This is a genomic window from Paenibacillus sp. AD87 (genome assembly GCF_001659845.1).
GTDB lineage: Bacteria > Bacillota > Bacilli > Paenibacillales > Paenibacillaceae > Paenibacillus > Paenibacillus marchantiae.
In genome coordinates this window covers 448,213-505,883 of the sequence record NZ_LXQN01000019.1, presented here as the reverse complement: position 1 = coordinate 505,883, position 57,671 = coordinate 448,213, and the positions used below count along the sequence as shown (strand labels likewise).

52 protein-coding genes and 1 pseudogene are annotated in these 57,671 nt (G+C 46.3%); 13 read left to right on the top strand and 40 right to left on the bottom strand.

The window, feature by feature from the left end:
* Positions 1 to 112: 112 nt before the first annotated feature.
* Genes gpAD87_RS25970 through gpAD87_RS25960 form a run of 3 tightly spaced genes read right to left on the bottom strand, consistent with a single transcriptional unit; the run spans position 113 to position 3,490 of the window.
* The gene (locus gpAD87_RS25970) at positions 113 to 1,222 is read right to left on the bottom strand and encodes a hypothetical protein (RefSeq protein WP_231952851.1); all 1,110 of its coding nucleotides are present in this window, start codon (positions 1,220 to 1,222) and stop codon (positions 113 to 115) included.
* Between the two features lie 55 nt (positions 1,223 to 1,277).
* Positions 1,278 to 2,783 carry a sensor histidine kinase gene (locus gpAD87_RS25965; RefSeq protein WP_064641715.1) on the bottom strand — a complete coding sequence of 502 codons (1,506 nt, stop codon included), beginning with the start codon at positions 2,781 to 2,783 and terminating at the stop codon, positions 1,278 to 1,280.
* The gene (locus gpAD87_RS25960; RefSeq protein ID WP_064641714.1) at positions 2,780 to 3,490 is read right to left on the bottom strand and encodes a response regulator transcription factor; all 711 of its coding nucleotides are present in this window, start codon (positions 3,488 to 3,490) and stop codon (positions 2,780 to 2,782) included. Before gpAD87_RS25960 ends, gpAD87_RS25965 begins: the two co-directional genes overlap by 4 nt.
* Positions 3,491 to 3,931: 441 nt before the next feature.
* Here gpAD87_RS25960 and gpAD87_RS32325 point away from each other — a divergent pair, with 441 nt between their 5' ends.
* The 7 genes from gpAD87_RS32325 to gpAD87_RS25925 all read left to right on the top strand — a co-directional run bounded on the left by gpAD87_RS32325 (position 3,932) and on the right by gpAD87_RS25925 (position 12,996).
* Positions 3,932 to 4,111: an FDLD family class I lanthipeptide gene (locus gpAD87_RS32325; protein WP_064641713.1), complete on the top strand. Its 180-nt coding sequence runs from the start codon at positions 3,932 to 3,934 to the stop codon at positions 4,109 to 4,111.
* A 100-nt stretch (positions 4,112 to 4,211) separates the two neighbouring features.
* Entirely contained in the window at positions 4,212 to 4,940 is a 729-nt protein-coding gene (locus gpAD87_RS25950) for an ABC transporter ATP-binding protein (protein WP_064641712.1), read from the top strand.
* Positions 4,937 to 5,731 (top strand): ABC transporter permease, encoded by a 795-nt coding sequence (locus tag gpAD87_RS25945; protein ID WP_064641711.1) that lies wholly within the window; start codon positions 4,937 to 4,939, stop codon positions 5,729 to 5,731. The genes gpAD87_RS25950 and gpAD87_RS25945 overlap by 4 nt, the downstream gene beginning before the upstream one ends.
* A 9-nt stretch (positions 5,732 to 5,740) precedes the next feature.
* Positions 5,741 to 6,511, top strand: a complete 771-nt coding sequence (locus gpAD87_RS25940; protein WP_064641710.1) for a hypothetical protein — start codon at positions 5,741 to 5,743, stop codon at positions 6,509 to 6,511.
* Positions 6,512 to 6,548: 37 nt separating this feature from the next.
* Entirely contained in the window at positions 6,549 to 9,761 is a 3,213-nt protein-coding gene (locus tag gpAD87_RS25935) for a lantibiotic dehydratase (RefSeq protein WP_082935356.1), read from the top strand.
* 68 nt (positions 9,762 to 9,829) lie between these two features.
* Positions 9,830 to 11,617, top strand: coding sequence for an ABC transporter ATP-binding protein (locus gpAD87_RS25930; RefSeq protein WP_231952849.1), 1,788 nt, complete (start codon positions 9,830 to 9,832; stop codon positions 11,615 to 11,617).
* A gap of 5 nt (positions 11,618 to 11,622) precedes the next feature.
* Positions 11,623 to 12,996 (top strand): lanthionine synthetase C family protein, encoded by a 1,374-nt coding sequence (locus gpAD87_RS25925; RefSeq protein ID WP_231952898.1) that lies wholly within the window; start codon positions 11,623 to 11,625, stop codon positions 12,994 to 12,996.
* 512 nt (positions 12,997 to 13,508) lie between these two features.
* Here gpAD87_RS25925 and gpAD87_RS25920 read toward each other — a convergent pair.
* The 22 genes from gpAD87_RS25920 to gpAD87_RS25820 form a co-directional block, all read right to left on the bottom strand.
* A complete protein-coding gene (locus gpAD87_RS25920; protein ID WP_064641706.1) occupies positions 13,509 to 14,918 on the bottom strand; it encodes an MATE family efflux transporter in 1,410 nt (469 codons plus the stop codon).
* A gap of 468 nt (positions 14,919 to 15,386) precedes the next feature.
* Complete coding sequence (locus gpAD87_RS25915; protein WP_157258588.1) at positions 15,387 to 16,250, bottom strand: carbohydrate ABC transporter permease; 864 nt, start codon at positions 16,248 to 16,250, stop codon at positions 15,387 to 15,389.
* A gap of 54 nt (positions 16,251 to 16,304) precedes the next feature.
* A complete protein-coding gene (locus gpAD87_RS25910) occupies positions 16,305 to 17,186 on the bottom strand; it encodes a carbohydrate ABC transporter permease (protein WP_064641704.1) in 882 nt (293 codons plus the stop codon).
* A gap of 29 nt (positions 17,187 to 17,215) precedes the next feature.
* On the bottom strand, positions 17,216 to 18,535 hold the full coding sequence (locus tag gpAD87_RS25905; RefSeq protein WP_064641703.1) for an extracellular solute-binding protein: 1,320 nt from the start codon (positions 18,533 to 18,535) through the stop codon (positions 17,216 to 17,218).
* 117 nt (positions 18,536 to 18,652) lie between these two features.
* On the bottom strand, positions 18,653 to 19,450 hold the full coding sequence (locus gpAD87_RS25900) for a response regulator transcription factor (protein ID WP_064641702.1): 798 nt from the start codon (positions 19,448 to 19,450) through the stop codon (positions 18,653 to 18,655).
* Positions 19,419 to 21,200, bottom strand: a complete 1,782-nt coding sequence (locus gpAD87_RS25895; protein ID WP_331710938.1) for a cache domain-containing sensor histidine kinase — start codon at positions 21,198 to 21,200, stop codon at positions 19,419 to 19,421. Before gpAD87_RS25895 ends, gpAD87_RS25900 begins: the two co-directional genes overlap by 32 nt.
* Positions 21,201 to 21,490: 290 nt before the next feature.
* Positions 21,491 to 22,318, bottom strand: coding sequence for a carbohydrate ABC transporter permease (locus gpAD87_RS25890; protein ID WP_053782648.1), 828 nt, complete (start codon positions 22,316 to 22,318; stop codon positions 21,491 to 21,493).
* A complete protein-coding gene (locus gpAD87_RS25885) occupies positions 22,318 to 23,184 on the bottom strand; it encodes a carbohydrate ABC transporter permease (RefSeq protein ID WP_063567591.1) in 867 nt (288 codons plus the stop codon). Before gpAD87_RS25885 ends, gpAD87_RS25890 begins: the two co-directional genes overlap by 1 nt.
* A gap of 25 nt (positions 23,185 to 23,209) precedes the next feature.
* Positions 23,210 to 24,415 (bottom strand): ABC transporter substrate-binding protein, encoded by a 1,206-nt coding sequence (locus gpAD87_RS25880; RefSeq protein WP_157258587.1) that lies wholly within the window; start codon positions 24,413 to 24,415, stop codon positions 23,210 to 23,212.
* Between the two features lie 299 nt (positions 24,416 to 24,714).
* Complete coding sequence (gene lspA, locus gpAD87_RS25875) at positions 24,715 to 25,203, bottom strand: signal peptidase II (protein WP_064641699.1); 489 nt, start codon at positions 25,201 to 25,203, stop codon at positions 24,715 to 24,717.
* 125 nt (positions 25,204 to 25,328) lie between these two features.
* The gene (locus tag gpAD87_RS25870; protein WP_064641698.1) at positions 25,329 to 26,306 is read right to left on the bottom strand and encodes a permease prefix domain 1-containing protein; all 978 of its coding nucleotides are present in this window, start codon (positions 26,304 to 26,306) and stop codon (positions 25,329 to 25,331) included.
* A 6-nt stretch (positions 26,307 to 26,312) separates the two neighbouring features.
* The gene (locus gpAD87_RS25865; RefSeq protein WP_064641697.1) at positions 26,313 to 26,639 is read right to left on the bottom strand and encodes a PadR family transcriptional regulator; all 327 of its coding nucleotides are present in this window, start codon (positions 26,637 to 26,639) and stop codon (positions 26,313 to 26,315) included.
* A 161-nt stretch (positions 26,640 to 26,800) separates the two neighbouring features.
* Entirely contained in the window at positions 26,801 to 27,748 is a 948-nt protein-coding gene (locus gpAD87_RS25860; RefSeq protein WP_064641696.1) for a nucleoside hydrolase, read from the bottom strand.
* Between the two features lie 60 nt (positions 27,749 to 27,808).
* Positions 27,809 to 28,213 carry a DUF350 domain-containing protein gene (locus gpAD87_RS25855; RefSeq protein ID WP_063567587.1) on the bottom strand — a complete coding sequence of 135 codons (405 nt, stop codon included), beginning with the start codon at positions 28,211 to 28,213 and terminating at the stop codon, positions 27,809 to 27,811.
* On the bottom strand, positions 28,195 to 29,592 hold the full coding sequence (locus tag gpAD87_RS25850; RefSeq protein WP_064641695.1) for a glutathionylspermidine synthase family protein: 1,398 nt from the start codon (positions 29,590 to 29,592) through the stop codon (positions 28,195 to 28,197). Before gpAD87_RS25850 ends, gpAD87_RS25855 begins: the two co-directional genes overlap by 19 nt.
* Before the next feature lie 6 nt (positions 29,593 to 29,598).
* Entirely contained in the window at positions 29,599 to 29,874 is a 276-nt protein-coding gene (locus gpAD87_RS25845) for a hypothetical protein (protein ID WP_063567585.1), read from the bottom strand.
* The gene (locus gpAD87_RS31620) at positions 29,874 to 30,341 is read right to left on the bottom strand and encodes a hypothetical protein (protein ID WP_082935354.1); all 468 of its coding nucleotides are present in this window, start codon (positions 30,339 to 30,341) and stop codon (positions 29,874 to 29,876) included. Before gpAD87_RS31620 ends, gpAD87_RS25845 begins: the two co-directional genes overlap by 1 nt.
* Before the next feature lie 413 nt (positions 30,342 to 30,754).
* Complete coding sequence (gene abc-f, locus gpAD87_RS25835) at positions 30,755 to 32,689, bottom strand: ribosomal protection-like ABC-F family protein (protein WP_064641694.1); 1,935 nt, start codon at positions 32,687 to 32,689, stop codon at positions 30,755 to 30,757.
* A gap of 98 nt (positions 32,690 to 32,787) precedes the next feature.
* Positions 32,788 to 32,949: a hypothetical protein gene (locus tag gpAD87_RS32320; protein WP_162842465.1), complete on the bottom strand. Its 162-nt coding sequence runs from the start codon at positions 32,947 to 32,949 to the stop codon at positions 32,788 to 32,790.
* Positions 32,950 to 33,061: 112 nt separating this feature from the next.
* Entirely contained in the window at positions 33,062 to 33,346 is a 285-nt protein-coding gene (locus gpAD87_RS25830) for a hypothetical protein (protein WP_063567583.1), read from the bottom strand.
* 53 nt (positions 33,347 to 33,399) lie between these two features.
* Positions 33,400 to 34,398: a glycosyltransferase gene (locus gpAD87_RS25825; protein WP_064641693.1), complete on the bottom strand. Its 999-nt coding sequence runs from the start codon at positions 34,396 to 34,398 to the stop codon at positions 33,400 to 33,402.
* 27 nt (positions 34,399 to 34,425) lie between these two features.
* Positions 34,426 to 35,400 carry a phosphotransferase family protein gene (locus tag gpAD87_RS25820; protein ID WP_064641692.1) on the bottom strand — a complete coding sequence of 325 codons (975 nt, stop codon included), beginning with the start codon at positions 35,398 to 35,400 and terminating at the stop codon, positions 34,426 to 34,428.
* Positions 35,401 to 35,620: 220 nt separating this feature from the next.
* Between gpAD87_RS25820 and gpAD87_RS25815 the strand changes: the two genes are divergently transcribed.
* A complete protein-coding gene (locus gpAD87_RS25815) occupies positions 35,621 to 36,232 on the top strand; it encodes a TetR/AcrR family transcriptional regulator (protein WP_064641691.1) in 612 nt (203 codons plus the stop codon).
* Between the two features lie 205 nt (positions 36,233 to 36,437).
* On the top strand, positions 36,438 to 37,019 hold the full coding sequence (locus gpAD87_RS25810) for an NAD(P)H-dependent oxidoreductase (RefSeq protein ID WP_082935353.1): 582 nt from the start codon (positions 36,438 to 36,440) through the stop codon (positions 37,017 to 37,019).
* A 212-nt stretch (positions 37,020 to 37,231) separates the two neighbouring features.
* On the opposite strand, the gene gpAD87_RS25805 is transcribed toward gpAD87_RS25810, so the two are convergent.
* The 5 genes from gpAD87_RS25805 to gpAD87_RS25785 form a co-directional block, all read right to left on the bottom strand.
* Complete coding sequence (locus gpAD87_RS25805) at positions 37,232 to 38,173, bottom strand: glycoside hydrolase family 113 (RefSeq protein ID WP_064642031.1); 942 nt, start codon at positions 38,171 to 38,173, stop codon at positions 37,232 to 37,234.
* Between the two features lie 114 nt (positions 38,174 to 38,287).
* Positions 38,288 to 39,325 (bottom strand): glycoside hydrolase family 130 protein, encoded by a 1,038-nt coding sequence (locus gpAD87_RS25800; RefSeq protein ID WP_064641689.1) that lies wholly within the window; start codon positions 39,323 to 39,325, stop codon positions 38,288 to 38,290.
* A gap of 22 nt (positions 39,326 to 39,347) precedes the next feature.
* Positions 39,348 to 40,187: a carbohydrate ABC transporter permease gene (locus gpAD87_RS25795; RefSeq protein ID WP_063567578.1), complete on the bottom strand. Its 840-nt coding sequence runs from the start codon at positions 40,185 to 40,187 to the stop codon at positions 39,348 to 39,350.
* Positions 40,184 to 41,071 (bottom strand): carbohydrate ABC transporter permease, encoded by an 888-nt coding sequence (locus gpAD87_RS25790; RefSeq protein ID WP_064642029.1) that lies wholly within the window; start codon positions 41,069 to 41,071, stop codon positions 40,184 to 40,186. Before gpAD87_RS25790 ends, gpAD87_RS25795 begins: the two co-directional genes overlap by 4 nt.
* Before the next feature lie 247 nt (positions 41,072 to 41,318).
* Positions 41,319 to 42,632 (bottom strand): ABC transporter substrate-binding protein, encoded by a 1,314-nt coding sequence (locus gpAD87_RS25785; RefSeq protein WP_064641688.1) that lies wholly within the window; start codon positions 42,630 to 42,632, stop codon positions 41,319 to 41,321.
* Positions 42,633 to 42,855: 223 nt separating this feature from the next.
* Here gpAD87_RS25785 and gpAD87_RS25780 point away from each other — a divergent pair, with 223 nt between their 5' ends.
* The 3 genes from gpAD87_RS25780 (at position 42,856) to gpAD87_RS25770 (ending at position 46,441) form a co-directional block, all read left to right on the top strand.
* On the top strand, positions 42,856 to 44,037 hold the full coding sequence (locus gpAD87_RS25780; protein ID WP_064641687.1) for an AGE family epimerase/isomerase: 1,182 nt from the start codon (positions 42,856 to 42,858) through the stop codon (positions 44,035 to 44,037).
* Positions 44,038 to 44,039: 2 nt separating this feature from the next.
* Positions 44,040 to 45,224: a glycoside hydrolase family 130 protein gene (locus tag gpAD87_RS25775; RefSeq protein ID WP_064641686.1), complete on the top strand. Its 1,185-nt coding sequence runs from the start codon at positions 44,040 to 44,042 to the stop codon at positions 45,222 to 45,224.
* Between the two features lie 203 nt (positions 45,225 to 45,427).
* Positions 45,428 to 46,441, top strand: a complete 1,014-nt coding sequence (locus gpAD87_RS25770; RefSeq protein WP_064641685.1) for a LacI family DNA-binding transcriptional regulator — start codon at positions 45,428 to 45,430, stop codon at positions 46,439 to 46,441.
* Between the two features lie 157 nt (positions 46,442 to 46,598).
* On the opposite strand, the gene gpAD87_RS25765 is transcribed toward gpAD87_RS25770, so the two are convergent.
* Both gpAD87_RS25765 and gpAD87_RS25760 read right to left on the bottom strand, forming a co-directional pair.
* Positions 46,599 to 48,026 carry a pectate lyase family protein gene (locus gpAD87_RS25765; protein ID WP_064641684.1) on the bottom strand — a complete coding sequence of 476 codons (1,428 nt, stop codon included), beginning with the start codon at positions 48,024 to 48,026 and terminating at the stop codon, positions 46,599 to 46,601.
* Positions 48,027 to 48,272: 246 nt separating this feature from the next.
* Positions 48,273 to 48,788 carry a DUF2179 domain-containing protein gene (locus tag gpAD87_RS25760; protein ID WP_053782622.1) on the bottom strand — a complete coding sequence of 172 codons (516 nt, stop codon included), beginning with the start codon at positions 48,786 to 48,788 and terminating at the stop codon, positions 48,273 to 48,275.
* 343 nt (positions 48,789 to 49,131) lie between these two features.
* Between gpAD87_RS25760 and gpAD87_RS32845 the strand changes: the two genes are divergently transcribed.
* On the top strand, positions 49,132 to 50,349 hold the full coding sequence (locus gpAD87_RS32845) for a Glu/Leu/Phe/Val dehydrogenase family protein (protein WP_064641683.1): 1,218 nt from the start codon (positions 49,132 to 49,134) through the stop codon (positions 50,347 to 50,349).
* 28 nt (positions 50,350 to 50,377) lie between these two features.
* Here the strand turns inward: gpAD87_RS32845 and gpAD87_RS32685 are convergent, their stop codons facing one another.
* The 8 genes and pseudogenes from gpAD87_RS32685 to gpAD87_RS32310 all read right to left on the bottom strand — a co-directional run.
* Positions 50,378 to 50,572 carry a hypothetical protein gene (locus tag gpAD87_RS32685; protein ID WP_064641682.1) on the bottom strand — a complete coding sequence of 65 codons (195 nt, stop codon included), beginning with the start codon at positions 50,570 to 50,572 and terminating at the stop codon, positions 50,378 to 50,380.
* Between the two features lie 29 nt (positions 50,573 to 50,601).
* Entirely contained in the window at positions 50,602 to 52,263 is a 1,662-nt protein-coding gene (locus gpAD87_RS25745) for a hypothetical protein (protein WP_064641681.1), read from the bottom strand.
* A 1-nt stretch (position 52,264) separates the two neighbouring features.
* Positions 52,265 to 53,050, bottom strand: coding sequence for an ABC transporter ATP-binding protein (locus gpAD87_RS25740; RefSeq protein WP_063568220.1), 786 nt, complete (start codon positions 53,048 to 53,050; stop codon positions 52,265 to 52,267).
* A 692-nt stretch (positions 53,051 to 53,742) separates the two neighbouring features.
* On the bottom strand, positions 53,743 to 55,245 hold the full coding sequence (locus gpAD87_RS25730; RefSeq protein WP_157258568.1) for an RICIN domain-containing protein: 1,503 nt from the start codon (positions 55,243 to 55,245) through the stop codon (positions 53,743 to 53,745).
* Positions 55,246 to 55,533: 288 nt separating this feature from the next.
* Complete coding sequence (locus tag gpAD87_RS25725) at positions 55,534 to 56,163, bottom strand: PepSY domain-containing protein (protein ID WP_197521517.1); 630 nt, start codon at positions 56,161 to 56,163, stop codon at positions 55,534 to 55,536.
* A gap of 138 nt (positions 56,164 to 56,301) precedes the next feature.
* Positions 56,302 to 57,102, bottom strand: a complete 801-nt coding sequence (locus gpAD87_RS32680; protein ID WP_157258567.1) for a PepSY domain-containing protein — start codon at positions 57,100 to 57,102, stop codon at positions 56,302 to 56,304.
* Positions 57,103 to 57,177: 75 nt separating this feature from the next.
* Positions 57,178 to 57,399: an ATP-binding protein gene (locus gpAD87_RS25715; protein WP_331710932.1), complete on the bottom strand. Its 222-nt coding sequence runs from the start codon at positions 57,397 to 57,399 to the stop codon at positions 57,178 to 57,180.
* A pseudogene (locus gpAD87_RS32310) lies at positions 57,351 to 57,671 on the bottom strand (HAMP domain-containing histidine kinase); the annotation flags it as partial. The pseudogene gpAD87_RS32310 and the gene gpAD87_RS25715, both read right to left, overlap by 49 nt.

Below are 57,671 nucleotides of genomic sequence, written 5' to 3'. Positions count from 1 at the left end.
ACTTCTCGTCTCTTCAGTATAACCCAGAAAACCAGCGTTAAAGGTACAGAAAAAGCCCAACTCGATATGAGTCAGGCCCGCTCTGCTAATTTACTTCTTCTTCGATGATGATTTACTGCGAGATCGTAATGACCGAGGTGACAAAGTGGTATGATTCATTTTCCTGCACTGCCTGTGATAGCAAAATTCGGTTGCCTTCCGGACTCCAGCTCAGTGGATCAGATGCGTTATCCATTTCGGCCGAGATCTGGAACTGCTCCGCCGATTCCGTATTAGAGACGAACAGCCCTTTTTCATCGTCACTTTCCGAATTGATTGTGTAGGCGATCTTGGAATCGTCACCAGACCAGCTCGTGCCAAAGATCTGCGTGCCTCTGGCAAGCGTGGCTTTTTCATTCCCTTCCAGATCGGTTAGCACCAGCGCCCGTTTGGTATCGGCTGTTTTTTTCACAATCGCCAGTTTTGAGCCATCGTTGGACGGGATTACCCTCTCAACACTTTTCAACACCTGCTTCACTTCACCGGTCTTCGTATCGTAGCTATTCAACTGTCCGTCCGTGCCTGTGATGTAGTAAATTACATTTCCCGAAACACTGACACTGCTTACATTGAAGTTTCCCGTCTTGACCAGCGCTTTGGTCGTTCCATCCACACTTGCTGATATGATATCCCCATTCATGTTTGGAAAAACGACATGCTCCTTATCCAGCCATGCGCCTTCAAAGACAAATCCATCGTCATTGCCTGCAGGTACCGCTTCCCCGTTGTGCAGGTTCAGAATGAAACCTTTGCCTGTCGATTCCTCTGGTTCTCTGTAGAAAATATACTGACTATCCGGGGACACGAGCGGTGAACCCAGACTCACTTCACTTTCCTTCACGGGTGTATCTGTGCCCTTCGTAAGATCGTACATGTATAAGTTATGCGGGTAACGTGTCTCACCCTCAACAGTGACAGGCTTCATGGAATCGTTTACTTTATCCGACAAAATCCAGTCATTGCTTAGCCACGCTACTCCGCGCATATTCGACAGTTTATCGATTTTCTCCAACTTAAAGCTCTGGTATACCGACGTATTTGTATTGTCTTTGACCGTAATATCCGTTCCGGATTTCCCGTTCTGTGTATTATCTCCTGGTTTCGTTGTTCCCCCACATGCTGTTGCCGATAATAGGACGATTGCCCCGAGCGTGCCCATAGCCGCCTGTTTCCAATTCATCATGGTCCCTCCTGAGTACTTTCTATAGACCAAGCATACACATCGCATACTTCCAAAGTTATTCAGACTTGTTTCCAACTTGTAAACTTGAATGGGCCAGAGGGAAAACCAGCTGGAACGTCGTTCCTTCCCCATGCTTCGGATCGCTCGGCAACAATGTGATTGTGCCGCCCTGCTTCTCTACAAATTGCTTGACGAGTGATAGTCCCAGCCCGGTTCCCCCGGTTTTTCTGGCCCTGTCTTTATTGACGGTGTAAAAGGGTTCAAAGATTTTCTCGCGTGCCTCGTCCGGAATGGGCGTACCCGAGTTGAAGATGCGAATAACCGCTTGTCGCTCCTGCATTCGCAGTTCATTGCTTACCCGGATGACACCTCCCGGCACATTATATTTGATCGCATTATCTAACAGATTGATGAAAATATGCATCAGGCTCTCCCGATCGCTGCGGATCACCGCAGGCAGTAACGCCAGCTCCATGTTCAGCGCAAACTTCTCGGCTTTGCCCCGCATCCGGCCACAGGCATCCTCCAGCAGAGCACGAACCTCCACGTCTTCTGCCTGATTCTCAAAATCATATTTCTCCAGGGCAGATAAATGTAATACCTTCTCAACCATCTCGTACAACCGCTCCGTTTCCTTGCCAATATTGCTCGTGGCATCATCCAGCAATTGTGGATCATCCTTATACATGTCCAGCAGCTCCACATATGCCTTAATCGACGTCAGTGGCGTCTTGAACTCATGACTGATGTTACCGATATATTGTTTCTGCTGCTGCTCCAAGGCCTGCAGCTTCTCGATGGCGAGCTGAAGCTTATGCTGTTCCGCATGCATGGCTTCAATATTTTGCTGAATCGATGTGCTCATATAATAAATGCCCTGTCCCAGCTCACCTAATTCATCCTTGCGTTTCACAGGTGATTCAGTAATATAATGCCCTTCGCGGATGGAATCGGCAGACTTCTTCAAGCGGGTTATGGCAACGGCAAAACGATTGTAGAAGAGATATCCCAGAATGAAGCTTAGTCCAACAACCGCAATTCCCGCCCACATAAACAACTGAAGGATACGGGCATAGAATTCATGATAGCTCTGAACCGGATACTGCATGCGCACAGCACCCATCTGTCCATCCGGTCCGTCCAGTGGTGCCACATATAACAGAGTATCCCCCTGTTCGTGGTAAGCAATTTTATTTTGCAGCGCATAGTTCAGCGTCGCTGTGATATCTGCACTTTCCTCAGACATGATCGATGAACCAACCTGCTGTCCCTTCATATTATAGAGCGCGATTGGCAGACCTGTGGAGTTTGCAAGTTCCTGCGCCAGCCTGCGCCCATTTTGCTGTAAAAAAACCTCCTGCTCCAAACGAACGGACTCGGTATAGTACGACTGCCGCACATTCAGATTCACCAGACGGGTCTGCTGGGATAGAATGGTCTCGATCTGCGTCTGCTGGTTGCGCTCAATACCTCGCAATACCAAGGAGCTGAGCACAACGACGGTCAGGATTAGCAATGCAGCTAGAAAAACGCTGAACTTAAGCTTGATGCTGACTCTCATACCGAGCCGCCCGGTTCAGGGGCTGATGCCTTATAGCCAATGCCGTATACCGTCTGCAATTTTTGCTGATCGGTATCGCCGATTTTTTTGCGCAGTCGCTGAATATGAATATCCACCGTGCGTGTGCCCCCGGCATATTCCATGCCCCACACCCGGTCCAGCAGATCATCCCGCGTGTATACCCGCTCGGGGTTGGACATCAGAATGGTCAGCAAGTCGAACTCTTTTGGCGTCAAATCCAGCTTCTCCTCATTCACCGTCACGGTGCGGTGAGCGATATGGATACGTAGCGTTCCATTGACGATAGCCTGATTCTTGGAATCATCAGATGGTGGACTGCTTTTCTCCACGCGGCGCATCAGTGCCTTTACCCGGGCGAGCAGTTCGCGGATCTCAAACGGTTTGGTCATATAATCATCCGCGCCCATTTCCAGGCCTACGATCTTATCCACGATGTCATTTTTGACGGTGAGCATAATAATGCCGATATCCTCCCGGTCCTCCAGCCTGCGGCATACGCCGTATCCGTCCAGCTTGGGCATCATGACGTCCAGAATCATGACCTGCGGATGAAATGAAGCTACCTTCACCAGCGCTTCTTCGCCATCATTTGCTGTCTCTACTTCATATCCTTCGCGCCGCAGCGCGTAAGCAATGGCACTGACGATACTTGACTCATCATCCACGACCAGCACTTTTTTATTCATCGGAATCATCCTCTATATATGTCATGAGTTATCGTATTCTTTGGATCTATGTTAACAAGGAGTGACGGATTCGCCAACTTTATCAATCGTTCCTGCTAAAAAGGAACTTACTATGATACTAGATTTTCAGAATTAAAATATGTAAAATATTTGATTATAAGAATATATATTTATTATAATTACATTATTGTATTAGATGCAGAATAAATACATTGATTTCCTATTTGTTTTCCAAAAGGGATATATAAAATTTGATTTAAATTCATTATTTGGAATTATATTCTTTACCTTCTTTTTTTGATATGTTATATTAATTTATGTATTTTTTTATTTTTATGGAAAATATGAAAAGGTGACGATCTTTTTATATTATTTCATACAGTTGACACCTAGATTCTTACATAATTCAATTTTATAAAAAATTAGAGGAGTGTAATGAAAATGGAAAAAGGAATTTTTGATCTTGATGTACAAATTAAAAAATCAGAAGGTACAGTTCAGCCACAAGCTTTAAGTATTTGGAACTGCACTGGTGGTTGCGGAGAGCAAACAAGAACTGCCAATACTTGCGCACCTACTGCAGGAGTGAAATGTTTCTCTAATATTGGAGCTCTTTGTTAATTTTTTCACAATTATATTTTTTTGTTTTAACTACTTGAAGAGACTGAATAAGTCTCTTCTTGTTATTTTGAACAACATTTCTATTAGAAGGAGGGTTATAATGCCTGATATTGTTATGGAAGTGAATAATCTAACTAAAGTGATAGGCAAACGTGAGATCATTCAAGAAACCTCGTTCAATTTGGAAAAAGGGAAAATTTATGGTTTTATTGGTCCGAATGGGGCAGGTAAAACTACGATGATGCGTATGATGACAGGATTGATGCATCCAAGTAATGGCCATGTAAAGATAGATTCATACGATATCAACAAAAACCGGAAAAATGCTTTGGCACAGGTGGGAGCAATTATAGAATCGCCCATTTTTTTCGAATATATGACAGGCAGGCAAGTATTGCGCAATTTGGCACGACTGCACCCTGATCTGCCTAAATCTGATAGGGAAAATCATATTCAAGAGTTGCTTGAAAGGGTAGGGTTGGGAGATAGAGGAAATGATCGAGTTAAGGGTTACTCGCTTGGAATGAAGCAACGTTTGGGAATTGCTCAGGCACTGCTAGGAAACCCGAAACTTCTGCTTTTGGATGAGCCCTCCAACGGTCTTGATCCCATGGGGATGAGAGCTTTAAGAGATATCATCCTTAGTTTGAGAAACGAATTTAACTACGCTTTTTTTATCTCAAGCCATTTGCTGGATGAGCTTCAGCAGATGTGTGATGAATTAATAATTATAAAAAGTGGAAAGGTTATTTGGAAAGGGGCAACGGCCGAACTGATCCGTGATGGCGAAAGGTTAGAAGATGCTTTCGTGGAGTTAATGAGAGCATGATTACGTTATTCAATAGTGAGTGGGAACGACTTTGGTCCAAACGTTGGACATGGCTATTGGTTTTGGCTATCCCTGGTCTTGCTTATATGACAGCCAGTTTTTTCGAATCACTTCAAGTTGATCACGACACGCTATCTCAGCTTTTTGTTCTTACAGGTTTACGAAATAATTTGTATTTTCCCGTTGATATCATTATGTCTGTATTTGCGGCTTCTATATTCACGGAGGAATATAGAGGCGGTCAGTTGAGATATGTTTTTCTTCGTCATTTTACCCGCAGACAAATCTTTTTTAGCAAAGTATTGTTGATTTGTGTTTGTATTGTTCTGATGCTTATCTTGTTTGCAATTTCTTTAGTAGTTACTGGTTATTTTTTTCATTTCAATGAAGATGGCTTGCTGAATTATTCCCTTGAGGCCCTTAGCTACACTTTTGTATATTACGCGTGGGCATTTGTTTCACTCTTGGGGATATCCAGTTTGTTTATTTTTATTTCAATGTACAGCAAAAATGTCACATATGCTATCGGAGGCTGTATGCTTTACATTTTAGCATCATTGCTACTGGACGGCACAGTTATTCAACTTGCTGCATTATTCAGTGACATTCCTCTATTAGAACTCAGCATTACCTATTCCTTGATACCTTTTCTACAACATACCGGTTTAAACGAAGTTATAGAGGGAAATACGAATGTAATTGTGGCTATATTATCCGTTGTCGTTGCACATCTTATTGTTTTCCTGTGGGGAGCCTACCATCGCTTTGTGAAAAGTGACTACTTATATTAGGAGGTAAACATGCTAGGCATATGGATTAGTGAATTGGAACGAGATTGGAAGAAAAAGTCTAAGATAATGCTTTTCTCTGCTTTTATAATTGTTATTATTTTCAATATTTGGGGCTTAAGCTCATCACAAAAGGGAGTATTCCGTTTTGGAGAAGGCAGTATTTTGCTAAATAATCTTAACGCTCCATGGTTTATGATGGATGGAATGTCATTATTAATGATGGCGGCACTACTACCTATTATTTATATTGATCAGTTAAGTGGCGAATTGAATTCCGGCGCATACAGATTGTATGCACTTCGTCCATACCGAAGGTTTGAACTTTGGCTGGGAAAATTGTTAGCGTTGGCTGCAACGACCGTTGTTGGGATCGGAATTGTTTACATTATTTCTATGATTGGATCAAAAACCTTTTTTTCCAGCAGCGATACAACGACACTTTACGGTTTTAAAGGCGAAGTAGGAAGGTTATCAGCAGAATGGTATACGATCAAATTTTATGGTGTTTTTCTCCTCACCTGTCTTGCTAAACTGCTGTTCTGCAGTGCCATTTGTGTGTTTATCTCAAGACCAATCATAGCCTTCCTCGTTATTTTTGGATTATCTATTGTGCTTTATCACTATATAGCAACAGAATTAGTCTTTTTATTTGACCCTTTTCGTCCAATTTTGCTTTCTCTTCATTCAGGAGGCTCAGTGAGTTTTTGGCTATATTTAATTGGATCCAGCATTCTTTTTGGGGCAATCAGTTTTTGGGGTTGGCAAAGGAAAGTAATATGACAAGGGTCTGATGTCTGGCATCTAGTGGGAGGAGAATATGATGAAACGTTATTCGTATAAAACATTGGATTTTTTTATGTTGAGAACTCCAGTTTTACCCTTCAATGAATTTTTTTCATGTTTCCCTGAGCAACATTCTCTTATAGAGAATGTTGCTAGTTATTCTCTGGAAAGTTTGATGAAATTATCTCGTAAACCTGAGATCAGGGAAGCAATCCTTGTTGCAAGCCCAAGCCTATACAGATCACTTTCTAAAATTGATGAACTCAAAAGTAAGCCTAATGTGATTGAAACACAAGTTGTATCAAGCGTAATGAAGTATGTAATCCGAATGATGAGTAGACCTACACCTTTTGGATTATTCTCAGGCATTACTGTTGGTAGGTTCTCATCCGAATCTCAACTTGATATTAAGGGACTATCTCATTATCGTAAAAGAGCACGACCTGATATGGGATGGATTCTCAAACTAGTAGAACAACTCGAAAACGATCCACAGATATTGGAACAACTAACTATTTATCCGAATGCTTTAATATATAAACAAGGTAATAGGGCTAAGCTACCCTTCTTAACAAGATATGGGAAAATGAAAAGTGGAGCAAATGATAGTATTTCTGTTAAAGCAACCATTGTATTTGACTGGATTATGAATTATTTATCTTCACCCCGAAAGTTTTCCAAGGTATTAAACCAAATAGAGCTGGAGTTTCCAGGAACAGAGCGCGAAATTATCACTAATTACTTGCAACAACTCATAAAGGGAGAGTTCCTCGTTACTGAACTACGACCGTCCACTGTAGATAAAGATCCGTTCTACCATGTTTTTAGTCTTGTGAATATGCTGCAAGGAGTAAGTGATATAGGAAAACAATTACATGAGATTCACGAAACAATAATGTTTTATAACGAAACTCCTGTTGGAGAAGGAATAGAGACTTTTGAACAACTTAGTAGAATGACGAATGATCTAATTCCGATGGAGACACCCACTATGCAAGTGGATCTGTCACTTGCAGATCAGTCTATCAGACTCAATAAGCATATTCGCAAAGACGTGGAAGAGGCAGCATACATCCTTAATATGCTTTCACACTATTCAGAAGAGCACCTAAAAAAATATGTAGAAGATTTTTTAGAAAGGTATGGCGATCATAAAGAAATCCCCGTTTTAGAATTAATTGATGATGAGCTTGGATTGGGTGCTCCGGCAACGTACCGTTATCCTGAAAATCGTAAGAATTCATATGCGTTAAGGCGCAGTGATTCTCAGGGTAAAATGAAACAGGAACAATTATTTATGGAACTGTTGGTATCTGCAATACATAAAGGCCAACATACAGTTGATTTGGATGAAAACGTTATACAACAACTGGAAGGATTCAATGATTCCCAACTGCCGCCTTTACCATCTATGGAATTGTATTTTTCCCTTCACACGATGGATCAAAACAGTCTTGATCATGGGGAGTACAAGCTGGTGCTGGCGCCCAATCCCGGTTCAAACGGAGCGGGGAAAACTTTCGGTCGTTTTTTGGATATCCTTGAACCCAATCTCCAAAAAGATTTAACACTGATTTCAAAAAAAGAAAAGGACTTGTATCCTGATGCACTTTGGGCGGAAACATCTTTTATTCCCACTTCGGGCAAATCTGCTAATGTAATGCTTACGAAGAACTACCGTGACCATGAAATTTCGCTTAGTCATGGTTCGATAACTCCAAACGAACAAATCTTAGCCATGTCTGATCTTGTCGTAGGTGTAAAAGAAGGAAGATTATATATTAGGTCCATATCCCAAAACAAAGAAGTAATTCCAACCGCAGGTCATATGTTCAATTATCATCATGCGCCAAACATCTATAGATTCCTGCTGGAGGTTGGCTTAATGAGATTTGATCAATGGTCCGCCCCAGACTTTGGGTATTTAATGCAGGCTCCATTTATGCCGCGAATTCAATATAAGAAAATTGTGTTGTCTCCTGCAAAATGGAATCTTCGTTATCCTAATGGTAATTTGAAAGAAAGTATTAATGCAGATAAATTAAAGAATTGGGTTTTAACATTTTTGAGGGAATGGAATGTTCCAAGATATGTTTATTTAATTGATTCAGATCATCGTATTTTGCTGGATTTGAATCATCCGCTACATCTAAGTGAATTATTAAAAAATTTTAAAACAACACGACATATAAATTTAATCGAACACGCCGTTGAATTTGAAAATTCACCTATCCATCGTAGTGATGGTTGTTTAGCTGCTGAATTTGTGTTTCCGCTCATTTTAGATGATGCTATGCCGATTAAAGGCAGCACACCCGTTTTCCCTTTCAAAAAGCTATCTGACAGACGGGTTTTAGGGAATGATATCTATCTTCCTGGCAATGAGTGGTTTTATGCAAAATTATACGGATTGGATAGCAGACAAAATGAATTCCTTGCTCTTTATTGGGAGAAATGTGTGAACGAAGCTAAAGATATTGGTTTAATAGAACAAGCTTATTTTATACGCTACGCTGATCCTGATCCACATGTTAGGGTAAGGTTCAAGTTCAAATCCAATGATAAATCTCAACTATTCGCTCTGTTATTTCAAAAATGGAGTGACGAGTGGTTTAAGGATGGTTATATAACTAAATTCACATTAGAAACTTATGAACCTGAAATAGAAAGATATGGCGGAACTGAGTTAATGAAGCTAGCAGAATCTCTGTTCTCCGAAGATAGCTATGTGGTAGCTGGATTAATTCGTCTAAACCGTTTTGAGAGACGTGAGTTTGAGATTGAACAAATTGGTGTACTTAGTGTAATTCATCTTTTTACTCATCTAGGGTACAACAAAACTGAATGTTTCGAAACTTTAAATGAACAGTTTGATGTTAAAGATTACCTACAAGATTTTCGCAAGATCCGCAACACATATATGGATATGCTTAATACTTTTTTTGGTTTGGAAACTTTCCAAACCGCTACATCAGAGGATTTTTCACAGGAATTATTGCCCCTTTTCGAATCAAGAGCAAATAGCAGTTTAACATACTATCAAAAGCTGGAGCAACTTCGTTCGGAGGTTCTATTGACTAATAGCAAAGATGACATCGTGTTTAGCATTGTTCACATGCACTTGAATCGACTAATTGGAATTGATCGAAAGCTGGAACAGAAAATAATGATATTGACACGCCACGCGATGAACAGCTTGATACAATACCATAAAAGAAAAAGCACAGAAAATTTGAGCAGGGTATAAAGTTTTTTGTAAATAAAAAATCATAAACGGAAAATGGAGTCTTTATGTGGAATTCAGCGAAAAGCAGCATGAAGTTATTTTCACTAATTTTTCAAACTAATAAAGGATTGTTCATACTAAGTGCAATATTGCATATTTTGCAAGGTTTGATTCCCTTTTTTAGTTTGGTTGTAATGCAAAATATGTTGAATGGGATTTCATATTCTTTGATGCATGAGGTAGATCTAGTACGCATACCTTTTATCTTGTTTGTTATAGTGTACGCAGTAAAATTAATCATTAATTCAGGACAAACCTATGTAGAAGGGAATTTAGAAGCATCATTAGCAAAGTCTTTAAATATCATGATCGGGAAAAAATCAACACAACTTGGACTTGCTGACTTCGAAAATTCGTCTATCAACGATCAATTGAAACGCGCAACTCAGGAAGCAGCATTTCGGCCATATCAGCTGTATAGCCAATTAGCGGGCATTATCTCAGGTCTTATCACTGTAATTTCATCCTCAACTTGGTTGTTTTTATGGAAATGGTGGACTGTACCGCTCATACTCGTAGTATCTTTGACATCACTGTATTCTTTATTCAAATTAAATAAACAACAATTCGATATCTATATGAAAAGGACCCCTTTATATCGGCAATCTTGGTATCTGACGTATTTGCTTACAAATGATCGAGCGGTTAAGGAAGTCAAGGTTTTTCAATTAAGTAATCATTTACTTAACCGATACTCTGAATTGCTTGAAAGTTTTTATAAAGTAGATAAGAAAATGTTAGGAAAGCTAACTAAATACACGTTTATTTACAATTTTTTTGAGCTTGCAGTGATGCTATGGTTGGTTTGGTTTGTCATTCAAGAGACATTGTTAAGTACCTTGATGATTGGCAGTTTGTACGGGTATATTCAGGCAATAGTACTTACACAAAGTCAAATACAAACCATAATGAGGAGTTTGTTGCAATTTTCGCAAAACCACCTTTATATGGAGCAACTGTTCTTATTTTTTGAGTTGCCCACATCTGACCCTGTTTCTCGATCTTCTCTGCAAAATAAACAATGTGATTTTAACTTAGAACGCTTGGAACTCAAGAATGTTTCTTTTCAGTACACTGGGAATGAAAAAATAGCGTTGAATAACATTTCACTATCGTTACGAAAAGGGCAGACCATTGCCATAGTTGGTAAAAACGGATCGGGAAAAACAACTTTAATGAAAGTATTAATGCAACTTTATGACAGTTACGAAGGTGAAATTATCGTAAACGGAAAAAATATAACTGATTACGATCTAAATAGGTATCAAAAAAAAATCGGTACTGTTTTTCAAGATTTCGTTCATTATGAAATGTCCGTTAGGAATAATATCGGTTTTGGTTCATTGGATCAGATCGACCAAGACCAAATGATACTAAATGCAGCAAAGTACGCATCTGTTGATGATGTAATCCATTCTTTGCCCCAAGGCCTTGATACGCAGTTGGGTAAATGGTTTGAAGAAGGTCAGCAGTTATCTGGTGGTCAATGGCAGAGGTTAGCTATAGCCAGAGCTTTCATACGCAATGCCGATTTGTACATTCTGGACGAACCCAGCGCGTTTTTAGATCCGATTGCAGAACGAGATTTGTTGGAATTATTTCTTGATTTAATGAAAGATAAGATCGGTGTATTCATTACTCATCGACTATCTTCTGCACGCCTTGCTCATCAAATAATTGTCATGGAGAACGGTGAGATTATCGAACAGGGAACACATGAGGAATTGCTTAATAATAATGGTACTTATGCAGAAATGTATCGTATACAAGCTAAAACATTTCAGGAAAACAGCATTGAGGAGGTATATCAGCATTGAGTATTATGGAAAAACATAATCTGAATAGATGGTTGGGCTTAGAAGGCGACTTAAGAAACAGCGTTGCAAGCACATTGGCGTCTGTTGCAGACCGATATAAAAATCCACGCGAAATTTCAATGAAATCTCAAAATTCTATATTAGCAGTTGATGGATTCGAAATAGAACGGTGGACGGAGGAAAGTCTGAGTAACGGATATTCTGGAATTTGCCTATTAATGGGGGAATTGGATTATCTCCAACCGGATGCTGGTTGGGATTTTGTAGGACATCAGTATTTAAAGGAATTGCAGAATAAGCTTGAACAAACGGGGCTGCATGATTTGTCATTATATGGCGGTTTGCCTGGTGTTCTAGTGGCCATACGTTCCCTATCCCGGAGGGGCACTCGTTACCAGTCAATGACAGAAGGTATTGCCACTTGGATGGAAGAGTTAGCAATTAAAAAAGTTGATGAACTATTAAAAAAGTGGGGAAGTAACGATTTGAAAATCGGAGATTATGATACGATCCTTGGCCTAAGTGGGCTTGGAAGAATCATTTTATCATATTATGAACGCCCGGGAATGAAAAAAGTATGGGAACAGATTGTAAAATGGTTCAAATTATATTGTGCACATAAGGAAATAGGGGAAGTAACCGTCCCAGGATGGCATATTTCTGCTCGGAGCCAATTTCATGCTAGTGAGGCAAAACAGTATCCTTCTGGAAACTTCAATTTAGGACTTTCCCATGGAATAGCGGGGCCCATTGCACTTATGAGCATTGCGATCCTTAAAGGACTACCTGGTGAGCCTTTAAAGGATGAATTAAGGAAACTGACTGATTGGCTTGTTGGGTGGAAAGTCAATGGTGAAGACGGAATATACTGGCCTGGCAGAGTTTCATATGAAGAATGGCAATTGGGTAATCTGCATGTTGAAAATAAAATACATCCAAGAGATTCGTGGTGCTACGGAACGCCTGGTATTGCGCGTGCAATATGGTTGGCAGGCAATGCTTTGGAGAATAAAGAATTATCTAACCTTGCACTTGAATCATATCTGAATATGGAAAAACGCATAGATATGTGCGGTGGTTTGATTTCACCAACTGTTTGTCATGGTCTTTCAGGTTGGCTTCTACTCATCCAACGGATGTACTCTGAAACTGGGGAAGAACGTTTAAGAATGATGCGTGACCGCCTTGTAAAAAAGATTCTGGATTTCCACAATCCAGATTCTACATTTGGATATTATGATATTAACTGGATTGATAATAAACTTCAATATATTGATGAAGCAGGCCTATTGAACGGAGCAACTGGGGTTTCTCTGGTTTTGGCATCATTATTATCGGATAAAAGTCCTGATTGGGATCAAGTGTTATTGATACAATAAATAAAAAAACGATCATTTACTGACCCCATACCATACGCATCCAGGATTAGTTCTCATCAAGCTCTGCAATATAATTGGTTACCGCCGCTGTGAAAGCAACGTAACGTCCCACGTATGAAGAGCGTGAAGAAGGTAAGGTCCTCGGCACGATCACTTATCACTACCAAACAGGCCAAGTTCATCATTGGAGAAGAGAATAAGCTGACGTAGCGGCCTTTATTCGGTTACTTTGGGACCCGATCTCCGTTTATTCGGATGGGAAGATTGCTTTCACACTGGACAATTTATGAAACGAATCAACAAACAACCATTTGAAACTATTAATCTCTTTTGGGTCAGGTTATGATCTTATTGCGGTTTGTAGAAATGTCCAGTATACCCGTGTCTGTACTCTAAGTAACGTAGATGTATGGCTCGTTTGGCGATGGCGAATATAATCTAAAAAAACCGAGCAAAGGAACGTTGCTCCCTTGCTCGGTGATGGTTGATCGATTACTTTAGCGTTGGCTGTCCTAAATGGCAGGAACAGTCTGCGGAACGGTCTCTTCCTCCTCATGATCCAAAAGATCATGTTTCTCCCAAGCCCGGCTCTTCCAGCGGAAATACATAATGACAGCACGTGTCCACTCGTCTGCGGCAATCGCAAGCCATACACCGGCGAGCCCCATGTGAAGCTTGAACACCAGCAGGTAGCCCAGCGGTAGACTCATGCAGACCATGGAGATCAGTCCCATGTATACAGGAAACTTCGCATCACCTGCGGCACGAAGGGAACCAATAATCACAATATTGCAGGTTCGCCCGGTCTCCAGCAGAAGACTGAGCAGGATGACCTGTGCACCCAGTTTTATAATTTCCGGATTATCCGTGAACACACTCATCAGTGGAACACGGAAGAGAATAATAATTACATCGATCACAACCGTTGCGATCAGCGCCCATTTCACACTGTCGAATACACGTTTGTATGCATCGTTCTTGCGTCGCGCACCGACCAGTCGGCCCACAATAATGGAGGTTCCCATTCCAATAGCCATGCTGAATAGATAGATGTAGCTTGAAATGTTACCCGCATATTGCCGGGTTGCCATCGCTTCAGCACCAAGATAGGTTACGTACAGTGTGAAGACGAGCTGGCAGGACTGATATACAACGGATTCCAACGCAGAGGGAATACCAATTCGCAATATTTTGCTGATAAACTTCTTCGAAAGGTTGATGTAATAGCTAAACTCTACCCTTACATCCATAACCCGATAGAGTAACCAGAAGAAAATAATCAAACAGATCAGACGGCTTCCGACCGTTGAGATCGCTGCCCCTTCTACACCAAGCTTCGGCATGCCGAAATGGCCAAAAATAAGGGCGTAGTTACCAACGACGTGAATCACGTTCATCAGAACGGAAACATACATCGTCTCTTTGGTGTAACCATGCGTACGAATCGTCGCGGCCAGCGCGTTAATCAGCGCCTGAAGAAAGATCCCGCCTCCGACAATACTTATATAAGAACGGGCAAAATCGTATATTTCACCTTGGATATGAAGCAGTGTAAGCAGATGTCCTCCTAACAGAAGGAAGCTTCCGCTCAGGATCAGTCCAACAATCAGATTTAGTGTAATCGCATTACCTGTGACCTGTGCCGCCTCACTCAACTTCTTCGAACCAATATATTGTGCCACAACAATAGCAGCGCCATGTCCAATGACTTCCAGTACAAGAATCGCAATGGAAATAATCTGGTTGGCTGCTCCGACTCCGGATACTGTATTATCGGACACTGAACTGAGCATGAACGTATCCACGCTCCCCATCAACATAAACAAGAAGAGTTCCAGGAAAATAGGCCATGTTAGCCGAATCAGATTCAGATCCTTGGCATCCGAACGCAGGGACTCTTTGGTTGAGGATATTGCTGTCATTTTCTCACCTTTCCCGTGTGGGCTTTAATTCTTAGGGTATGTTAGCACAGGTGGTTTGAAAATGCAGTAGTTTTGCGAAAAAACTTGAAAGTTTTTTGAAATTCCAATAATAGGTATTTTCAGTTCTTTCATTTATGTTAATTGAACTAAAGATTATTTACACTTGCCACTTCGATGCCAGAACAACCTTCCGATCGCTGTTATCCCCAAATTTTTATGATTCCCTTTTTCAAAGGAGAAAATTTGGGGATAAAGGCGAAGCGTATGCTTTCGATGTAGCTTTCTTGCAGAAAGCTTTTAGCTCCGCTTCTTCAGGTTATTTCTGCCCTCTCCGTTCTCATGTAAATGTTTGGTTCAATTTATCTAGACTCGGGGCAATAAACAAAAACCCTTACACATCCCTTTTGGATCGGGTATGTAAGGGTTCAAGATTTAAGTTAGCCAATGACTCATATGGGATGCTTAATTTTATCCTTTTACCGATCCGGCAGCGATGCCCTCCACAATTCGGTTGCTCAAGACGAGGAAAGCGATCAGGATCGGCAGGATGCTAATCATCAGTGTCGCACCAATCGCTCCCCAATCCGTTGTGTACTGTCCAATAAAATTCTGCACCCCAACGGTCAGCGTCTTGTACGCATCTGTGCTGATGAACGTATTCACGAAGATGAATTCATTCCAGTCATAAATCATGTTGATAATCGCTGTCGTGGCGATCACCGAGGATGTCATCGGCAGGACAATACGGAAGAAAATCCGATGGACAGAGCAGCCGTCCATCACTGCTGCTTCCTCCACTTCCCGCGGAAGGGCGTAGTAGAAGCCAAGCAGGATCATAATGGTGATCGGCATATTAAACGCGATGTATGAAAGAATGACCGACAATGGATGATCTGTAAGATGGAGCTTCAGAAACAGGCTGAACAACGGAATCAGCGTAGAATGCACAGGGATCATCATCCCCACCATGAACAATCCGAGCACCAGAGAACGCCCTTTCCAGCGCATGCGGGTTATTGCGAAGGTGACCAGACTCGCGAACAGTACAGTGAACACAACGGATACCAGCGTGATCCAGACACTATTGAAGAAATATAAGCTAATGTTGCCTTCCGTCCACACCTTCACATAATTCTCCCAACGCGGAGTCGCGGGAAGGGCAAACGGTGCCATATCAAATACTTCCTGATTGTTTTTTAGCGAGAACAGCAGCAACCATATCAAGGGCAGAATTTGCAGCAGTGCCACCAGAATCAACAGGCTGTAGAGCAGGACATAGCCGAGCCTTCTCAGCACGGTCGGTCCCGCGCCTGTTCCGGGATAGGCTGGCAACCGAACCGCAGTATCGGTCTTCACAGGGATGGACCTCCTTTCATTTCACTTCACTCAAGAATACTGAATGGTGTCCTTGGATGCCGTAGCCTTTCGAAGCAGCCAGGTTACGACCAGACAGATCACGAGCAGGAAGAAACCAACGGCACTCGCATAACCAAAGTCGAATCCACGGAAAGCCTGATGATACATATAAGAAGCCATCACTTCACTGGAACCATTCGGTCCACCGTCCGTCATCACATAAATGAGGTCAAAGTACTTCAACGAACCAACAACAGCCAGCACGATCGTCACTTTGATCACTTCCGTGATCAGAGGCAGCTTGATTCGGAAGGCAATCTGCCAAGGGCTTGCGCCATCAATCCGCGCTGCTTCAACCAACGATTCCGGGATATTCTTGAGCGCAGCATAGTAGATCAGAATATAGAATCCGGCATACTGCCACAAGATCGGTACGAACAGCGCATACAATACCAGGGATGGCTCCGCCAGCCAGGCTGGCGGATTGGCAATACCGACAGATTCCAGAAAGGTATTAAGCACACCATTGCTGGGGTGATAAATCTTCAACCATAACTGGGCAATCGCTACGGAGGACAGCAGCATCGGAATCAGATATATTTTCCGGAACAGGTTGGCACCCTTAATTTTGCCTGACAGCACCAGGGCAATCATAAGATAACCGATCAGGCTCAGTGCTGAGAATAAGGCCAGTAGAAAGGTATGATATGCACTCTGCCAGAACGTTGCGTCATGAAGCAATCTTGCATAATTTTCAAAACCGATAAAGGTCATTGCGCCGATCCCGTCCCACTGCATCAATCCGTAATATCCGGTCAGCACGATCGGGATATAGATCAGTACCAATAACAGCAGCAGTGCGGGAAGCACGTACAACGCAGCGACTAAACGGTTGGACATGACTTTATCCATCACAATATCCTCCCTATGAGCGTTGTACGTTAGTTGCCTTTATCAATCGCTTCCTGATGTTTCTTCACAAATTCCTCAGGAGTGACTGCTTTTCCGAACAACGCCTGGATCATGTCCAGATGGACTTGAGCTGCGGTCGGTTTCATCTGCACGTCGGCGAATAATGTCAGACTGCTGGCCTGATTCAATTCATTCAGCAGGTCTGTGTAAAGTTGCGGCAGTTGTACCTCGGCTGTGTCCACTTTCGTTGCTGGAATAACACCCGCTTCGGTTACAGAGCTTTCGCCCCATTTCTCCACAAAATATTGAACGAATTTCTGAGCTTCATCCTTCACCTTGGAGTTCTGTGCGACGAACAAGCCTACACCCGGGCCGCCGACCCAACTGTTAATATCGCTTTTACCGCCATCCATTGTCGGGAATTTGAAAAATCCGATTTTATCCTTGAACTCCTGCGGTACATCTGGATTGGTAGTATAGTTCGGAAGTTCCCAGGTGCCCATAAGGTACATGGCCGCTTTCTCATTCATAAATTCCGATTTGCCTTCATCATTGGACAGGCCGTTGTAACCTTTGTTAAAGGCGTTCATATCCACCAGCTTCTGTACTTCGGCTGCCGCCTGGATCAGGGCAGGATCGTCAAACTTGCCTGTGCCATTGATGGCCTTCTCCAATGCATCCCCGCCCAATCGATTGGCCAGATACATATACCAGAGAGATCCGGTCCAGCGATCCTTGTTGCCTAGAGCGATGGGAACCACACCATTGTCTGTCAGCGTTTTCACAACATTCAGGAATTCATCATATGTGGCCGGGGGTTGCAGATTATATTTAGCGAAAATGTCTTTGTTGTAATAGATCGGAGATATGTTCAGCTCAATCGGGAGCGCATAGGTTTTGCCATCTACGGCATACGCTTCAGTTGTTCCCGCAATGAATTTCCCTTCAAGTGAACCACTCAGAAGATCATCCAGCGGAGCAAACAGATTGCCCTTCACGTAAGGCTCCAGAAAACCTGCAGCCCAGGTTACACCTACATCCGGGAGTTCATTGGAAGCGGACAGGATTTTCAGTTTGTTCTTATATTGCTCATTCTCCAGTACTTCCTGTTTGATGGTCACGTTGGGATGATCGGTCTGGTACTGTTTGATGATCTCATTGACCAGCTTATTCTGCTGTGCAGAGCTGCCTGCTGGCCAGAGATGCATAAACTTGAGGGTCACTTTTCCGTCAGAGCCACTACCGCTCGCTTCACCCTCTCCGTCAGAACCTGAATTGCTGCATCCGGATAAAAACACGGCGAGGATAAATGTCAATGTCAGTAGCATTGCTATTGGCTTTTTTCTCATATTCCTAACCCCCTGTAATGGTTATTCGGTTGATGTAACCGCTTTAATAAAATTGTAGCATGGGTACATCTCCCCCATAAGACCAGGATGATTTGGAAAAACTCCACTATTTTATGGTTATTTAGTCTCTTTACGAATCCCAATGGAATGACGATATTTGCTTGGGCTAAGCCCTTCGAGACTTTTGAATACCTTAATAAAATATTTATCCGTCTGGTAGCCTACCTGTTCGGCGATCTCCGAGATTGGCAGGGCCGTCTGAACGAGCATCTCCTTCGCCCGCTGAATACGTGTACGGGTCAGATATTCGCTAAAATTAATTCCTATCTGCTCCTTGAACAAAACGCTAAAATAACTGGAGTTCAAGTGCAGCATATCAGCGATTTCCCGCAGGGTAACATGTTCGCTCAGATGGGCATCCACGTAAGCAACAGCTTCACTGATCTGGGGATTAAGTCTCTCGTCTCCCCGTTCTTTGGCATCCAGTAGCTTGGGGTCAACCAGCTTCTGCATCATTTGAATACGCCGTTGTTGGTCTCCAAGCTGCAAAGCCTTCTCTACCGTCTGAATCAGCTGCTCCTTCTCAATCGGTTTAAGCAAATAATCTACCACGCCAAGCTTGATGGCCTGCTGGGCATATTGGAAGTCGGCATGCCCTGACATAATCAATACAACTGGTTTGCTCGGAAACTGCTGAACGGCTTCAACGAGGGACAGGCCAGAGAATTCCGGCATGCGAACATCTGTAATCAAAAGGTCCGCCGTCTGTTCACGGAGCCATGCTGCTGCTTCGACTCCACTTGCCGTAGTTCGAATTTCGTTACGACCAGCCGACCAGCCTTCCAGTGTCTTGCGAATTCCTTCTCGTGTACGCGGTTCATCATCAACGATTAGAATCGTTCTGCCATGAATCATATGCACCCTCCGTATCCTTCGGAATCTCAAAGCGAATGACAGTCCCTTCACCGACCTTACTGGTAATGGAAAGTCTGCACAATTCGCCAAGCTGACTGCCAAAATAAAGCTTCAACCTGCGATGTACGTTAATCAGCCCCACGCCTGTTCCCTTGTTGGAAACAGCAGGTCCACCATTCAATGCGCGAACAACGGATTGAAGCCGGGAATCATCCATGCCAGGTCCATCATCCCGAACTTCGATGTGGACCAGACCCTCATGCGTGGAAGCATCTACATGGATGCTTACCTTTCCCGGTTCAATTTTGCTCTCAATCCCGTGAAGAATAGCATTCTCCACCAAGGGCTGTATGAGCAATTTGGGAATCCTCACGGTGCGCATTGCTTCACTCAGTCTGATCTCCCATTGCAACCTTTCTCCCAGCCTCATCTCCATAATCCGAAGATAACGCTCCGCGTGCTCCAGTTCATCGGCCATAGTAACCCATTCATCCTGATTGGGACTGGAGATGATGTAGCGAAATAGGCGGGACATCGCCACAACCATACGCGCCATTTCCTCGTCTCCTTTGTCATCAAGTGACCAATAGAACGCCTCCAGCGTGTTAAACAGAAAATGAGGATTGATCTGCGACTGCAGAGCTTTCAGTTCTGTTCTTGACTGCATGATTTCCTTCTCGTATATCTCCTGAGTCAACTCATTCAACCGATAAACCATCTGATTGTATACTTCATTAAGCCTGTGAATCTCCATCGTTGAGCTGAACATAATATTGGGCTTCATGGCTCCCGGACGTGCACTGCGCATGGCCCTCATCAGTCGGGTGATGGGACGTGTAATCATGGTGGACAAGAGAAAGGACATAATGAGGAACAGCACGACGCCAAACAAACCGGAAATAAGCAGTGCCGTCCGAAGAATGGACACGCCCTCCGTCGTCTCGCTCACAGGAGTTAGAACCGCGAGCGTCCATCCCGTCATTTCGGAATGCTGTCTAACGACGATATAGGGCTCATCCCGGGTCTCGACTACAGAGCTGTCACTGCTTAGGAGTGCCTCCACATCCAAACTAGCCTCCAGATTGGAAGTAACTACGCTTCCTGCCGCATCTACCAGCAGAATAGAATCCTCCACATCGTCCTCAGCATCCAAGTCATTCAGTTGAAAAAAGCTACGCTGCATCCGCACCACGACATAACCGCCAGGTTCAAAAGCCCGGTCCATCAGGCTGATTCGCCGAATAGCCATAATGACCCCCGGATCTTCCGGGTCGGGGCCAACCCAGACCAGCCTCCCCTTCTCGGCGTCTGCTTCCGCTATCCAGTTACGTCCGAGCCTTCCATCCAAAGATCGGTCATCCATGGGAAATATTCTGCTGTAAGTTGTCGTATAGATTTCCAGACTCTGCACACCGCTCATAAAGGACGGATAGCTGCTCACAACCTGCAAGAGCGCTTGACGCTGATTAAACGTAGCCGTTTCCCCACCCTTCTCATTGCTCAGCAAACGCTGCACATAAGAATCATCTGCCACTTGAGCTGTCAGCGAGTTAACCTGTGCGATTAAGGCATCCAGTCTGCCATTAGCCTGAACAGCAGTTTGATGGATATGCTTCTCCGCATTGGTCTTCAGCAAACCGGATACCCGGTCATAGGCGGCGATTCCCGCAATAAATAACACCACCAACATCACCAGTACAAAACCAACAAAAATCTGATTGCGCAACGAGTTCCATCTGCCCCAATTCACTCGCAAATCCCATTCTCCTCCCCGCATGTAAAAGAAATCGCCACCCGTTTCTCATGTTGGGTGACGATTGAGTACAAGTATGCCGGAATCCATCATCGCCAATTATTGAAGCGTTTACATTTTGGCTCATTGATCTCCTTCACCGATCTTTGTTTAGCGATTAAACTAACGACTAAAAAATAGCACAGAATCCTATCTTTATCAATCATTTAAATACAGGGCAGCTCCACAAACCGGAAGCTCATGAAAACAAAAAAAGGACGGACTCCATGAGTCCGCCCTTTTCTTCATTATTTCACTGAACCTTGCGTTACACCATTGATAATCCATTTTTGTGCAAACAGGTAAATGATGATCATCGGCAGCAACGCCAGCAGGTACGATGCAAACGCCAGGTTGAAGTCAGTATTGAATTGACCCTGGAACACATATTGTACCAGTGGAAGCGTGTATTGTGCCGGATCACTAATAATAATGAGTGGCAGCAGAAAGTCATTATAGGTAGACAGACAAGTTAGAATACCAACCGTGGCACTGATCGGCGCCATCAATGGGAAAATGATTTTCCAGAATGTGCCCCAGGTTGTTGCTCCATCTACGAAGGCTGCTTCCTCCAGTGCTACCGGAATGGACCGAATGTAACCTACATATACAAATACGTTAAAGGCGAGACCGTACACCGTATGCAGCAGGATAAGACCCAGAAGATTGGTCATTTCCAGTGATGCAGTCAGCTTAACAATCGGCAGCATGATGATTGGAAACGGAATAAACATCGCGCTGACGAAGTAATAATACAGGCCTTTGAAAAATTTCCGCTTCTCCATATTCCGGGCAATCGCGTAAGCAACCATAGAGTTACTGAGCAAGGTCAGAATGACTGTTGACGCAGTAACAATGGCACTGTTACGGAACGATTGGAAGAAGTTTGTCATGTCTATTGCACTTGCAAAGTTCTCCCAGTGAAGCGTTGTCGGAATAGCAAAGACCGATTGGGCCATTTGCTCCGGATTTTTCAATGCGATTGTAACCGTCATATATAAAGGGAACAGAATGAACAAGGTACCCAGAATAATTAACAACATAACGGGCCAGTTGGTACGTAAACGGCTTCTCATTACAGATCCGTCTCCCTTCTTTGCAGGAACCGGATTTGCAGAATCGAAATCACCGCAATAACGATGAAATAGATAACCGAGTTCGCAGATTGATATGCATATTCGCCGCCTTCAAATCCACCCGTGTAGATCAGATGGGAGATGGACTGTGTTGCCCGTCCCGGTCCACCATTCGTCAAGGCCACGATCTGGTCAAAGACCATCAGTGAGTTTTTCATCGCCAGCACCATATTAATTGTGAAGAACGGGGCAATAAGCGGAAACGTAATGCTCCAGAATTCACGCCATTTTCCAGCGCCGTCCAGATTTGATGCTTCATACAATGTCGTAGGGATGGTTTGCAATCCCGCCAAATACAGAATCGTATTCAACGCGACTGATTGCCACACCGCTACAATTACGATCCCAATCCATGCCAGACTTTCGCTGCCCAGAATGTTGGTGGATAGGGCGTTGATGCCCAGGTTTTGTCCCCAGATCGGGAATACGTTGGAGAACAGGTAGTTAAATATGTAACCTACAATCAATACACTCAGGATATTCGGCAAGAAGTAGATGCCACGGAAAAAGTTACGGAACTTGATCTTGGCATTCAGCCCGAGTGCAATGAGCAGGCTTAGAATATTCGTAAGGATCGTTACAACGATCGCAAACTTGAAGGTAAACCAGTAGGCGTTGCCTACATTGTCATCTTGAAACAAATTGAAATAGTTTTTGAATCCAACAAAATCATAACCTTTACCGAATCCGTTGTAGTTCGTAAATGAATAATAGATCCCCTGGAGGGCCGGCAGCGTCATAAATACAAAGAACAGTATTACCGCCGGAACCGTCATCCAGTAATAAGGCGCGATGCGCTTGTTCATACTCCATCCTCCTTCGGACAAGGCGTTATCGCCGATTCGCTACCTTGTCCCATTCTTTGTCGAGTGTATCCAGATAGTTGTCGATGTTCTTGTTTTGCAAAAAGGACTGTACGATGGAATTCAGCTGCACCGCAGCCGGAATATAGTGATCGGCGAAGTCGATAACCTTGCCCTGCTCAATGTAAGGTGTCAGTTCCTGTACAGCAGGATCATCTTGTTTTACACCTTCCACCGCAGAGAACAGCGTCTGTTCCTTAATGTACTTGCCTATATTTTCAGGCTCCAGCAGAAACGCGACGAACTGCTCGGCCTGCTCCTTGTTTGGTGTATTCGCTGAAATGGTAAACAGAGAGTCGATTCCGTTCACCAGCTTGATCTGGCTCGGATCGTTGCCTGTCGGGAATGGGAAGAAACCAATATCCACATTCGGGTTCGCTTTGCGAATCTCGGAGATCGCCCAGGTACCCTGGATGTACATATAAGCTTCACCATTGGCAAAGGCACGGTTACCATCCGAATACGCTTTACCGAAGTTGTCGCCGTGACCGTAATTCATCAGCTCCAACTGCTTCTCCGCAACCTCACGGTATTTCTCCTTGAAGGTCACTTTGTTCTCGCGACGCTCCAGGTAGAAATCAATACCAACCAAGTTAGGTCCGAGTGCATTGAACGGCAGATTCGTCTGCCAATCATCCTTGTATGTGAAGTAAAACGGAATTTTACCCGCATCCTTAATTTTTTTGGCTGTAGCAATCAGCTCGTCCCAGGTCTTGGGTACGTTCAGACCCATTTCTTTAAACAAGGTTTTGTTGTACATGATGCCGTTTGCATTTGTTGCGTATGGAACACCTGTCACTTCATCCATGCCCGTGACATCCTTCAGCATCTTTATGTAGTTGGGATCGATCGTTTTTAACAGTGGACTGTCTGTCAGATCGGCGAAAATATCACTCTGTGCAAGAATGGAATAGGTATCGGTTGCCCCCATTGCCATAATGTCTGGTACATCGTTCTTCACCACACGTGTCTTCAGCACCGTCTCCGCGTCAGGTGGATTCACCTGAGTGACCTGAATATCGGGGTGTTCGGCGTTGAATGTTTTGATTAATTCGTCAAAGGTTCCTTTGGCTTCGGGTTTGTTCTGAAAAAATTCAACCTGCACTTTGCCATTGGCATTATTCCCGCTAGTGCAGGAAGACAGAAGTACAGCCGTTATTCCACAAAGCAGCATTAACCCGAGTGCCTTGGTAAGCGATGTTCTCATGTTGTACCTCCCTCAGCTTATATACGTAAAGATTTACCCATTAAATTAGTGAAGTAACCACGTGGTTAATCCTTCCACCGTTTTATACTTAGAGCGTTGACTATAATGTGTCCTATTATTCCTAAAACGGTTTCGGTAAAAATGAATCAGTCCCACTGACCGCGAGTCCGCTCGTCGACATAACAAAAAAAGGACATTGGAATATATCCAATGTCCATCATGTATTCAGTTACGCTGCTTACATCACAGCTGTTGTTAACTCTTTATCAACGCTCTATTTTCGGCAAAGCATTACGTAAACGCTTGGCTCGGTAACTCTGAAATGCACGGATTAACATGCCGATGACCAGCATAACCACGCCAACATTTATCGCTACATCCGCCAAATTGAGAATACCACGTCCCGACGGAAATACGAGAAAATCCGTTACACGTGCGTAGATAAAACGATCGATTGCATTACCCAAAGCACCACCGACCATGAAACCGGCACCTGTCTGCATCCAGAAACCGCGAATCTCACCTTTTCTCCGATAATACATCATGCCCGCCACGAATAGAATGGCGACCACACCGAACAGACGCGCATTCCCTTGAAACAGGCTGCCTGCCATTCCACTATTCTCATAATGCTGCAATTGCATTCCCGAGTCGCCAAGCCTCATCGTGTCCCCAACTTCCATATACATCCTCACCGCCATCTTGGTTCCCTGATCAACCAAGGTAACCAGCAGTGCTACAAAATAAAATAACATTGTGCCACTCCTCCTGCCGGACGCTCAAAAGTTAAACTAAAGGGTCTCCGCTGTAACATTTCCTTCACTTTAACACACCCGAAGCGTTGTCACCAACTGGACAGAGAACGCGCCATTGCAAACCATCAGGAAGGATTTTTCCGCTTTAATATATGATAGGTATTGCTGAACATGCCGAACAACACACCTGTAATCGGAAATATGGCCCAGTTAACGTCCCATCGCTGGTATACAAAGCCTGTGAACAGAAAAAACGCCGTAGCCAAAGGCCATACGATTGCCCCCACTGCGCCTACAATCCTTTCCTGCTCCTTCTTATCAGCACTAAAGTGTGGCTCCTCCAGCAATTTCGTGTAAGCCCCCTGAATATTACCGTAATAAATGAACAGGAACACACCCACCGCTGCCATCAACATAAAGAGAGAGACACCGTAAGATGCGTAGACATCGTTAATATATGCACCCGCGAAAATAAAAACGGGTGACAGCACGCACAGACCGACGCCTGTAATGATCGAAACGCGGTACGTCAGCGCGAAATGGGCCTGATTGCGTTGAAGTGACATCTTGAGCGCATAGGGCAACTGAAAGCCCTTCTCCATATACTTGAAGCGATCAAGCTTCATCCCGCTGTGAATAAACATGCCGACTGCAAAGGCGATCAGTACAAACATCCCGATCAACCCTATCAGGCTGCCCGTTTCCATCGATCCTGTCATGGACTTGATATTGTTGTGTTCAAAAAATGTATCAAGGAATATCAGGAAGGCCACCCCGGATGCGCAGAGAAAAACGCCAAGTCCTGTCCACAGACCCACGCTGCGTTTGACAGCAGCATAATCGTAAGCCTCTTCCTCCGTCAGCACAGGTGCTGCTTCTCCGACCTCATCTGGTTGAATACCGAGCTCAGCTGTTAACTCCTCGATATTGCCAAATTCCGAAATCACAATACCAATTGCCTCATTCTCCGATTTGCCCTCTCGCTTCAGTTCCAAGTATTTATCTTCCATCCCCGAGAGAAGCTCCTGTTTCAAACGCTCCACCTCGGAGGTCTTCGGCAGACCAGCAAACATGTTTTCCAGATACACCATAATCGTCTCCATGCTCTGTCACCACTCCCTGATAAATAGATTTACAACCTCCTGCGTAATCTTCCATTCCTCGCATTTTTCCTTGTAATAATCAAGGCCGAGCGGCGTGATCCGGTAATACGTACGCCGCTTCCCAAGACTCTCATCGCGGTAGAATGATTCAATGTACCCGTTCTTCTCCAATCGGGTGAAGGCAGAATATAGTGTCGTCTCTTTCATCACATACTTCTCATCTGTCAACTGCCTGATGTTTTTGGAAATCTCGTATCCGTACGACTCCCCTTCCAGCAGCAAATAGAGAATTAGCGTATCGTTGTAGCCGCGTATAACATCACTGCTGATCACAAAAGGTAATCCTCCTCCGTTACTTCATCTGTCGTAGTAGTTGAAGTATATCATAACTTACTACGACAGGTGAAGTAGTTAGACATAAAATGGGCAAAAAAAATCCGTACCTGGAATAGGCACGGATGATGAATACTTTTATTGGAGTTAAAACCACAATTTTATTGAATAGCAGAGAGCACATCCAGCAGCATGGATTTGAATTTCGGACGGTCAATGGCCTCACAGACGCGTACATTCGGCTCTTTACCGAAACGTCCGTTGATATCCACAACGCTATATCCGCGCGTTAACTCTCCTGCTGCTTCTACATCCACATAATACTGACCGGATTTGGTCATGAGGGACTCATCTGCGGCAACAGCCATCAGCAACGTATCCGGGTGAGTGGTGCCATTCAGTTTATGTACCGATTTGTTGAACTGCATAACCACTTTGTTGATGGCTGTGAAGAAATCGGCACCAGATGTACCCAGTGCTGCAATTTCAGCGTGATCATCATCATCCATAACAGAATACTGAGTACACATTTCCCAGCCAACCATGGTCGTCGGAATGCCTGCGTTCAATACAATTTTGGCTGCTTCCGGATCTACATAGAAGTTATACTCCGCGGCTGGTGTGATATTACCCAGTGCATTATTCGTTCCACCCATGATGTAGAGGTGAGCAATCTCCGGAATAATGGTTGGGTCCTTCTGGATTGCCATCGCAATGTTGGTCAGAGGTGCAATGGCCAGAAGCGAGATTTTGCCCGGATGTGCGTGTACCTTTTCAATGATAAAATCAACCGCATGCCCTGCCTCTGGACGCTGGTCTGCCTTCGGGAAATGGGCTCCGCCCATGCCGTCATCGCCATGTACGTCTTCCACCGTGCGGTGCTGGGCCTTACCATAGGCCATCAATGGGCGTTCGCACCCTTTGTACACAGGCACCTTGCCGCCATGTCCAGCAACCTGTACCGTGTACAGGGCATTTTCAACCTCCTGGTCAAACTGTACGTTCCCACCTGTAATCGTAATGCCCTCCACCTGGAAATGGTGCAGTGCCGTCAGGATCGCAATCGTATCGTCTCCTGCTGTATCTGTATCGATGATGACTTTTCTCATGATGCCGCGCTCCTTCTTCGTTGAATTGATATTCATTCCAAATAAACACTAGGGTTTATTTTACATCAAAAACGTACCGATGACGATGGAAACGCCGATGATAATGGAACGCAGCAGCTGTGCTACCGCCATATTGCCTCGTGCGATTTCGTCACAGACCCGCATCTTGGGAATCAGGAAGTCAAATATAATATAGACCAGACACAAAATAATGATTCCAAGCGCCGACCAGAGCAGCATATCCAGCCATGAATGCGTGGAGAAGGACACCATGCCCACAATGATACACAGGCCCAGCAATTTGCTGCCCATATACATGCCTGCCGCCTCGTTACCTTTCGCGATTTCCTCGCTATCGTTATACCGGGTCAATTGGCTAAAAGCGAAATACCCACATACCAATACTACCAGCAGAATGCCTACACCTACCGCTACATTCAGCAGGTTCAATCCCAAATTGTCCATTCCTTCTCCTCCTCGTCATCCATCCGTTCATTGACCACAGCCGCACAATAATAGGCCATATCTCCGGTTACCTTCTCCCCGATCCGGGGCAGCACACCGGCAAAACGTCCACCGATGACAAACACTCCTGTAAGCAAATAACCGCTGTATTCGCCATCTTCTGTCTGAATCACGGCCTGTTCCATCGGTACCAGCTGCTGATATATTTTAGGCTGATTATTATAATAGGCTGCGATCTCATCTTCTTCTTGCAGTTCGGCTATTGTGTTGGAGTTCGTAGGGGCGTGCAGCTGATGAGAAGCAGCCGTTTGGCCTGCATGATGATCCGATCCCTCACCCAGCAACGATGTGCCTCGACCTTCGCGGCCCCAATAGCTTTTAGCCACATAAGGCATTGCGCTCCATTCGAAAGGTCCAGCTTCGAAATAAGTAGGTAGCAGATAACGCGAAATCGCCCCTAACTCTGCATCGTTAAACAGCCGAAACCCGCAATATTCCATGGTTTGTTCATTGCGTTCATAGAGTGACCAGATCGCCGCCATGAAACCCTTGCTCTGCATCAGCACATGCTGTGCAGGATTCATCAGACCCAGGCGGTTATCCTGAACCAATTCAAGCAGTGCTGCGCCGATGTCCACGCCGGTCGTTTCATCTCGATCATCGATTAGATATTCCAGGGGATAGAGCCGGTACAACAGGTTGATCTCGCGTCCATGATGGTAGAGCGCCTTCCCTGGAATAATCTCCAACTCCTCCAGAGGAGCGTAGAACGTTTCATACCCCGCCTTCTGGCACAGCTTCATCAGATACTCCGTATTGGTCCGATCCTCCACATGCTCTCCAAATGAAGTAAAGGTCACCGGGCCCAGCAAACCCTGCTGTGCGTAAGCATCCAGCCAGCGGTGAAAGCATTCCCGGATACATTCATCCATTCCTTTGGACGGAGCATGGAGCGATGTTTTTTCAACCATCCCCACCAAAATACCTTCCAATGCAGCTGCTTCAGGTATGCCGGTTGGGGTATCCGTGTTATTTTCAATACATTTAGGTCCGGCTTCCCCAATAATCCAGTCCTGCCGAGTAATCCCGCCTGTCACCATCTCCATACGAGACGCCGGAATAAGGCCGGGATGAATGCCCAGCTGCTGCTCCAGGAAAGAGTCGGGCATGTATTGCTGAATAAAACGCATCACCTTGCAATAAATCCCGTCTACAGCCTCAACTGCTGCACGCAATTCCTGCATCTCCGCAGGGGAATAAACCGTCAATGCAGGCACACAATATTGCTTGCCATACATGCGATGGTAGGGAACCTGTTGCCCTGCTTCGCCCCTGAATACTTCTTCATGACTGAACGGCAGTTGGTATATATGCCTCATCAGGTTCTAACCTCCCGAACTGCGGAAGAAGCTGCCAAAGCCGCTCGATTTTGAACTGGATTTGCTGTAGGAGCTGCTGTCCTTGTTGCTCCGATAGGACGATCCGCCACCGTAATAATAGTGCCCACTGCTGGAGTCATATTCACATCCGGTATCGTATTCCGGGTCACACTCGTCGCTATTGCTGCTACAACCGGATAATACGGCTGGAACCGCAAGCATTAGCGAGAAGGCAACCAGCTTTGCGCGTGATCCAGGTTTGGGTTTGGGATTTTCGTCCATTACAAATCTACCTCCTTCATAAAAAACAACACTTTCTTGCGATCCGCATCCAGCACGGAATACACAAATTCATAGGTCGTACCGCCCCGGACCATGTAATGGTCCAGCAGTTGCTCGGCAAGCTCCATCGTGTACGAGGAGGATTCTGCCAAGTCCAATTCCTGAAATGCACTCCCATTCCACAGCATATATTCCGCACTGTACATGGAGGAGATTTTACACATTGCCAGTGCAGCGTCCGCAATCGCTGTACCGTATTCCGCAGGTTTTTGATTGTCATACTCGGTCACGTAAACTGCATGCTCCCGACGATCCTCGCATTCATTGGACAAATGCGCCCAGAGCTTATTTTTCATCAGGGTAGCATCGACCAGCTTGCGCATGAAGAGCTCATCGCGAGTACCCGATACCTGCTCTAGTACGCCCGTCTCCACCTGCCGGTCATCCGACCAGTTCCGATAAGTCAATGAATAATAAATAACGATAACCTGCCTTTCTGTGAGCTCTAAGAGGAGCCGTTTCAATACACACAAACGTATTTAACGCATGAGAAGGAAAAAAGTTACACTATTCCCGATGACATGTAAAAAAGCATTTTGCATAAATCCCAAGAGTGGTTTTCAATCAGCAAGATATAGATCGAAATGAATCTATTCGTCTAGATCTTTTACCCGCGAACAATAAGAATCGAATTATGCAAAATGCTAGTAAAGATAACATTGTGGCGATACACAATTTTACCAGCTAATTACCTCGGATATCATCCCGTTATAAAGCTAACTTTGAAAATCAAAAAGGCCAGAGATCTTCCTCCGGCCTTCTTTCCTTCTTTATCTATTTCAAGATCTATTTCAAGAGAAGCCCCATAATCTGACCTGTCTCACAGCTCTGCCCACTGGGCCAACATATCATTGTATTCACCAGACAATTGCTCACGTTCGTTCCACATTTGCTCCAGCTCGTTTGGATTATCCTGCACGGATTCAAGCTGACGATCCATCTCCTGGATTTGCCCTTCAAGACGGGCCAATCTCTGCTCCAATTGTTCAGCGGACAGCTTTTTGGAAGTGGCCGTTGTATTAGGCGTGCTACCGGACTTCGTCTCCTGTTTCGGTTTTGAACTCCCACGTGATGGAGTGGCAAAAACTGTTATATGCTGATTTGCCGCGGCTGCGCGGGCTTGCAGATCAAGCTTCTTCTCGCGATAGGCTTCATAGTCTCCCAGATAAGCGGTCATCCGCCCATTCTCCAGTTCCCACACCCGGGAAGCGAGTCGATTGACGAAGTAGCGGTCATGTGAGATGGCAAGCACCGTGCCTTCGAAATCAACAAGCGACTCTTCGAGCGCTTCCCTCGAAGCGATATCCAGATGGTTGGTCGGTTCATCCAGCAAAAGCACATTCGGCTTGCGCTGAACCAGCAGAGCCAGCCTTAGCCGCGTCCATTCCCCACCAGACAACTGTCCTACCGAGCGAAATACATCTGCTCCATAGAATAGATATCGAGCCAAAATGCCGCGTGCCTCTCCTTCTTCCACGCCCGCTTCCAGACGGAAGTACTCCAACACATTCAGCTTCGGATTGGAAGGCTCCTCCTGTTGAGCCAGATAACCAACATCTACACGTGCACCCCACTCCAGGTTACCTGCACTTGGTTGTTCCTCGCCCAACAGCAGCTTGAACAACGTTGTTTTGCCTGAACCATTGCGTCCAATAAGGGCAATTTTGTCGCCATATTCGAGTAATCCCGATACACCGCGCAGAATCTGACGTTCTCCATAAGCCTTTTCAACCTGTTCCATAACGGCCACACGTTTTCCCGTACGGTCCGTAGGACGAACATCGAAGTCGGCGTTACGGCGCTCCAATACCGGGCGCTTCACCTGTTCCATCCGTTCGATTGCTTTACGCATCGAAGCCGCGCGACGGAAGAACTTTTCATTTCCCCCGACTCGGCCCCATTCTTCCAGTTGGCGGATCGTTTCTTTCATTTTTTTGATCACCTTCTGCTGCTCCTTGAACTCCTCGAATTGCTGCAACAGTCGTTGTTCCTTCACTTTCATATATTCCGTATAACCGCCAGCGGACGTTTCTGCTTCTCCATCCTCCAGCTCTAACGTCCGGGATGCTACACGGTCCAAAAAGTAGCGATCATGTGAGATCAGGATAATCGTACCTGTGTACTCACGCAAAAATCCTTCCAGCCATTCCACCCGCTCCAGATCAAGATGGTTGGTCGGCTCATCCAGCAACAACAGATCAGGGCTTACAATTAACTGTGAAGCCAGCACAACCCGGGTCTGTTCACCACCAGACAATGAACCAAACCGCCATCCGTAATGCTCCTTGGCAATATCCAGACCGTCCGCCACCTGATCAATCCGGGCATCCTTCTCATATCCGCCCTCGCGCTCGAACTGGTCCTGCAATGCCGCGTACCGCTTCAACAGTCGCTCCAATTGGTTGGGATCGGATGCACAGTCTGGATCGGACATCTGCTGCTCCATTTCCTTCATTTGACTCCGGCACGCCATAAGCTCCCTGAATCCAAGACTCAGCACATCTAGCACCGTGTAATTATCCATTCCCTCCGGCACCTGAGCCACGTAACCGATACGTGTATCCTTCTTGATCATCAATTGTCCTTCATCCGGTTGATTCAGTCGTGCCATCAGGCGCATCAATGTTGTTTTGCCGCTTCCGTTGCGGCCGATCAGGGCGACTTTGTCGCCTTCCATAATTTCAAACGTAATGCCGTCCAGCACCAGATGTGCTCCGTGGTATTGAGTCAGTTGTTGTGCGCTAATAATCATCATAATAAGGTTCCTCCTATGGATTGGAAGATCCTGACCGCAACACAAAAAGAGCCGCAGGAGGTTAGCTCCGCGGCCCTTCAGAATTCAAGCAATATCGCTTATCGTCCGAATGAGGTCAAGGCAGGCATCTTCTCGCAAATGTTAATTTCCGTATATTCAAAATTGGACAGACTTCTCCCGTTGGTCAGAAAAGTATGAACAATGCCAGCCATAGCAATCGGCAGCTGGCTAATACGGTTGTTAAGCATCTCGTGATTCACCTGTCTTCACCTCCCTTGTCATAATTAATGTCAATATATCACAGACGAATGCATTCCTGCAACCGTCCGATCGCCCAATTCGCTCTTACTGTACAGCAGCTTAACCCTCCGATTAATTCCGTCTCCGACGCCGAAACACTACATCCGTAATCGCCACCGTAATTAGTGTCAACATTCCCGCTGCACCCAGCGATGCACCAAGCAAGGCATAACCGATACCGTTCCACCCGCCAATCTCAATGCTAATCATGATCACAACGGCTCCGCCGAGCAAGGCCACACATGGCAGTATATATTGAACCCCGGTCATTCGACGTCCCTGCAACCGATAGATGAGCCATTCGATCAGCAGCTGCACAGCCCACATGCCAAGCGTCCACAGGATGAGTACTTCCATAAGGTTCTCCTCCTTCTTGCTGAATGGTTAGAGCCTTCGTTACAGACCTCTCATTATTTCAACCAGTTGGCAAAGAACTCCCGGTATCCCTCTTTCATGATCGTGCGCGAAAAAGCACCAAAAGCATACTCACGGTTGTCTTCCGAAACACTACGCGGCGCGGCAGCAGCCATATTCACCAATTCAAACCAGTTATCCTCATTTCCTGCAAAAGCATGCGTGGAACGGATGTGTCCATAGCAGGCATGCTCCGGTTTCACAACCATTTTGCCCATCGCCATCGCTTCGGTCAGCGGCATCGCAAACGTATCAAAAGCCGAACAGCTCCAATACACCTTGGACGAGTTCATTAGGGTAAATACTTCATCCTGTGTCAGCGCGAATTGCAATTTTACGTTGTCCGGAATGTTGTATTTCTTCATGCTTTCCTCATAGCGGCGACCGCCGAATACCATGTATACTTCCTTGTCCGGGTTCTGCCGGGCGTATTCCAGCACCAGATCCGGGCGACGATTCGCTTCATCCCGACCGATCCAGAGCACACGATTATGCACAACCTGACTCGGGTCGTAGTGGCGGTTTGCGAGCTCTTCGCTAAAGCCAATCGGGATAACGTTCACGTCATGTACACCGAAATTGCGGCCCAATTCTGTTTTTAGGAACTCCGTCTGCACAATCGCTTTATCCACCATCGTATAAAATGGCTTCATCATCTCATACCCCGTCAGCGCCGGGTCGGGAAAGCTGTGCGGGAACAACACACTCTTCGGTAAAAACATCTTCAAGAACGTAAACCCGGATACGGTGTAGATGACATGCTCTATATTTTGGCTATATATCTGGTCCAGTACGATATCATAGTTCACCAGGTCACCTTTCTCATGCTCATAACCCGGCAACCAGTCATACCCGCTGACATGGCGCTCCGGCGAGATGAACACAATTTCCACGCCCAGCTCCAGCCCGATCTGCTTCAACCGATCCGCAAATACGCGCGGGCCCTGTGCCTCCGAGAATTGAATTTTACGCATTACGAGTCCTACTTTACGCATGTTCTGCACCCCTCATTTCTATTCCCTTCAACACTGCTTCATGCACTGTTTCAGCGTCATTGTCGTCTCGTGCCACTGGTTCCGCAGCTGTTCCTCCGGCCATACACAGTCTGCACTTCTCAGATCCCCATCAATCAGACGCAGCATCCAGAGCGAGAATACAATGGCATATGCACGGTACCACCTTTTAAAAGAAACCCGGTCAACCTGAACGCTATGGCGCTCCAGCCCGTCCAGATAAACATCAATAATTCGCTCCCGCAGCTCAGGCGTAACAGTTCTTGGGAACAGCGGATGCGATAGATCCACCAGATGATACACGTCCCAAAGAGCCGTATTCAGATGCGCATGCTCCCAATCGATAATTACCAGCCTGCCATTCACATCGGCCATGTTGCCGGGATGAAGATCTCCGTGACACAAAACACGAGGTAACTCCTCCTCTGCCGTATGGATTAGCGCGGCGATGTTGTGCCAATCCGATGGTGACAGCGAGACCTCCAGCTTGGACAACAAATCAGCAGTGGATTCCTTTTGCCCAAGCAGATCATCCAGCATGTCTCGGATTGGGGGTTTCTGACCCACTCGGGGCAGCTCACCCCAATCTGCAACAGATAATGTGTGCCACTCCGCCATATGTGTAGCAGCAGCCAGCATCGTCTCTTCCCGCGAATCATGCACTAGTTCACCCAGATCCTCATAGATGATCCAGCTCTGTTCCGCGTTAATTTCACGGTCTGATGCAGCAATTAGCGCTGGATATATAGGGGGTAATACTGAGAGCACATGCCTCGACATCCATTGTTCACGTCCATGTTGTGCAGGATTGGTCAGCGGTTTGAAAATATAACTCTCCCCGGTACGAACAGTGAAACGCTCCACATATTTACCATTCATCCCTTTGTAGAGCCGTTCCCTGCTTGTTATATATTGTTCATTCAACGTCCCTTCGGGAGTCACCCAGCGATGCGCCTGCACGTCTTCATTCACGCCATTCACCATCCATTTCGTTCCCCAGACCAGGAGCTGGCGCCGCTGATGTTTGCCTTTGCAGCCCTACTTCTGCCCATGCTCCGTGCCCGCTTATCCGTTATTATTTCTATCCATCATACGTTGCCGTTCACAAGCCTGCAAGCTTTGAGCGAAAGCACTTTCCTAGCATTAAATAAGAGATTTCGAAATGACAGTTGCAATTTAGTTAGTAATCACTTACTATACAATCATGAAGAACAAACCTCATGTAGACAGCAAAAAGAAAGACATCCTACAAGCGGCGATGCGCTTGTTTGCAACCAAAGGCGTTGACGGCATTTCCGTCAAAGAGATCGGTGACGCCGCCGGAGTAACAGATGCGGCGATTTACAAACATTTTAAAAACAAAGATGCTGTTGCCCTTGAGGCCTTCACCCAATATTGCGCAGACTATACCGCCCTGATTGACGGGTATGTTCGCCAGGAGGGCCCGGTGCTGGAACGCTTCCGGCAACTGATTACCGAAGTTCTCCACCTGCATGATGAAGATCCCTACGGACTGCTGCTGATCTCACAAAATCACGAGATTTTCATTGAAGCTGGAAGCAGCGAAGATTACCGTCAGCCGCTGGATGCGTTGATTGATCTAATCGATCAGGGAATTATGCGAGGTGAGCTGCCCGCTCAGGATTCACGGCTCACGGCCGTTCTGGTCATTGGTGCTATTACGCGTCTGGCCGTATCCAGTATGCAAGGTGAACTGCCAGAGCTGCTTGTTCCATACACCGGAGAAACCGTTCACCGCCTTGTGTCGATGTTGGGCCAGGGGGCAAATGATATGGGGCAGAAGCGGGCGGAATAGCTTTGCGAAGATCGTTCCGGTCTGTCGGCGATCAAGAGATGCATCTGATCGCACAGTGCTCCAGTGTAAAAACATTCTTTTAAATTAGAAGCGCCGGCTTCAACTGACTTTCAGGAGGTTCCTGAATATTTACCAGGTCATTCGTGACCTTTTCTTTTTGCAAATGAGGTTAGTGTTCATTAACTAAAACAGAGGACGTGTCATCATTATGAAGAAAATATTAATTATCCAAGGCAACCCCGTCTCCCCAAGTTACAATGGCGCAATCGCCGAAGCTTATCGTAAAGGCGCTGTGCAGGCAGGTGCCGAGGTTCGCATGATCACCCTCAACGAGTTGGAATTCAACATGAATCTAGCAGGTGGATACCGCAATAAACTTCCACTTGAACCCGACTTGCTGGAAGCCCAAGAGGCGATTAAATGGGCAGAGCATCTCGTATGGGTATTTCCGATTTGGTGGGGAGGCCCCCCTGCCCTGTTAAAAGGGTTCATTGATCGAATCTTTATGCCAGGCTATGCCTTCAAGTATCACAAGGGGAAACTTTTTCCGGACCAACTGCTCAAAGGTCGCACCGCCCGCATGATCACCACCATGGATGGTCCGAACTGGTACTACAAATGGTTCCAGGGTGAACCTGCACACAAAATGATGAAGATCTCCACCTTTGCTCTGACAGGCATCAAACCTGTGCGCATAACACCTGTAGATCTGGTCGGCAAACAGTCCGAGGAACAGAGAAAGAAATGGCTGGAGAAAATTGAGCAGCTTGGACAGAAATTGGGGTAAAAAAACAACTCGTTCTTGAAGGGATTTTCACATAATGTTATCACTAAGTTAAACGATATATTCTTCTAACAATTTATATTCGAGAATATTTACATTTAATAGAAAGAAATTAAACTTAACCAAAAAAGATACTGCGTGCATAAGCACAGCAGTATCTTTGTCCATAGATGAACGCTATTCAAGTAGATGGGATAACTCAACTCCAAGACAGACTAAGCTTCCAATGCAATGCCTTCATAGAACCGACGAATGACCTTCTCGGCTGGTTTACCATAAACTCCGTATCCATCATCACTCAAGGCATCCTGCTCCTGATGCAGATGGGCGCTCCAGTCCCACAGACCAAAGCCGCGTACCCACTCCCGCTTACTTGCATGACGGAACATGGCTTCATAGAACTGCTCCTGCTCTTCCGCATTCACTTCACCTTTCAATCCCCAGTCGTTCGGCACCTGTGCCGATCCACTGCGGCTAGGGCAGCCCGCTTCTGCGAAGAAAAAGGGTTTACCATAAGGTGCAATGGCCTGTTCAATCCGATCCAATTGCGCTTCCCAATCTCCGATGGGATAGTACCCGCTGGACGAGATGACGTCCACGGCATCCCACCAATTCACATGCCCTTCCTGATACTTGTCGGTGTTGTAGGATACTAGCCCCGAATACACTTCACGCACTCCCGCGATGACCTCGCGCCATTCCTCGCTCCGACGCTCAGACTGCACCATCTCACAACCCACAATAAACATCTCGCATTTCTCACGCTCTGCAATGGCCGCATAATGCTTCTGATACACGGTATAACTGTGGAACCAGTCTTTCCATTTCGGCTCACACGGCACATCGATATCAAAGAAGTTAATGTGTGCACGCCATGTGCCATCGGTGCAATTGACGGTTGGTTTCAGAATGACCCGCAGTCCGAGCGTGCGGGCGTAACGTATCATATCCACCAATTCATCGTCTTCCACCATATGTTCACCCTCATATTTGACCTCTACAGCCTGCGGACGATCCTGATGTGCCGCCAGTGCAAAAATAACATGCGAACTACCAGTGCGTTCAGCCATCAGACGCAAGGATTCTTTCGCTTCCGGCTTGCGGAAGTCTCCCCTACCACTCATCCAGCCAAATGTAAATCCCTTGATGTATTCCATATGCATTGTTCCGCAATGCTCCTTTTTCACTTAATGTAAAATGAATGACCGAATGTTACACGTCCAACTACGATTGCAGTACCATCAGCTTTATTTAAAATTGTTTCGCTTCAATTATAATTTGCCTTCCTCACGGTCTCCGGCAATGACTTCGTCGGTCTCGATGACGTAGTTCACAATCTCTTCGACAGTGGTATAAGCTACTCCAACGTATGTGTCGGCTGCACCATAATAGATGGCGATCCGTCCTGTCTCCGCATCATGCAATGTGGCGCATGGGAAGACGACATTGTCCACAAAGCCTTGCTCCTCATACCATTTTTCCGGTGTCAGTACGAAGTTGGAGGAACGATATTTTACTTTCGACGGTTCATCCAGATCCAGAATGACCGCACCCATGCTATAAACAAAACCATTGCATGTACCCGTTACACCGTGGTAGAACATCAGCCAGCCTTCAGACGTTTCGATCGGTGCCGGACCGCCGCCAATCTTGACCGACTGCCACCAGCCCTGACCGCCTTTGCTCATGACATGACGGTGCTTGCCCCAGTACACGAGATCCGGGCTTTCGCTCAGGAAAATGTCTCCGAACGGCGTATGCCCACTGTCGCTTGGTCTGGACAACATCACATATTTATCATTGATTTTACGTGGAAACAACACGCCATTACGGTTGAACGGAAGCATCGGATTTTCGAGACGTACAAACGTTTTGAAATCTTCCGTCTTCGCCAAGCCCAGCGCTGCACCGTAGAAATCGGTACACCAGATGATGTAATACGTATCTTCCACTTTCACCAGACGTGGGTCGTATGCATAGTTCGGCATGAAGGAATCGCCGTTCTCGTCCACAAAAGTAATTCGTTGTTCTTCAATATTCCACTTCAGGCCATCCTCACTGGATCCCATGTGCAGGTGTGGACGTCCATTAATGGTTTCTGCGCGGAATACTCCGATGAATTTCCCCTCATAAGGAATCACCGCACTGTTGAAAATACGGGCAACTCCCTTGACCGGGTTACGCGGCACAATCGGATTGGCGGAGTGTCTCCATACCGGACCTTCCGTTCCCTCCGGTTTATCCTCCCAAGGCATATTCGGCAATGCATCCCCTATAATGTGTACGTTTTTCGTATCAACAACTGTCATCGTTTCATTTCTCCCTTCGTTTTTATTTAACGGAGCCTTGTGCGAAGCCGTTGTAGATGTACTTCTGTAGCAGTAGGAAGATGATCATCGTTGGAATGATGGCGATCATGATACCTGCGCTGATGACCTCCCACTGTGATCCGAACGGTCCCTTGAATTTGAAAAGAGCCGTGGATATGACCTGCAAGTCTGTCTTGGGCATGTACAGGAACGGTGTGTAAAAATCGTTGTAGATGTTGACACCCTTCACGATAATGACCGTTACAATCGCCGGTTTCAGTAGTGGCAGAATGATTCTCCAATAAATTGTGAAGTAGGAAGCGCCGTCCAGCATGGCGGATTCATCCAGCGCATTCGAGATGGAACCCAGGAATTGCAGGAAGATATACACCGCGATGATATCTGTACCAAGGTACATCACAATGGCTGCCCATCTGGTATTGAACAGGTCGAGCGCGTTGATGATCTGGAATGTGGCGACCTGCGTCGTCACACTCGGAATGAGGGTAGCGAGCAGAAACGCGGCGACCATAATTTTCTTGCCTTTGAATTTAAAACGATCCAGCACATACGCGATCATGGAACCCGTTAAAGTGGCACCCACGATGGAGATGATCAGGATGATAATCGTATTTTTGAAACCGACCAGCATGTTGCCGTCCACAAAAGCCTTGGTATAGTTCGCAAAGTTCAGCCAGTTGGCTGGTGGGGCCAGCGGACTGCTTGTCGCATATTCTGCATTGGTTTTGAGCGATGCAAACAACACCACAACGATGGGTACAAGCGCAATGAACGCTGCGAGAATGAGTGAAGCATATTTAAATATGCTCGCAAGGGTATATTTGAATGGTTGCACGTTCATTCCTCCCCTTTCATGGTGACACGCTGAACCAGCGTAACAAGAATGACAATAAACAACAGCACAACAGCCATTGCCGATGCCAAGCCCAGCTTGCCGTACTTAAATGCCAAGTGAACGGTCTGAATCACAAACGTCTCACTGCCGTTGGAACCATCGGTCATAATGTATGGAATATCGAACGCACTGATTGCGCCGCTAATCGCCAAAATCAGGTTGAGCTGCAGGATGCGTGTGATACTCGGCAGGATGATATGGCGGAACTGCTGCCAGCGATTGGCTCCGTCAATATCCGACGCTTCATAGACATCTTTTTGAATGGAAGAGATCGCACCCAGGAAGATAATGAAGTTAAAGCCCATGTATCTCCATACCGATGCGCCTGCGAGCGACACGTTAATAATGTTCGGATTCCCAAGCCAGAGCTGAGTGTATTGTCCAAGCCCTACGGCCTGCATGAGTGTATCGAGGGTCCCGTCCGGTTTGAAGAAAAAGAGGAAGATAAATCCGATGGCTACGCCATTCAGCAGATAGGGGAGGAACAATATACCTTTGAAAAAGTTTTTGCCGCGGATTTTGAAGCTTAGAATCGTTGCAAAGTAGAGGGCCAGACCCATTTGTACGAAGGTAGCCACAAAATAATACAAACTGACAATAAACACTTTAAAATACTCAGGGTCACTGAATATCCGCGTGTAGTTCTCAAACCCCACATAGTCGAAGCTTTTGCTGTATCCGTTCCAATCGGTGAAGCTGTATTTGAACATATTAATGACAGGCAAATAAGCAAACGTGAACAGCAGTGCCAGCGGAATGATTGAAAAGGCACAAATGATAAATATGCGTTGCGCTGAATAGCCCCAATTCGAAATCTTCAAGTATTTCATGCTCTCCACACCTCCAAGCGGTTCTGCCGCTTTTATATCGAAAGACTCCCGTCCAATGAACAAACCGACTGGATAATCAACCACCGAAGGTGGCATTTCACATCCGATATGCTGCATCCAGATGCAAAATGCCGTAGGAAAAAGGGAGACCCTCTCCCCTCAGCCAAGGCGTGGTGCCTCGCTTTATTTCAGCGGTGGTCGGCCAACAGGTAGCGCCTTTACAGATCGATGAATCCCCGCAATCTGCTTATTTCGCCAGTTCTGTCCGCGCTTTAACCCATTTATCATTCAGATCCTTCATGATGTCATCGTACGATTCGCTGCGATTACCGATGGCAGCTTCGATAATGCGTTTCTTGAAGTCAGGCTGCCAGAGGCCAATCTCGCCTTCGTTGTCGATTTTGTCAACCAGACCTTCCTCTCCTTCTTTGGCAGGAGTCAGTGTGGAGAATGTAACGTCTTTGTATTGATCCAAAATCGGTGGCAATTCCGCATTTTTGTCTGCGCTCATGCCTCCGCCTTGCTCAACCGCATAGTTTGATTTCGCGAGGAACCAGTCAATCCACGCTTTCGCAGCAGGTTTGTTCTCACTGTTCACGTTCATGCCGATGTTATAGTCTGCTGCGAGCGGAACGACCACATCACTTGCATTCGTAGGAAATGGCAAGAATCCGATATTATCCGGTGTATCCGTCAAGCCTTGAATTTGGGTAATCGCCCAAGATCCAAGCGCCATCGTTGCAATTTTCCCATTCGCCAGATCAGCCTTGGAGCTTTCCCAGTCGGTTGTGGTCGGATCTTTCTCGATCAGGCCATTCTTGGCTGCGTCGTAAAGCACTTTGTACAATTCATAGTGCGGCTTGCCAGCCACAAAGTTTTCATCCGTGTTCGGTTGGTCAATGTTTACGTAGTCCACACTGCCTGCAACCGTCGGCAGATCTGCTTCCCATTGTGTCAAAGCCCAGCCGGAGGCATAGTTGGTGTACAATGGAACTGCGTCCGTATTGTCTTTCACCAATTGCAGTGCAGCCTGGAACTGCTCAGGCGTTTTGGGAACTTCCGCAATGCCAGCGTCCTTGAACACCTGCTTGTTATAGATGATGCCAGAGAACGTGATAACGGTTGGAATTCCATATATCTGACCGTCCACCATACGTTCTTCGATGCCTGTGTACTTCTCTTTCAGCTCATCGTACGTGCCTAGTGGTTCAAAAAAGTCCGGAATGTCGGCAATCGGTACGCTGGTGGGGATCATCAGCACGTCACCATAATCTTTGGTACTCATACGAATCTTCACTTGTCCCTCATAATCGGCCAGTGCCTGAAAGTTTACTTTGACATCCGGGTATTCCTTATTGAACTCCGCGGCGTAATCTTTGAATACGCTATCAACAATATCTGTACGCTGCGTGAGAACGGTGATTTCGCCCTTAATATCCGCAGGATCTGTACTGATTTCCTCTCCTGCCTGTGGAGATCCACCCCCGGAAGAGCAAGCTGCGAGCAGAGAAGTGATGAGCAGCATGGTAAGCAGAAGCATCCAGCCTTTGTTTTTTCTCATTTGGTTCTACCCCTTTTCTAAGTTAATTTAAGTTATCGTTAAGGTTACAAAATGAATTTTATTATGGTAATGTTTACCTGTCAATTAAATTATTTATTACTTAACAAAAGTTTTTATCACAAGATTCGTTGACAACGTATTTTCCCGACACTAATATTAATCAATAAAGTTAACGTTAACTTAAATATTAATTGAATCCTGTACTTTGAAGGAGCGCTCACTTATGACTCACACCAATGACATTAGAACTGAGATAAAAGAACACTGGGAAGGTCATATTCTGCCATTCTGGTCTGCCCTCAAAGATCATAACAACGGCGGATTCTACGGTTGGGTCGGCAATGACCTTCAGGTCGATCCACTCGCTCCCAAGGGCGGAATCGCCACGGCACGACAATTATGGTCTTTTGCAGCAGCCTACCGGGTAACCGGAAATGAAATCTGGCGTGATCACGCTGAACATGCTTACCGTTTTCTTGTGGACCATGTGATGGATACGGAGTATGGCGGCATGTACTGGATGGTCCATGCCAATGGAGAACCAATGGACACGAGCAAGCATGTATATACGCAATCCTTCGGCGTTTACTCACTGAGTGAGTACTATCGTGCCACCGGGGATGCATCTGCTTTGGAACTTGCGAAAACGCTTTTTGCTCTGATTGAGGATCAAGGGCTGAATGCCGAATTACCTGCATACAAGGAACAATTTGATCGCTTCTGGAATGAACAGCCCAATGAAATGCTGAGCGAGAATGGGGTGATTGCGGATTACACGATGAATACGCATATCCATGTGTTGGAGGCCTACACTACACTCTACCGAGTGTGGCCAGACCAGCAGGTGAAGACGGCGCTGGAACGCCTGCTCGGCATTTTATACGAACGGGTGTATGACAAGGACACGAAGTTTCTCGGGGTATTTTTCAACAAGGATTGGCAATCCATCATCGATCTGCGATCATTCGGGCATGACATTGAAGCCAGTTGGCTGATTGACGAAACGTTGAAAGTGCTGGGCCTGGATCAACACCCGGAGTATTCCGCGATGGTTACGGATATTGCCTATAACATTTCCAATGTGGCTGTACAGGACGATGGCTCCCTCATGAATGAACAAGAGGGCGAACATGTGGATGAGAAGCGGATATGGTGGGTTCAGGCCGAGGCGATGGTCGGATTCTATAATGCCTATCAGCGTACAGGTGACCCTATGTTTTTGGAGAGAGTGGAACGCTTGTGGACATATACGAAGAAACACATTATGGATCACCGTACTGGCGGTGAATGGTACTGGTCGGTAGACGGGGACGGCACACCGGATCAAAGTGAAATCGCCGGACCGTGGAAATGCCCGTATCACAACAGCCGATTCTGCATTGAACTTATTGAGAGGATGGGATAACGATGATACACCCCAAATACAATGAATTATTGGAGCAACAGGAGCAGCTGCTTACGCGCCAAAATGAAATCGATCCTTCCTTCTACAACGGCGTATATGCTCGGTACCGTTATCCGGTAATCACACGCCATCATGTACCGCTGCACTGGAGATTTGATCTGGACGAAACGACAAATCCCTACTTCATGGAGCGTCTAGGCATTAATGCTACGCTTAATCCGGGGGCCATCTATTTCAACGGCAAATATGTGATGGTCATCCGTACCGAAGGATTGGACCGTAAATCCATCTTCGCCCTAGTTGAGAGTAATAATGGCATTGACGGATTCCGCTTCACGGGCAAACCATTAGTATGGGAAGATATCGATGCCGACGAAACCAACCAGTATGATATGCGATTGGTTCAGCATGAAGATGGCTGGATTTATGGTATCTACTGCTCAGAGCGCAAAGACCCCGAAGCTCCGGCAATCGATACATCCAGTGCAGTAGCTCAGGCCGGACTTGTCCGGACACGCGATCTGGTCAGCTGGGAGCGCCTGCCCAACATCACCACCAACTCCCCTCAACAGCGCAATGTTGTATTGCACCCCGAATTTGTAGAGGGTAAATATGCGTTCTATACACGGCCGCAGGACGGATTCATCTCCACAGGCAGCGGTGGCGGGATTGCCTTTGGCCTGTGCGATGACATTCTTAATCCGGTCATTGATGAAGAGACAATTATCGATGAACGCATATACCATACGGTATATGAAGTAAAAAACGGCCAGGGCCCTGCTCCGCTCAAAACGGATCGCGGCTGGATTCACATTGCCCACGGGGTTCGCAACACGGCAGCAGGTCTTCGCTATGTACTGTATACGTTCGCTACGGATCTGAATGATCCGGCACGCATCATCGCCAAGCCGGGCGGACACTTCATTGCTCCTTATGACGACGAGCGCGTAGGCGATGTGTCCAATGTTATTTTTTGCAACGGTGCGGTGGTCAACGAACAAGGTGAGGTTTTCATTTATTACGCATCCAGCGATACCCGCTGTCATGTGGCCACAACAACGCTGGATAAACTGGTCGATTACATCTTCAATACTCCTGCTGATCCGTACCGTTCTCTGGATTGTGCCAGCCAGCGCGGTGACCTGATCGAGCGAAATGAGAAGCTTCTCCAAAAGCAATTCACTTAGATCCGACGAACAGCCTTCAACGGAAAATGCAGCATGCTGAAAAATTAGCGCAGTGTTAAGCAGAATTTCTTTATTCCATGTGGGTAACGATGTATACTAATATGGATTGTTGTTATGTTTGAAGGAAGCGCTAACCATAATGACAGCACATTGTACGTAAACCGGCTTGAAGGAGGCGACCAAAGCTGAAGAACAATATCACCATGCGGGATATCGCCGACAAGCTCGGAGTTAGCAGTGTGACGGTCTCGAAAGCATTAAATGATAAAGATGGCGTCAGTGGCGAATTGAAGGAAAAAATTAAAGTGCTTGCCGTTCAGATGGGCTATCGGTATAACGCCGCGGCTCGTTCGATGAAGGAAGGCTTAACTCATAATATTGGTGTTATTATCCCGGAGCGTTTTACCGGACCTACTCAATCGTTCTATGTACGTGTATTCCAGCGCATCACCAAACATCTGGAGGATCAGGGGTACTACGGTATTCTGCATATTCTGAATCTTCAGGATGAAGAGGAATTAATCCTGCCCAAGCTCTACAGTGACAACAAAGTGGATGGTTTCATTGTGCTTGGACAAGTCAGCAAGGAATATATCGAGCTGGTCCAGTCAATGGACGTACCCAAAATGTTTCTCGATTTCTACGATGAGCATTCTGATATTGATTCTGTCGTTACCGATAACTTTTACGCTGCTTATGAGCTGACAAACGTTCTGGTACAGCAGGGACACCGCCGCATCGCTTATGTGGGGAATCTCTATTCTACTAGCAGCATTCAGGACCGGTTCCTCGGTTATTACAAATCATTGCTGGAACATCGGTTGCCGATGAATCCGGATCTTGTGCTTAATGACCGCGATGAGCGAGGTACGTTTATTGAAATTGATCTGCCAGAGCAGCTGCCTACGGCATTTGTATGCAACTGTGATCAGGTGGCCCATCTGCTCGTTCAGAAACTGACTTCACTGGGTATTCAGGTTCCTGCACAATGCTCCGTGGTTGGGTTCGATAATGATATCTATGCCACACTCTCCGAGCCCAAATTAACTACGGTTGAGGTCGATGTGGAACAGATGGCGCGTACTGCGGTTCATTCCATGCTCAAAAAGATTGATAACCCGAGTCGCAGCTTCGGCCGCGTACACGTGAAGGGTAATATCATTTATCGTGATTCGGTGAGTGCTGCACCTGCCCTTTCGGATGACGTACCTAACTAAAAAGGAACTAGACTCCCTGTTCCACAAAAAGAGTGCTCCCGGCCATTACGGCTGCAGGAGCACTCTTTGCTTATGAAAAAAAGAGAAAGTGGTCAGGAACCACTATAGATCACGGCCACTCTCCACTCAATTCCAAAAACCTAACTCCTGTTACAGCCTAGTAACTCGTCTTCAGCCAGTTGTCTTTGGACCAGGATAATTTGCCTGCACCTGCTCCGCTTGAACCGGTGAGGCGTGCATTCAGCGTCGCTGGATCATCGGTAGTGTAGCTGTAAGGAAGTGAAGAGAATCCGTTCCAGGAGAAAGCTTTCACTGCGGCCGGAACCGGGCTGAGCGGACTGCCGGATGTATCACTGTTTCCACGGAATGAGCTTCCATCCAGAGAATACATCGTGTCAGTCACCTTAATTTTACCGGTATACGTTGCATCGGCCGGATCCGTCTGGTTATTGCGGACCGGGAACAGTACGTCTTTGATCACCGATTTTTCGACCAGCACTGCACCATCTTCAGTGGAAATAGCTCCATTGCCAATGATATCAAAATGATACCCTTTGGACGAAATCGCCGTTGCCATCGCAGAAGTGATTCTGGATTTGGCCGCACGCGCCCCTGTTGCATCCATCACGATATTATAAGCATGCGCATTGCCTCCGCGCAGACGCGGCATGCGATCCTGAATATCCTTGTACAGGTTGTGATGCAAAGTCATGGACAGATTGGCGTTGGCTGATTCGAAGCTGGTCGAGCCCACCAGATGACCTTTTTTCTGAGGAGACGAAATGGCAATGATATCGGCTTTGCTGAGCCCAACCGCGCTGCTGCGCAGGTAGTTGTACATCGGATAGGAAGCCTTGTTCGCCTCCAACTCGTTAATCTGCTGGGTAACCCAGCTGTTTGAGCTGCCTTCATCCCCTTTGAAAAGGGACCAGGAGATGGTCACACCGCTTGTTCCTTTTTTCGAATCGACAAGCCCGTCATAGGCTTTATTGAATGTACAGTGATCAATCCATACGTTGCTGTTCTCCTCAAGGGTGATGTAATCCCAGTCGTTTTTGTCATAGTCACCTTTGGTCGCTTCATCCCATTCCCATAACTCATCGAATTCGAGGTTGCGGATAATAATGTTGGAACTGCGTTTGACACTGATGGCTGCATGCTTGATCTTGGCACCGTTGGCTGAGAAAATGGTCAGGCCATTGAAGCTGTCGATGGTCAGCTTACTGACACCCGTTTGCTTCAATACAGGATGAGTCAGCGCATCATTATGCTTGGCAAAAGGAGATGTCTGTGCAGCGCTCGGAATCTCATTCCATCCCAGATTCAGGTCGTTCATAATCTCGACAACTTTAACCCCAGAGTTCTTTTTCAAAGCGGCAGCCAGATCCGTTGCATTGTATACCTTCTTATACTTGGACGTGTCCGACTCGCTGATGGTACCTCCACCCGTATTCCCTTGAGAGAAACCAGTGAGATTGTAATCTGCATTGCCTGCTGCCTGTATACTAGTCGGTCCAGACAGTAGGGTGAAGCCCAACGTCAGAGCCAGCGCGGCACTGCACCATGTTCGAATTTTGCTTTTCATAAAACCATTCCTCCCTAATGATAATGATTACGTCCGTCCATCTCTGCCATCGCAAGTCACGAAGGACATGTCCTCAATGTAAATGTTGGGAGCGATTACAACAATAATCCTTATCTCAGATCGTTTTGGGATCCTGATATCAGTCCTCAAATAACACCCGATTTAACCCGAAGCATTCCCATTTCAACTTATAGACATGAAAAAAAGCCCCCAAAGGGGCTCACTATTATCTCGAATATTCCTAATTTATCTTTTGATGGAACGTGTCCAGAACCCGCCATGGAACTGTTTGGGTTCAACGGTGATGACAAATGCTTTGGGATCAAGCTCCAGAATCGTCTGATACAGCAGTTTCTGGTTTTTGCGTTTCGCCAAAATCTCCATAACCAGCCGATCTCCATCTCGTCCACTACCAACCCAGGCGGTGACACCGTATCCTTTATCCCGCAAGGCATTCGCTACATCCCCGCCCATCTGGTTACAAATAACCTTAACGGTAACGTAACCGAGTGCAATCTTCTCTTCAATCCAGGCACCTAGCAATACCCCTAGCCCGTAACCAACAGCATATACAATTAACGCAGATGGCTGGGTCAGATATTTGAGTACCAGATTCAGACCGAGTACGTAGATCACAATTTCGCCCATACTGATGAGCGCAGCAATATATTTCTGTCCTTTGAGCGTCAGAATCATCCGAAGTGTATACGCAGATACATACACAATCTGGATCAAAAAGATAAATACCAATATTTTAAACAATCGCAATCCCTCTTTCCTGACTTTCACAACGGAATGGGCCGTTTGTTGCGCGCCTTCTTTCCGCTTCCTCTGCATGTCATTTACGCTTCTGTGTATTTACTCTATCTCCATCATTGGACGTTATGCGGTCATTTTAAACGGTTGAACGTAAATTGAACTGCATTTTCTGCCCACTGACAAGCCGGAACTGCCATTATAGAGCCCTTTCTGCGCATTATCAACCCGACGTGAGACCCAGGGGCGAAAACTTGCGTGACTGAATATGCTGAACCAACAGCAGGTATATTGAGGAGTACAGGCAAACAGGTTCGGGAAACGACGGCTACCAAAAGGGGGAACTGTCATGCAGTTGTGGCGTGAAATGGAGCGGGAAGGTATGGAAGAACTCATATTTTGCCATGATCGACGCAGCGGGCTTAAAGCCGTCATCGCCATCCATAGTACAGTACTGGGTCCCGCACTCGGGGGATGCCGCTGCTGGACGTATGCATCGGAGGAAGAGGCGGTTCGGGATGCCATCAAACTCGCCAAGGGTATGACCTACAAATCGGCGGTCTCTGGTCTGCCATACGGCGGAGGCAAAGCTGTGGCGTGGGATGTGCCAGCCGAATTGATCATCCAATCGGGCGATGCCAGCCCAGACAACAATCTGAATCCCAAAAAAGGCAAACAGAATGTCGGACCCCATACGAACATCATTAAAGGCAAGGATACATCGAACGGATTAGATAAGGGATTAGATAAGACATCCAAAAACAACCTACAAGCCTTCCGGCGTGCCGAAACGTTCCGTTCTCTGGGCCGCTATCTGGAACGACTGAACGGACGTTATGTGACAGGCCTAGATCTGGGCACTACGGCGGCAGATATGGACCAGATCCGGCTGGAGACGGTACATGTGACTGACACGACCGGATCGCTTGGTGCACAGGATGATTTCACAGCCGAGATGACCGCCTACGGTGTATACACTGGCATTGTGACATCGCTGCGTCACCAAGGCATCGACGCCTTGCAGGGCATTTCCGTTGCTGTCCAGGGACTGGGCAAGGTCGGGTATGCCCTGTGCCGTTACCTGCATGCAGCCGGGGCACGGCTCATTGTGGCAGACGTTGTACCCGAACGTGTACAACGTGCCCTTGTGCAGTTCAGCGGCGCCATGTCGGCCGATCCGGCCTATATTCACGCCGCTGACTGCAAGGTGTTCGCCCCCTGTGCCCTAGGGGGCGTATTGACCCCGGCAACGGTGGAGGAGCTGCGCTGCTCCACCGTTGCCGGGGCGGCGAACAACCAGCTCAGCCATCGGGAGCTGGTTGTTCGCAGCATGCAGGCGCGCGGCATCCTGTACGCGCCTGACTATGTGCTCAACGCAGGCGGAATCATCAGCACCGCCTACGAGCTGGAAGGCGCAGGGCCCGACCTGATCCGTCAAAAGGTGGCGGGGATTGCGGGCACGCTGTCCAAGGTCTATGCGATAGCAGAGCAGTCTGTCCTCTCCACGGCTGATGCAGCCGATCAGCTGGCAGAGGCTGTCCTGCAAAGCGGAAAACCCCATGCTTAGCATACCAATACCGATTTAACACACTAATTCAATCTCCCAATCGTTTAAGTGCTACAGAATCCAGATCACTGTTACAGCTCGCCATATCATTTATTTTCTCCATCTTTAAAGTACATCGCATCACGTAAAGAATTAGAAAAAACGTAAAAAAGCCAATCCGACTCATCAACACCGGATTGGCTTTAATCAACTTTTCTTCAGGATTCCATCTGCTAAACTTCATCAGGCAACCTCAACCTACTACCGCCCGCCTTAAACTTCAACCGTTACAGATGCCCGCTTCACCCGATGCAGCATCGTCCAGAATAGCATGTTAATAAATACCAGTAGTGCTACATAGATCCAGATGCCTGCTGGTATGGTGCGGATAAATACATGTAGTCCCCATAACAGTGCCATGAGCGGAAAGAAGGCAAATACGAGCCAGCCGTCACTTTGCCCGGCCACACTAAAGGATTGGGAGAACGGCGGTTTTCGCATCAACAACTTTCCAGACAGCGGAATAAGTGCAGTTGCCACCAAAAATATTACGATCAGATCAGGAAGAATTCTTAACCCAAAGGTCCACACAAATACAATGGCGTTCAATATAAATACGGGTAAGAACATGTTGCATAAGAAAGCTTTTAGCGCTCCACTATATAGCACATTCTCGTTTGCCAGAGGGGCTGCCCGGAAAGTCCAAAACGCCTTGTATTGTCCGGAATACTTCAGCATGGTCACAACAGACACAATCAGCAAGAGCACAATATATAGCGTGTAAAAGAAGGAGCTTTCCCTAAATTCTGCCCACGAAGAACCCTGCAATTGGGTGAACCAGAATACATAGGGCAATACAAAAGATAAACCCATCGACGGGTATACCTTCAACTTGAACTCCCTTTCACTTCGCATCATACTGGCAGACAAACGAAAGCACGCCTGCTCTTCTCTGGAACGGGAGAATACCTTTGCCATGATGCGATCCCAATTCCCACGTCTTCGTCCGGAGGCTTGACCTGCGTGTGCCATTTTCTCCAAATACAATTCGAAGGAAGGCATCAACTTCACGTACACCAACAGACTGACCATTGGAACGATCACAGCAAGCGCCGAGAAAGTATACAGCCAGGGATCTCCCCCACCGCTGAACAGCAGCTCAAAAACCGCTGCATACCATACCGGAGGCAGCAGTAACTGCCACCAGGCAGGCGTGAACACCATATTAAAGTCGATGATGCTGAACGAACGTATCACCAGCTGGTAACCTACGGCAATGCCGATGGAAAGCAGGATTTGCACCATATTGATCATGTCCTTCAGCTTCTCGCCATCCAGAAACTTCATCATGAATAGATAGATCAGGGACGTGGTCACCAGAATTAACATATTAATCAGCACCAGTTCCACCAGAAAAAGCAGGAAAAAGCCGATCCCGTGGGCAATCAATCCGGCTACCAGCGGCGCAGCCGTCAGAGAGCCTGTCAGGAGCAGCAAATAAACCCCTGCGTGAATGGCACGAGCCAAGCCAACAGTGCGTCCATTTACCGGCTTGGTCATGATGATATTACGATCCCGAATATCGAGCAGTACCGAAGAAAAGTCGGAGATCATGGAGGTCATGATCATAAACATCAGCATGGCGGTCACTAGACCCATCTGAAGCATATAATGTCCCGTATCCCAGACGACAAACGGAACCATAATCAGCCCCATCAGTGCATACAACCAGAGGGAACGCAGATACAGATTACCTTCTTTCTGCTCCTTATTGCCATTGCGCGCTGACAATACTGTCGGCACCCTGCGCTGATCCATCTGAAACTTCACTCGTAGAATCAAACGCAGTACATCATAATCAGCCCCTGTTTTGGCGATGATAGGCCGAAAACGATCCAGAATCTTCAGCGTGCGGAAATCGGAGGATTCCGCCATATCAGTACACCTCCTGCACGATGGACACAAAACGTTCTGCAATTGCCCGATGCTCATTGAAGCCCGTCAGTTGATTGAACACTTCCTCCAGTGAGCCTTCCATGGATTGCTGCTGAAGCTGCCTGAACGTACCATCCGCCATCACACGTCCTTCAGCAATCAGAACGATTCGGCTGCTGATCTTCTCCACCACATCCATGATGTGTGACGAATAGAATATCGTTGTACCCTTGGCCGACAGCTGTGTCAAAATCTCCTTTACCACCATTACACTGTTGGCGTCCAGACCGCTTAGCGGTTCATCCAGGAACAACAGATCCGGGTCATGCAACAGCGCGGAGATCAGCAGCACTTTCTGACGCATGCCTTTGGAGAAGGAAGCAATGCGGGAATGATATGATTTTTCCAGTCCAAAACAATCCATCAACTGCTTCGCCTTATAATCGGCATCTTCATAGGACAACCCGTACAATTCTCCTATAAAGGTCAGATACTCTGCCGGGGTTAATTGCTCGTATAGCTCCGCGACTTCCGGTACATAACCGATTCTTCGCTTATATTCCGCGTCACCATCCGCGATATCCTTGCCAAAGATGCGGACCGTACCCACATATCCCTCAACTAGTCCGAGCAAAATCTTGACCGTCGTGCTTTTACCCGCACCGTTCGGACCAATATATCCGATCATCTCGCCCCGATTCACTTCTAAATCAATCCCATTTAGCACATAACGCCCGTTATACCGCATACGCAAGCCTTCAATTGACAGTACTTGTTTTTCACTCACTTCGTTATCCAGCCCCTGTCTCTACTATTTCTACAATTCTACTAGTTTACCACAGATTGGATTAACAGAGAGGGATAAAGAAAAATTAAAAGATCTTTGCTCTGCACAAAGAAATGCATAACAAAGATCCTGAATTTATAGAATAGAATTTGATTTTTGTTAATTTATCAATTAAGTCTGGTAATTATTATTTAGTTGAAATTCTTATTAGTAAAATGTTAAAACAACACACCTCCTACCACTCCAAAAAAAGCATATAAATCTATAAAAATATAAGCTATAAACGCGGATGATATCAACGTCACAATAATCCCAGCTCTATTTTTTAATAATATTCTATAGGTTAGATAACCTAGCAATCCAGAGATTAATGTCGACAACAAAAAAGGAAGAATAACGTACATTTGCTAACCTCCTAACTCGCACTCGTGTTTTACCATTTTTATTTTGTGGCAGGATCTATATCTTAGCAATGTAATCGTCCTGAGGATTAAGCTTTTCCGTTATTTATACTAATACCTTATTTCTGCTATTGATAATCTAAAATTAGAATAAAAGGTTCAATTGGAATGTTTAATCTCTAGCTTATATAGCTTCATATTTTTCACAATTAAACCCCTGTCCCACTCATAATGAGGGACAAGGGTTTAATTGTGAATCTTTATGATGATTAACCAACAAAACAATAAATCTTATTGGACCTTAACAATCTGGAAGTGCTGATTCGTACCACCATTATCTGTCCACTGGATTGCAGCTGCTCCGTCTGCCAGGGATTGTCCCGAAATATCAAGCACCTTGCCTGTACTGCGGTTTTTCAATTTATAATAACCACCGCCCACACTAACCAACTGCCATTGCTGACTGGCCCAGCCGCCATCATTCCACTGTTCAATAACAGCTCCATCTGCTGTGGAACCATTCTCTACACCGATTAGCTTGCCGCTGGAACGATTGATGATTTTGACATAACCGCCACCCGCATCCGTGATCTGCCACTGCTGGCTGGTCGTTCCGCCGTCTGCCCGCTGCTCCAGATCCGCACCGTTATCCGTAGAACCACCGATGACATTAAGCAATTTATTACTTTTGCGACTAATCAACTGATACGAAGCATTCGGGTCCCATACATCGGGCGTATCCACTCCGGTTACGGAACCCGTGGCTGCATCAATGGTAATACTGCTTGCCCAGTTCATCGCCAGACTGGTTGCACTTGGGAAAGACAACGGCAGCCACACATACTTAGAATCCTGCACTGGTCCGCTCCAGGCGCCAGCCCAGCGATCACCCATATAGAGATAGGATGTTGTCTGTGAGCCTTCCACCGGAAGCACGTATGCGGATTGGGAACTATAGGTTGTACTATCTCCAAAGTTGCTCAGGCCGCTCCATGTGCCAGTTATGCTGGTAGCAGTCGCATACTTGGCCTGATTCGGATTCCAGCCCGTAGCCCCGGATGTGATCAGGAAGTAGACGCCACCCTTTTTGAACATGGCAGGCGCCTCACGATATTGACCCGGCCACAGCGTCGTTACGAGCGATTCCACACCGAGAAAATCTGGAGTCAGCTTGTAGATATTCAGGTCGGCATTCACTTTGGTCGCTGAGATGAGATAAGCTGTTCCGTTGTCGTTGTATACCGTCATGTCTCTCGAATCATAGCCAAGCGGCCGATAGCTGCCTACATACGTATAATTGCCATCCACTGTACTTGAGGTCGCTACAGCCACTCTAGCTTCACCGTAGTCGACTCCGTTTTCCTTATGCATCCAAAGAACATACTTGCCTGTTGCACTGTTATAGATGACCTTCGGGCGTTCGATGTTGGAAATGTTCAGCTCGGCAGCCGAGCTGCTGGTGAGCACATCATTGCGATACTCCCAGTTTTTCAAATCTGCTGAACGATATACAGAAACCGCCTTGAACGTTCCATTAGGGTTGCGATTCTCCCCAAACCAGTAATAGTACCCATTAGCCTTAATCATCCCGCCCCCATGGGCATGAATGACATTGCCGTTTGTATCCTTGAACTGTACCCCGTTGGTTACACTGAGTGGAGCAGCGGAAGCCTGTTGTCCTGGAGCGACCAGCATACCTAGCGATTGTAGCGCCAGGATTAGAGCAAGCAGATAACAAAGGCGACGAGTGAAACGATGTGTTTTTGTTTTCTTTTTCAACCAACCCTCATTCATAGAACAATGCACCTCCGTAATTAATTTATAAAGCGCTTACAATAAAATCGATACGTCTCTTCTTCCTCCGATCGATGATGCATTTCATAGATTACCTGTTTCTCAGACTGGCTCGGCACTCACCTCCTGATTACGATTGTATCCGCCATCCCCCTGCTCGAATAGTGAACAATACGGCGGAACATGTACGAATAAACACTGAACTTATGGAGTGAACAGCAAAAAGACGCTTCATCCGAAGCGTCCTCTGTTATACACAATCTAAATCCCTATAATATACGTTATTTATTAATCTTCGTCGTCAAAATCCTGGTCAAACGAAAGCACTTTGCCTGTATTGGCATCGACGTCTACATCGGCTTCACCGTTTGCTGTTCTCAGTTCCACTTCATAAACATAACGGCCGTTATCATGATCTAGTTCGATTTCGGTTACTTTTCCGCCTGTCACCTGTTTCAGGGCAATGTTCGAAGCTTGTGCCTCTGTCAGTTTAACCTGTTTTGAAGCAGCCTGATTGGAAGACGTACCCGCCACAGTGCCATTATAATCATCGTCGTCATCGTAATCTTCATCATCGACTACTGCAAGGATTTTACCTGTGTAAGCATCCAAACGAACGACAACGTCGTTGCTTCCTTTTTTGTCGATCTCAACTTCATAGAACGTTTGGCCGTTTCTGCGTTCCAGATCCACATCATCCACTTTACCATCCGTTGCTTTCAAGGCTGCTTCTTTTGCCTGTGCGACCGTCAGCAATGTACCTGTGTGGTTCTGGGTTTGTGTTACTGATTGTGTAGTGGACGTTTGGGTAGGCTGTACCGATTGTCCGTTTACACTCCCACTAGCCAGAGCGGCTGATCCTCCGAGCAACACCGCTGCCGACAAGCTGCCGATCCATAGTTTATGTTTGTTCATCATCATCATTCATCTCCTCGTTGTTGTTCTCGTTCTCGTCTACAGTTATAGATTAACCTGTACGAATGAGAGTTCAGAGAGAGTCAGATTAGAATTTGATGAGAAAATGAGTGAAAATCTCACAGAATCGCTTCTATACCTTTAATCTTCGTCATCATCCCAAGTGACCGAACGAATCGCACCCGAAATGGCATTTACCTGCACAATGGCCTCACGACCGTCATACAGGTCAATTTCAACCAGATAATACGGATTGCCACTATTCGTTCCACGGAGTTCGATATCATCCACTTCACCAGGAACCTTAGCAAGTGCCTTCTGCTCTGCTTCTTTCTCGCTCAGAAATGAAGTCTTGGTGCCTTCCCCTGTCGTCGGGTCGGGTGAAGACGATTCCAGCGTCTTTGAAGACTGTTTCTCTCCGTTATACGGATCAATGGTCCATTGCTCCCGGCCTTTGCCCTTCATCTTGAATACCGCCAGATACACCGGGCTCCCCTGCTGCTCGACGAGTTCGAGCGACACCAGTTCGGCATCCGTTTGTTTCAGCAATTCCGTCTTGATCTGTTCCCGGCTCCATAACGTCTTCTCCTCCGCTTGCGGATTGGACTCCAGCCGTTTAATGGAATTCACGGTCGCCGTAACCGCATCAACTTGTACGTCATACAGTCCGGTTTCTGAGCGGAGCTGCATGATATAGGTCCCGTCTTTCAATGTGGAATTCACGATTTCTCCTGGATATTGATCCAAGACCGATTGGGCCGCTGCATCCGTTGTTAACATCACGCGATCTGATTGCCACGGCTTCCACCACATGACTGCTATAACGACAAGGAAAGCCAGGAGCCCCGCACCCCACCAAAATGAACGTCTTGGCTTCACCCACCCTTCGCGTCGCTGTTCTTCCCGTCTCATTTCCGGACGCCCCTCATGCTCTTCCATCATGGTTCCCCCTTATGCACTCTCTTATAATCCGAAATTGTACTGTGTTCACCAGTATATAAGAGAAGAATGAGATTTTCATGAGAGTGGCCCGTTCTGTACAGATGTGGGCAAAATAATCGAAGCCTCGGTTCCCCTGCCCTCGGTGCTGTTCAGTTCAATACGCGCGCCCACGGCTTCTGCGATATCTTTGGCCAGGGAAAGTCCCAAGCCCGAACCGCTTGCTCCACCGCTGCGTGTTCTGGCCGAATCTACGCGATAGAAACGGTCAAACACCTTGGACAGTTCCTCTTCCCGCATACCGATTCCCTTATCCACAATACGTATCCGACATTCCTGCCCCTTTGCTCCAGCCGGACTTCAATGGCATCCTCACTATATTTACGAGCATTGTCCAGCAAAATAAAAAGCAGCTGCTTCAGCTTGCTCACATCGCTAATCGCCCATATCCTGCCCGGATCATCACAGTGCACTTCCCGATGATAGGCTTCGCGAAATGCACGTGTGGAATCCAACGCAAGACGGGTGATATCCACCCGCTCCAGCTGTACATTCCACTGCTCTGGCTGCTT

What these genes read in the sequence shown, in the direction of transcription:
- gpAD87_RS25795 (WP_063567578.1), bottom strand. Translation starts at nt 40,187, where the DNA reads ATGAACGTGCAACCATTCAAATATACCCTTGCGAGCATATTTAAATAT.
- gpAD87_RS25940 (WP_064641710.1), top strand. Translation starts at nt 5,741, where the DNA reads ATGCTAGGCATATGGATTAGTGAATTGGAACGAGATTGGAAGAAAAAG.
- gpAD87_RS25925 (WP_231952898.1), top strand. Translation starts at nt 11,623, where the DNA reads ATGGAAAAACATAATCTGAATAGATGGTTGGGCTTAGAAGGCGACTTA.
- gpAD87_RS25890 (WP_053782648.1), bottom strand. Translation starts at nt 22,318, where the DNA reads ATGAGAAGCCGTTTACGTACCAACTGGCCCGTTATGTTGTTAATTATT.
- abc-f (WP_064641694.1), bottom strand. Translation starts at nt 32,689, where the DNA reads ATGATGATTATTAGCGCACAACAACTGACTCAATACCACGGAGCACAT.
- gpAD87_RS25965 (WP_064641715.1), bottom strand. Translation starts at nt 2,783, where the DNA reads ATGAGAGTCAGCATCAAGCTTAAGTTCAGCGTTTTTCTAGCTGCATTG.
- gpAD87_RS25970 (WP_231952851.1), bottom strand. Translation starts at nt 1,222, where the DNA reads ATGATGAATTGGAAACAGGCGGCTATGGGCACGCTCGGGGCAATCGTC.
- gpAD87_RS25805 (WP_064642031.1), bottom strand. Translation starts at nt 38,173, where the DNA reads ATGGAATACATCAAGGGATTTACATTTGGCTGGATGAGTGGTAGGGGA.
- gpAD87_RS25845 (WP_063567585.1), bottom strand. Translation starts at nt 29,874, where the DNA reads ATGGACGAAAATCCCAAACCCAAACCTGGATCACGCGCAAAGCTGGTT.
- gpAD87_RS25715 (WP_331710932.1), bottom strand. Translation starts at nt 57,399, where the DNA reads ATGCGGGAAGAGGAACTGTCCAAGGTGTTTGACCGTTTCTATCGCGTA.
- gpAD87_RS25790 (WP_064642029.1), bottom strand. Translation starts at nt 41,071, where the DNA reads ATGAAATACTTGAAGATTTCGAATTGGGGCTATTCAGCGCAACGCATA.
- gpAD87_RS25910 (WP_064641704.1), bottom strand. Translation starts at nt 17,186, where the DNA reads ATGGATAAAGTCATGTCCAACCGTTTAGTCGCTGCGTTGTACGTGCTT.
- gpAD87_RS25765 (WP_064641684.1), bottom strand. Translation starts at nt 48,026, where the DNA reads ATGAAAAGCAAAATTCGAACATGGTGCAGTGCCGCGCTGGCTCTGACG.
- gpAD87_RS25900 (WP_064641702.1), bottom strand. Translation starts at nt 19,450, where the DNA reads ATGATTCATGGCAGAACGATTCTAATCGTTGATGATGAACCGCGTACA.
- gpAD87_RS32325 (WP_064641713.1), top strand. Translation starts at nt 3,932, where the DNA reads ATGGAAAAAGGAATTTTTGATCTTGATGTACAAATTAAAAAATCAGAA.
- gpAD87_RS25850 (WP_064641695.1), bottom strand. Translation starts at nt 29,592, where the DNA reads ATGAGGCATATATACCAACTGCCGTTCAGTCATGAAGAAGTATTCAGG.
- gpAD87_RS25960 (WP_064641714.1), bottom strand. Translation starts at nt 3,490, where the DNA reads ATGAATAAAAAAGTGCTGGTCGTGGATGATGAGTCAAGTATCGTCAGT.
- gpAD87_RS25930 (WP_231952849.1), top strand. Translation starts at nt 9,830, where the DNA reads ATGAAGTTATTTTCACTAATTTTTCAAACTAATAAAGGATTGTTCATA.
- gpAD87_RS25950 (WP_064641712.1), top strand. Translation starts at nt 4,212, where the DNA reads ATGCCTGATATTGTTATGGAAGTGAATAATCTAACTAAAGTGATAGGC.
- gpAD87_RS25945 (WP_064641711.1), top strand. Translation starts at nt 4,937, where the DNA reads ATGATTACGTTATTCAATAGTGAGTGGGAACGACTTTGGTCCAAACGT.
- gpAD87_RS25860 (WP_064641696.1), bottom strand. Translation starts at nt 27,748, where the DNA reads ATGAGAAAAGTCATCATCGATACAGATACAGCAGGAGACGATACGATT.
- gpAD87_RS25745 (WP_064641681.1), bottom strand. Translation starts at nt 52,263, where the DNA reads ATGGCGGAATCCTCCGATTTCCGCACGCTGAAGATTCTGGATCGTTTT.
- gpAD87_RS25905 (WP_064641703.1), bottom strand. Translation starts at nt 18,535, where the DNA reads ATGAGAAAAAAGCCAATAGCAATGCTACTGACATTGACATTTATCCTC.
- gpAD87_RS25815 (WP_064641691.1), top strand. Translation starts at nt 35,621, where the DNA reads ATGAAGAACAAACCTCATGTAGACAGCAAAAAGAAAGACATCCTACAA.
- gpAD87_RS32680 (WP_157258567.1), bottom strand. Translation starts at nt 57,102, where the DNA reads ATGATGGAAGAGCATGAGGGGCGTCCGGAAATGAGACGGGAAGAACAG.
- gpAD87_RS25880 (WP_157258587.1), bottom strand. Translation starts at nt 24,415, where the DNA reads ATGCTGCTTTGTGGAATAACGGCTGTACTTCTGTCTTCCTGCACTAGC.
- gpAD87_RS25780 (WP_064641687.1), top strand. Translation starts at nt 42,856, where the DNA reads ATGACTCACACCAATGACATTAGAACTGAGATAAAAGAACACTGGGAA.
- gpAD87_RS25870 (WP_064641698.1), bottom strand. Translation starts at nt 26,306, where the DNA reads ATGGAGACGATTATGGTGTATCTGGAAAACATGTTTGCTGGTCTGCCG.
- gpAD87_RS25825 (WP_064641693.1), bottom strand. Translation starts at nt 34,398, where the DNA reads ATGCGTAAAGTAGGACTCGTAATGCGTAAAATTCAATTCTCGGAGGCA.
- gpAD87_RS25785 (WP_064641688.1), bottom strand. Translation starts at nt 42,632, where the DNA reads ATGAGAAAAAACAAAGGCTGGATGCTTCTGCTTACCATGCTGCTCATC.
- gpAD87_RS25820 (WP_064641692.1), bottom strand. Translation starts at nt 35,400, where the DNA reads ATGGTGAATGGCGTGAATGAAGACGTGCAGGCGCATCGCTGGGTGACT.
- gpAD87_RS25800 (WP_064641689.1), bottom strand. Translation starts at nt 39,325, where the DNA reads ATGACAGTTGTTGATACGAAAAACGTACACATTATAGGGGATGCATTG.
- gpAD87_RS25725 (WP_197521517.1), bottom strand. Translation starts at nt 56,163, where the DNA reads ATGATGAACAAACATAAACTATGGATCGGCAGCTTGTCGGCAGCGGTG.
- gpAD87_RS25920 (WP_064641706.1), bottom strand. Translation starts at nt 14,918, where the DNA reads ATGACAGCAATATCCTCAACCAAAGAGTCCCTGCGTTCGGATGCCAAG.
- gpAD87_RS25770 (WP_064641685.1), top strand. Translation starts at nt 45,428, where the DNA reads ATGCGGGATATCGCCGACAAGCTCGGAGTTAGCAGTGTGACGGTCTCG.
- gpAD87_RS25775 (WP_064641686.1), top strand. Translation starts at nt 44,040, where the DNA reads ATGATACACCCCAAATACAATGAATTATTGGAGCAACAGGAGCAGCTG.
- gpAD87_RS25935 (WP_082935356.1), top strand. Translation starts at nt 6,549, where the DNA reads ATGATGAAACGTTATTCGTATAAAACATTGGATTTTTTTATGTTGAGA.
- lspA (WP_064641699.1), bottom strand. Translation starts at nt 25,203, where the DNA reads ATGTTATTTTATTTTGTAGCACTGCTGGTTACCTTGGTTGATCAGGGA.
- gpAD87_RS25885 (WP_063567591.1), bottom strand. Translation starts at nt 23,184, where the DNA reads ATGAACAAGCGCATCGCGCCTTATTACTGGATGACGGTTCCGGCGGTA.
- gpAD87_RS32845 (WP_064641683.1), top strand. Translation starts at nt 49,132, where the DNA reads ATGCAGTTGTGGCGTGAAATGGAGCGGGAAGGTATGGAAGAACTCATA.
- gpAD87_RS25830 (WP_063567583.1), bottom strand. Translation starts at nt 33,346, where the DNA reads ATGGAAGTACTCATCCTGTGGACGCTTGGCATGTGGGCTGTGCAGCTG.
- gpAD87_RS25855 (WP_063567587.1), bottom strand. Translation starts at nt 28,213, where the DNA reads ATGGACAATTTGGGATTGAACCTGCTGAATGTAGCGGTAGGTGTAGGC.
- gpAD87_RS25730 (WP_157258568.1), bottom strand. Translation starts at nt 55,245, where the DNA reads ATGAATGAGGGTTGGTTGAAAAAGAAAACAAAAACACATCGTTTCACT.
- gpAD87_RS32685 (WP_064641682.1), bottom strand. Translation starts at nt 50,572, where the DNA reads ATGAAGTTTAGCAGATGGAATCCTGAAGAAAAGTTGATTAAAGCCAAT.